Below are 55,222 nucleotides of genomic sequence, written 5' to 3'. Positions count from 1 at the left end.
CGGGCGCCGCCATCCGGACGTTGCACGACGCGCCGTTGCCGCCCTGGCCCAGCCGGGGAAGGGACCTCGCCGAGTTGACGGCGGATCTCGACAGCGAGTGTGAGCAACTGGTGACGAACGGCGTCCTGCCCGCCGACCTGGTCGCCCGCAACCGCCAGGTCGCCGAGGCCGCGCTCCGGCCGTGGACGCCGCTGTTCACACACGGCGACCTGCAGCTCACTCACATCTTCGTCGACGGCGCCGAGATCACGGGCATCATCGACTGGTCCGAAGCGGGCCCGGGCGATGCCATGTCCGACCTCGCCACCCTCACGCTCGGACACGAGGAATGCCTCGACGACGTCGTCGCCGGCTACGGCACCGACGCCGACCTCGACGTGATCCGCGCGTGGTGGTCGCTGCGCAGCCTGCTGGTGATTCGCTGGCTGGCCGGGCACGGTTTCGACCCGTTCGCGCCGGGCTGTGAGGTCGACGTGCTGAAATCCCGAATGTGAGACCGCCTCGCCCGGTGGGATCAGCTGGGCGACGCCATCGCGGTTGCCGACGGTGGTCATCGCCCCCGGTGGGCGCCGTGGGTCACGCGGCGATCATCGCCGGGGGTCGTGGTTCTCCGGCAGGGTCAGGCCGCGCTGGAGCTGGCTTTCGGCAGTCGCCACGATCGTCTCGGTGACATCCCGGGGTTCCCAGTCCAGCACCGAGCGGGCCTTTTCGTTGCTGATGACGGGAATCCGGCCTTGCAGGGTCGCGGCGTCCCGCAGGGCGGGCTGGGTCTTCGCGGACTCTCGGACCTGCTCGATCGTCAGCTCGATGGAAGGCAGCAAGTCGGCTGCGGCGGGGAAGTGCTCACGGAGGATCTGGGCCATGCCGAAGAAGCTGATCGAAGGGCCGCCGACGGCGATGAAGCGCTCGCCTGCCGCCTTGGGGTGCAGCATGGCCCGCAGGTGGAGGTCCACGACGTCACGTACGTCCACGACGCCGAAGTACATGACGGGCACCACTGGCATCTGTCCGGTCAGCATGCCCCGTACGAGGCCCGGGGAGGCAGAGGGCCGGTCGCCCAGCTGGGGGCCGAAGATGCCGGTGGGGTTGACCACGGTCAGTTCGATGCCACCGTGGGTGCGGACATCGTCCCAGGCCGCACGCTCGGCCAGGACCTTCGACTTGTGGTAGGCGGGCAGGCCCTCGGTGTCCGGGTCCGTCCAGTCCTCCTCCGTGTAGTGGTTGTCGGGCTTGAGCGTGTAGCCGACCGCGGCGTAGGAGGACGTCATCACCACCCGCCGCACCCCGGCCGTGCGGGCCGCGGAGATGACGCGCTGCGCACCGTCACGGGCAGGCCGGACGAGTTCCTCCTCGCTCTCCGGAGGGGTGGCCGGGAAGGGTGAGGCGTGGTGCAGGACGTAACTGACGCCGTCCATGACCCGCGCCCAGCCGTCGTCGACGTTGAGGTCGGCGACGGCGAACTCCAGTCGGCCGGCGGGGTCGACGTCGGCCTGCCTCAGTGCTGCCAGCACCCCGGCCCGCTGTTCGGAATCCCGAACGGTCACGCGGGTCCGGTAGCCGTCGCGCAGCAGCCGGGCGACAGAGTGACCGCCCAGGAAGCCGGTACCGCCGGTCACCAGGACCGTCCCGCTCTCGGTGGTGGAAGGGGTGAGATTTTCGGTGCTCATGGTGTTCAGTCCTTCAGTGGTCGAATTGTTCCACGACGCGCACGACCGCTTCGGTCGCGTGCGTCTCGGCCGTGGCGTCCCCGCGGACACGCGCGTCCCACAGGTCCGCCTTCCGGCGCAGATACGTCAGGCGCAGTTGGAGCTGCTCGATGTCGGCGGCCAGCTTCTGCGCCTGTGAGGCGAACAGGTCACGCTGGTCGGCCGCCGCGGACGGCCCTTGGGCGAGCAGGTCCAGATAGCGGCGCATTCCGCTCACCGTCATCCCGGACGAGCGCAGGCACGACAGCGCGTCGACGCGGGTCACGGTCGCCGGCGCGTACCGGCGATGACCGCTGGACTCGTCCCGGCCGACCGTTCCCAGCAGGCCGATCTTCTCGTAGTAGCGCAGCGTGGGTTCGCTGAAACCCGACCGTCGCGCCATCTCCTGAACGGTCAGGCCCACTGTCTGCTCTCCGGTCGCTGCCATACGGGAAGCCTCCGCTACTTGAAGCGCTTGAAGTCAAGCCGCCGCTCTCTTCGTGACCCTCCGCGACAGCACCTTCTGCGAACGGTAGCCAGTCCGGGCCTTCGCTCCGCGGACCCGGACCGTGGTCAGGAGATGTTCCGTGGGGAAGCGTGCCGGCCGAGCGATTTACAGTTCACCGATGAGTTCGGCCGGGACGCCCAGTCGTACACAGCACAACGACCTCCTACGGAAAGTTCAATCCCATGAGCGAGCTGAACCCGGAACGTGCCCGGCAAGCGATCGTCGAGCACACCCGGCGTCTGGCGGCATCAGCCGCCGCGGCCGGACCTGAGGCCGCCGTGCCGACAGCCTCGAAGTGGACCGTCTCCGACCTGGTCTCGCATATGGGTCAGACCCAGAACTGGGTCGCGGAGATCATCGAACGGCGCATCAGCGACCCCACCCAACTGCCCATGGAGATGGCCGTATTCCCCACCGACCCCCGCGAATGGCAGGCGTGGCTGTCGCAGTCAGCCCAGCGGGTCGCGAACGCGTGCTCCGACGACGCGCTCGGCGCACCGGTCTTCAACCCTGCGGGGGACGGGCGGTCCGGGACGCGATTCTGGCTGACCAGCATGGTCAACGAGGCGGTCGTCCACGGCTTCGACGCGGCAAACGCGGCGGAGCAAGCGGCCGACATCGACGCCGACATCGCGGCGGCGCTCATCAGCAACCACCTCGCGATGCTCACCTCCCCCACCTGGGAGATGCAGCGGTCCGAATCCGCCCATGCCATCCGAGGCACCGGGCAGACCCTGCAGTGGGTGGCCACCGACGTCACGGACGACACGGGCGCCTGGTTCGTCGAACGACGGCCCGACGGGGCGGCGTGGTCGCCCGGAGCCCGGCAGGCCGATGTGACGGTGACCGGCCCGGCACGGTCACTGCTGCTGGCCTTGACCCGACGGCTCCCCCTCAGCGATGGCGCGGCCGCCGGCATCAGTATCGACGGTGACACCGACCTCGCCCAGCACTGGCTCGACAACACCGCCCACATCAGCGGCTGACCGCCACCCGGACGCCCACGGATACCTGCCGGGAGATTCACAGCGCGGCTACGCGTACACCCGCGTACGCGACGGACGCCACGAGCAGCCAGGACACCAGTCCGAGCAGCAGCGAACGGCCGCCCGTACGTACCAGCGCAGGGAGGTGGATGCCCGTGCCGAGACCGAAGAGCGCGGCCACCAGGAGCGCGCTCTGGACGGACCTGGCAACCGAGAGGGCGGCTGCGGGCAGCCAGCCGGTGCTGGTGACGGCGATGGCTACGAGGAAGCCCGCGACGAACAGCGGCACGGGCGGCGGCATGCGCGGCGCACGCCGCCGCTGCTCGCCGCGGGGCGCCGACGCCGCAACGGCCGCCGCAGCCTCTCGTACGTGTGAACGGTGCCGGGCTCCCAGCGTGACCGCTGCCACCAGCGGCGCGAGCAGCACCACGCGTGACAGCTTGACCACGACGGCGGTGGTGAGCGCGCCGGGTACGCGCTGCGCGGTGGCGACGGTCTGGCCGACGTCGTGCACGCTTGCGCCCACCCACACACCGAAGTCGGCGACGTTCAGACCGAGCGGTCCGCGCAGCAGGGGCAGCACGACGATCGCGAGGCTTCCGCACAAGGTCACCAGCGCCACCGCCACGCCGGTGTCCTCCTCGTCCCCGCCGGCGACGGGCTCCATCGCGGCCACGGCGGACGCGCCGCAGATCGAGAAGCCGGTCGCCACCAACAGCCCGCGCGCGGGCGACACGCCGAGCCACCGGGCGAGCACCTGGGTACCGGCGAAAGTGATCACCACGGTGGTGCCGACGACAACGAGCCCGGGTACGCCGAGCTCCACCAGTTCGGGCAGCGACAGTTGAAGCCCCAACAGGACGACGGCACAGCGCAGTAGACGCTTGCCCGCGAGCGCGGTCCCTGCGTGCAGAACCCGATGATGCAGGCGCAGGTTCGTCACGAGCACACCGAGGATCACGCTGACGATCGAGGGGTTGAGGGCCGGCACCTGGTGCGCCACCGCGAACGCCACAGCGGTGGCCGCCGCGGCAGCGGCCGTACCGGGCACCCAAGCCGTACGGGAAGGCCGTGCCGCACCGGAGCCGCGATCCGTCGAGGCCGCTCTGTGAGCGAGGGAAGTGTTCACCAGTCCACACTGGGCGGCACATCACCACGGGAGTAGTCTGCAATTGCTTGTTCCCGCAACAAGCAGACCTTGTCACCACGCGCATCTTGTCAGCGCGCACATCTTGTCCCCACGGAGGAAGCCGATGCTCAGCCCGCACGTCCCGGAGCTGGCGGGCCTGCAGATGCTCGCGGCCGTCGCCCGCACCGGCAGCCTGCGGCTGGCCGCGGCCGAACTCGGTGTCTCACAACAGGCACTCTCGCAGCGGGTGCGGGCGATGGAGGCGCGGGTGGGAATCGCGCTGCTCAGCAGAGGGCCGCGCGGATCGCACCTCACGGCGGACGGCAGGCTGGTGGAACAGTGGGGGTCACGCGTGCTGGACGCCGCCGCCGAACTCGACGCGGGCATCACCGCGTTGCGCACGGACCGGGCGGGACACCTCAAGGTGGCGGCCAGTCTGACGGTCGCCGGCCATCTGATGCCTCGGTGGATGATCGCGTTGAGAGATCAGCAGCGGCTCACCGGGCGGGCCGCCACCAGTGTGGAGCTCACGGCGACCAACAGCGTGGCGGTCGCCGAGTCCGTCGAGCGGGGCGAGGCCGATCTCGGGTTCGTGGAGGGTCCGCGCGCTCCGCGCGGACTGCGTTCCCGTACGGTCGCCAGGGACGAGCTGCTGCTCGTGGTGGCCGCGGGCCACCCGTGGGTCAGGCGCAGGTCACCCGTCACGGCCGCAGAGCTGGCGGCCACCCCTCTCGTGACCCGCGAACCCGGCTCGGGCACCCGGGAGGCCCTGGACGCCGCGCTGACGGCCGCCGCCCCCGGCACGCCACGGGCGGAACCGGTCCTGGAGCTGACCGGTACCGCCTCGGTGAAGTCGGCGATCCTCGCGGGCGCGGGCCCGGGGGCCTTGTCCTCGCTCGCGGTGGCCGACGACATCACCCTGGGCCGGCTGCACGCTGTTTCCGTCACCGGTCTCGACTTGATCCGGGACCTGCGTGCGGTCTGGACGGGTGGAGCCACGCCCCCACCGGGCCCGGTCCGCGACCTGATCGCACTCGCCGCCCGCACACGCGGGGCGGCTTGACGCCTGTCGCCGGCTCACTCCTCGGTCGGGCCGAGGTCCGGCGCGTCACACAGGTCGACCGCGGAGCGGGAGGACGCGTGCAGTTCGAGTACGACGATGTCGTTGCCGCCCGGACGCAGCACCGGGCCCGGTACGTAGAGCCGTCGCTGGGGGCCGCGTGACCAGTAGCGGCCCAGCGCGAATCCGTTGATCCAGACACAGCCCTTGGTCCACCCGGACAGGTCGAGGTAGCTGTCGGCGGGTTCGGCCACCTCGAACGTACCCCGATGGAAGGCGGGGCCCACGCCGGGCCCGGCGGCGGGGCCGTACTCCAGCCCGGCCAGGTCGTCCAGCGGCAGCGGGCGGCTGCGCCAACCACCGCTGACCGGCGAGCCGTTGACGGTGACGGGGCCGACCAGGCCCTTGCGGTCGTGGATGCCCTCGCCGTAATTGACCCGGCCCTGGTTCTCCACCAGCACCGTGAGGTCGGCGCCGCCGGCCGGTACGGTCAGAGCGAGCGTGTGCTCGTGGTTCTCGCGTTCCAGCACACCGACCGGCTGGCCGTCGAGGAAGACCTGCGCGCGGTCACGCACATCGGAGGCGTACAGCAACGTGGGTCCGGCCGTGTCGAGCCGCGTCTCGTAGTGGACGAAGCCGAAGTCCTGCCCCAGCTCCTCCATGGTCAGGGGCCGCTCGCCGGACACAGGGGCGCCCAGCAGGTCGAGGCCGGCGAAGAGCGGCGCCCGCTCCGGCAGTTCGATGCCCAACAGGTTCAGTTTCTTCGAGGGCTCGGGCAGCGGGCCGTCGGGGACCGGCTCGTACCGGGCGATGACCTCGCGGAAGGCGGTGAACTTCGGGGTGAGGTCGCCCGCTTCGTCGAGCGGCGAGTCGTAGTCGTACGAGGTCACCGTGGGCCGGTAGGTGTGCTTGTCGTTGGCGCCGTTGGTGAAGCCGAAGTTGGTGCCGCCGTGGAACATGTAGAGGTTGACGCTCGCGCCCGACGCGAGAATCCCGTCCAGTTCGGCTGCGGCGTCGGCCGTGGGGCGTGTGACATGCACGCCGCCCCAGCGGTCGAACCAGCCGTTCCAGAACTCGGTGCACATCAGCGGTCCTTCGGGCTGGCGCTCGCGCAGCCGGGCCAGGTTCCGGGCGGCGCCGCTGCCGAAGTTCACCGTGCTCAGCACACCGGGAACGCTGCCCCTGGCGAGGTCGGCCGGCTGGTCGCAGGTGAACAGGGGTACGTCCACGCCGTGTCCGCGCAGCACGGAGACCAGGTGCGTGAGATGGCCGGCGCCGTCCTGTGCGGTCCCGGCGCCCTGGTCGTAGGCCCCGAACTCGTTCTCCACCTGGACGGCGAGAACCGGCCCGCCGCGCGAGCCCAGATATGGCAGCACGCGGGGCAGCAGCTCGCCGAAGTAGCCGTCCACCGCTGCCTGATAACTCGGATCGGTGCTGCGCAACCGGACTCCGGGCTCGGCGAGCAGCCACGACGGCAGTCCCCCGCCCTCCCACTCGCCGCAGATGTAGGGGCCCGGCCGGAGCAGGACGTGCAGGCCCTCGTCCTGCGCGAGGTCGATGAAGGCGGTCAGGTCCAGTGCGCCGTCCCAGCACCAGCGGTCGGGCCGCGGCTGGTGCAGGTTCCAGGGGACGTAGGTGTCGATCGTGTTCAGACCCAGGAGCCGGGCTTTGCGCAGCCGGTCCCGCCACTGCGCGGGGTGCACGCGGAAGTAGTGCAGACCGCCGGAGACGATGCGGAACGGCTCTCCGTCGAGGCGGAAGCCGTCTTGCTCAACACGCAGAGCAGGCATGAGGTGTTGGTCCTCTACATCGGGCCGGAGCGCAAGATCGACGTTTGCGTAACCATCATGTCTTGCGAGTCTGGCTGAGGGTTCTCGCTGTATCAAACTGCCGTGGAACGGGGCCGAGGTGGCTGTGCCGGTGGACGACGACCGGCCGGGCCCCGGCTGTCGGTCCCCGGGTTATCGGTCTCCGGCGGGGGCCGCCGTACTGCCCCGGATCACCAGTCGGGTCGGGACAAGGGTGGTGCCCTTCTCCGCCGTGTCGTTGCGGATCTGCCGCAGCACCCCTTCCACGCAGCGCCGGCCGACTTCCGAGAAGTCCTGGTGCACCGTGGTGAGCGGCGGGATGAAGGAGGACGCTTCCGGGATGTCGTCGAAGCCCACGACACTGACGTCCTCCGGAATCCTGCGCCCGCTCTCGTGCAGCGCGCGCAGCACCCCCAGGGCCATCTGGTCGTTGGCGACGAAGACCGCCGTGCAGGAGAGGTCGGCGGCGATCCGCTGTCCGGCGAGGTAGCCGGACTCCGTCGACCAGTCGCCGCGCAGCAGTTCGGGTACGTCGCGGCCGGCCTCGGCGAGCACCGAGCGCCAGGCCGCGACCCTGCGCTCGGCGGAGAACGCCCCCTCGGGCCCGGCCACATGCCACACCGTCTCGTGACCGAGGTCGAGCAGGTGACGCACCGCGGTCCGAGCGCCGCCGGCCTGGTCCGTGTCGACCACGCAGTAGCGGTCCCCGGCGTTGGAATCGACCACGACCACTTGGGCGTTGGGCGGCAGTGACACCATCGCCGCGTCGAGCAGGTGGACCTCCATCAGCAGGACCACCCCGTCGACGGCGAGTTCGCCGAGCCGATTGAAGGCGCCGCTGACCTCGCCCTGCGACGGCATGCTGACCGGCATCAGCGTGGTGGCGTAGCCCTCCTGTGCGGCGGAGAGGGCGACTGCCTCCAGCGTGCGCATGTTGCCGGTGGTGGACATGTTGAACAGGATCACGCCGAGGGTGCGGAACTCGCCCCGTTTCAGCGCTCTGGCCGCGCTGTTGGGGCGGTAGCCCAGCTCCTTCATCGCCGCGAGCACCTGCTGCCGGGTGGCTGCCACCACCCCGGGGAAGCCGTTCGACACGCGTGAGACCGTCTGCGCGGACACCCCTGCCAGTTGGGCGACGTCCGCCATCGAGGCCCCGCGCTTACGCCGTCCGCGCGCCCCTGCTCCTTCGGGCCGGGTCCCGTCGTCGTACCGGGCCGCGTCTGGAATGTTCTCCACTGGAGTCGCGCACCTCACTGCGACGGATGCCGGCCGTGCGGCCGATCACTGGTCAACGGGATTCTAAGGTCTGCGGCGGGTGTCCCGCCCGCTCTTCCACGACGCCCGGCACGGCCGGCGATGCGGTGAGTCGAAGCCATGGGATTCCTTCCGGTACTGCGTCGCGTGGTGGACGGGGGGTGGGACCCGCCGGCTGCTGCGGGCCCCACCCGGGCGGTGGTCAGCCGACGCTGAACCCTTGCTGCTTGCCGTACTTGACCGAGGCCTCCTGCCAGGACTTCAGCCCGCCGGTCAGCGGCGTGGCGGACACGTACGCCTTACCGACGGTGTCGTTGAAGATCGAGTTGGCGTAGACCTGGTAGGGCAGGTACGACCAGCCGGGCAGCACGTTCTTGGCCGACTCGGAGAAGATCTGGTTCGCCTTCTGGCCGCCGAAGTACGGGAACGCCGTGTTGAGGAAGGCGGGAGAGTTCAGGTCCGCCGTCGTCGCCGGGAAAGCGCCGTTCTTGAGCCGGGCCTGCACACCCGCGCCCTGGTTGGCGTACTGCAGGAAAGCGTAGGCGAGTTCCTTGTTCTTGCTCGCCTGCATGACGGCCAGTGAGCTGCCGCCGTTCTCGGCACTGGCGTGTGCGCCGGCCTGCCACTGCGGCAGCGGGGCGACCCGCCAGTCCCCCGAGGCGGCGGCGACACCCGAGGTGAAGTTGGCCGGCATCCAGGCGCCCGTGGTCAGGGTCGCGATGCTGCCGTCGGCCAGTCCCTTGTACCACTGGTCGGTCCAGCCGCTGACGGGAGACACCAGGTGCTCGGAGACCAGTTGCTGCCACACCTTGGTGTACGTCGCGGTGCCCGGGTCCTTGTTGAAGTCGACCGAGACCTTCGTGCCGTCGACCTTGTAGGGCTTGCCGCCGGCCTGCCAGATCAGGCTGGTGGCCATGCCGGCGTCACCGGTGTCGCTGGTGATGTACATCTTCGGGTCGGCCTTGTGCAGCTTGCGGGCGTCCGCCAGATACTCGTCCCAGGTGGTGGGTACCGGGATCTTGTACTTGTCGAAGACCTTCTTGTTGTAGAACAGCGCCATCGGACCCGAGTCCATCGGCAGCCCGTAGACACCGCCGTTGATGTTCACGGAGTTCCACGGGCCGGGCGAGTACGTCTTCGACAGGCTCTTGGCGCCGAAGGAGCTGAGGTCGGCGACCGACTTGCCGAAGGCGAACTGGCTGAGCGCGAAGTACTCGATCTGCGCCACGTCCGGCACGCCCTTGCCGGCCTGTACCGCGTTCTGCAGGGCGGTGTACTGGTCGTTGCCGGTCCCCGCGTTGACCATCTTCACGTGGACCTTGGGGTACTTGGCCTGGAAGTCGGTCACCACCTGCTTGAGGGTCGGCTCCCACGCCCAGACCGTGATGCTGCCGCCCTTGGTCAGTGCCGCCTGGACCGCTTTGGCGTCGGACGCCTTACCGCCCGAGCCGGAGTCGCTGTCCCCGGAGGAGCCGCATGCTGTCAGCCCGAGGGCGGCTGCGGCGACCACCGCGACACCCTGTGCCCAACGGCGAACCACTTTGTTCGTCATCTCATTCCACTCCGTTGTACGTGATGTTCTGCCGAACCGGCCCGGCCGCACCGCGGGGGTGGGTCAGGGACGGAGCCGCAGGGGGACATGGGGTGCCGGAAGCACCGGTGGTCACTCCTTGACGCTGCCGGCGGAGAGCCCGGACTGCCAGTAGCGCTGGAGGAGCAGGAAGGCCACGATCAGCGGCACGATCGTCAGCAGGGACCCGGTGATCACCAGGTTGAACACCGGCTCGCCGCCGACGGTACGGGCCTGGGCGTTCCACGAGTTGATGCCGAGGGTGAGGGGGTACCAGTCCGGATTCTTGATCATGATCAGGGGCAGGAAGTAGTTGTTCCAGGTCGCCACCATCGTGAAGAGCAGCACCGTGACGATGCCGGGCGCCAGCAGTGGCAGGCTGATCCGGAAGAAGGTGCGCAGTTCGCCCGAGCCGTCCACCCGGGCGGCCTCCAGCAGCTCGTCGGGGATCGCCTCGCTCGCGAACACCCACATCAAGTAGAGGCCGAACGGCGAGATCAGCGACGGAATGATCACCGCCCAGGGGGTGTCGGTCAGGCCCATCTTGCTGAACATCAGGAAGGTGGGGACCGCCAGCGCCGCGCCGGGTACGGCGACCGCGCCGATGATCAGGGCGAACACCGCACGTTTGCCGGTGAAGTTGAACTTCGCCAGCCCGTAACCACCCAGCACCGCGAGGAAGGTTGCCCCGCCCGCGCCCACCACCACGTACAGCAGTGTGTTCAGCAGCCACCGCACGAAGATGTGGTCGTTGTAGGTGAAGGTCTCGGTGATGTTGTCCCACAGCGCGAAGTCGCCGCTGAACCACAGGCCGAAAGAGCTGAGCAGCCGGGGCTGGGTCTTGCAGGCGTTGATGAACAGCCAGGCCAGCGGCACCAGGGTGTAGATCACCACGAGACTGGTCAGCGCGGTCAGCAGGACGCTGCGCCGGGGCCGGCCGTGCGCCTTGCGGCGGCGCGGGAGGCGCGCGGTGCGCAGCACCGGGTACGCGCGGGACGGTCCTGCGGCCGTCGGTGTGCCCGCGGCGGGCGCGAGTTCACTGGTCACGGGTTCACACCTCCTTGCGCATGCCGCGGAGCTGCACGATGTAGGCGACGATCATTGTGACAATCCCCATGACGATGGCGACCGTTGCGGCGTAGTTGTGCTGCTGGCCGGAGAACGAGAGCGAGTAGGTGTAGAGGTTGGGCGTGAAGTAGGTCGTGATGGCGTTGGGCGCGAGGGACTTGAGGATGCTGGGCTCGTTGAACAACTGGAAGCTGCCGATGACGGAGAAGATCGTGGCGATGACCAGAGCGCCTCGGATCGCCGGGAGCTTGATGGCGCCTACGATGCGCCACTGCCCCGCGCCGTCGATCGCGGCGGCCTCGTAGAGGGACTGCGGGATCACCCGCAGGGCCGCGTAGAAGATCAGCATGTTGTACCCGACGAACTCCCAGGTGACGATGTTGCCGATGCTGGCGAGAATCAGGTCCGGGGAGAGCGGGTCCGGCAGCGTGACATCGAAGTGATCGTTGATGTTCGCCACGAGGCCGAACTGCTTGCCGTACATGAACCCCCACATGAGGGTGGCCACGACCGCCGGTACCGCATAGGGCAGGAAGATCGAGATCCGGAAGAAGTTCCGCCCGTAGAGCCGCCCGCTGTCCAGCGCGAGCGCCACCAACAGCGCGATGCCCAGCATGATCGGTACCTGGATCACGAGGAACAGGCCGACCCGGGTGATGCCGGACCAGAACTCGTGGTCCTGGAACGCCTGGCGGTAGTTGTCGATGCCGACGAAGTGGTTGCCGCCGATCAACTGCTCCCGGAACAGGCTCAGGTAGACCGAGTAGGCGATCGGCGCCAGGAAGACCAGCGCGAAGACGACCAGGAACGGGGCGACGAAGCCCCAGCCGACCCATCGCCGCCCGCCGCTGCGCCTGCGCGGCGGAGCGGCACGACCGGCCGCCGGCGGGGGCGAAATGACAGCCATGACCCATCCCCTGACGTCGTTGTTCTGACCCCGCCGCGGTCGGGCCGCAGGGTGGATGGTTGCGCAACCATGAGGTGCCGCAACAACGTGGCACGCGGTGACGTTTACGCAAACATTGATTGGCGTGATGCTGACACCGCAGGTCCGTGAGCGTCAAGGGCTGTGCCGCGGTTCCCGTGCGGACGGGCCAACTCGCCCTTTGAACGGCTGATCGGTGGATGATGGCGGCGACACGGCCTTTGTCCTGACATCGCGTCCCCGGGCGCTCAAAGCGATGAGTTTGCGTGCGGAGCGCGGTCTCAGCGCTGTAACCGAACGATGGGAGTAGCGGTGGGCGAGCTGAAGCAGGTGGCCGACGGTGTCTGGGTCCGGCAGAGCGAGTGGGTCTGGAGCAATTCCGTCGTGGTGCGCGGGGAGGACGGGCTGATCCTGATCGATCCCGGCATCAACGGCTCCGAGTTGAGCCGGCTCGCCGACGACGTGGACCGGCTCGGTATTCCGGTGGTCGCCGGGTTCTCCACGCATCCCCACTGGGACCATCTGCTCTGGCACCCCCGGTTCGGCGACGTGCCGCGCTACGCCACCGCCGCGACCAGCCACCTCGCCTCTCAAGCCCGGGAGCGGGCGCAGGCGATGGCGGCGGAGAGCGCGTCCGGCGTCCCTCTGGACCTTGTCGCGCTGGTCACCCCGCTGCCCGAGGACGGCGGACCGGTGCCGGGCGAGATCATCGAGCATCGGGCGCACGCCGTCGGCCACGCCGCGGTCCTCCTCGCGGACCGTGGCGTCCTGGTCGCCGGCGACATGCTCTCCGACGTCCTGATCCCGCTCCTCGACATGCGCCAGGACGATCAGGTAGGAGCCTACGAGGCAGCGCTCGACCGGCTGGATGAGACCGCCCGGCACGTCGACGTCGTGATCCCCGGCCACGGTTCCGTGGCCGAAGGTCCCGAGGTGGCGGCCCGCCTCGCTGCCGACCATGCCTACATCGACACGCTCCGGCGCGGGGTGGAGCCGGTCGACGCGCGGCTGGGACCGCATGCGGACTGGCTCTCCGGCCCCCACCGGTCGAACCTGGAACAGGCCCGGGGGCGGTAGCGGAGCGGGGGCTCCTGCGGGAGCGGGCGGACCGGGCCGCCAACCGGGAGAAGCTTGTTCCGGTGGCGGCTCGTTGATCCCGATCCGCTGTGCCACTAGTCGTCGAATTGACCGAAGTCGGGGCGCAGGTCGAGTGCGGTCATGATGGCGTCGTTGGAGGCACCGGCCGGGATCATGGGCCAGACCATGGCGTCTTCCTCGACGATGAAGTCGATGACGACGGGCCGGTCAGTGATGGCGTTGGCTGTCTGGATGGCGTCGTCCAGGTCGTCGGCGGCCTCGCAGCGCAGTGCGGCGCAGCCCAGGGCTTCGGCGAGTTTGACGAAGTCGGGGGTGCGTGTGCCGGCAGGTGCCGTGTGGGAGCGTTCGCTGTCGGGGGCCGAGTGCAGGGTGGAGGCCGAGTAGCGCTGGTTGTAGAGCATGTTCTGTTGCTGACGGACCATGCCGAGGGCACCGTTGTTGATGACGGCGACCTTGATCGGAATGTTGTTGAGGGCGCAGGTGGCGAGTTCCTGATTGGTCATCTGGAAGCATCCGTCCCCGTCGATGGCCCAGACGGTGCTGTCGGGCTGTGCGACCTTGGCGCCCATGGCGGCGGGGACGGCGTAGCCCATGGTTCCGGCGCCCCCTGAGTTCAGCCAGGTGCCGGGCTCTTCGTGGGGGAGGAATTGCGCGGCCCACATCTGGTGCTGGCCGACTCCCGAGGTGAAGACCGTGTTCGCAGGGGCAAGCTGACCGATGCGCTCGATGACCTGCTGCGGGGAGAGGCTGTTGTCGGCAGGGCGGTCGTAGGCGATCGGGTAGGACGCGCGCCAGCGGTCCAGCTCCTGCCACCAGGCGGCGTAGCCGGACTTCGCACCGGCGTCGGCCTGGCCTTCCGCGAGCAGAGGGCGGATGGTGCGGGCCAGATCGTCGATGGCGGTGCGGGCGTCGCTGACGACGGACACATCGACACGGCGATTCTTGCCGATCTCGGCGGGGTCGATGTCGACGTGCACGACCTTGGCGTGCGGGGCGAACGTGTCCACCCTGCCGGTGACCCGGTCGTCGAAGCGTGCTCCCAGGGCCACGATCAGGTCGGCTTTCTGCAGTGCGGCGACGGCCGTGACCGATCCGTGCATGCCGGGCATTCCCACGTGCTGGCGGTGACTGCCGGGGAACGCGCCCAGCGCCATCAGTGTGGTGGTGACGGGGGCACCGGTCAGCTCGGCGAGTTCCCTCAGTTCGGCGGTGGCGCCGGCCTTGAGGACGCCGCCACCGACGTACAGCACCGGACGCTCGGACCGGGTGATCAACCGCGCTGCTTCCCGGATCTGCTTCCCGTGGGCACGCGACACCGGCGGGGCGTCGGGGGCGAGCGGTGGCACGGCGAACACGGTGTCCGCCTGGAGAGCGTCCTTGGCGATGTCCACCAGGACCGGGCCGGGCCGCCCGGTGGAGGCGAGTTGGAACGCCTCGGAGACGACCCGTGCGATGTCGGCCGGATCGGTCACGAGATAGCTGTGTTTGGTGATCGGCATCGTGATGCCGACGATGTCCGCCTCCTGGAAGGCGTCCGTACCGATGAGCTGGGTGGGCACCTGGCCGGTGATCGCGACCAAGGGCACGGAGTCCATGTAGGCGTCGAGCAGCGGGGTGACCAGGTTGGTGGCGCCCGGCCCGGACGTGACGATGCACACCCCGACCCTGCCGGTGGCCTGCGCGTAGCCGGTCGCGGCATGGCCCGCGCCCTGCTCGTGGCGGACCAGGATGTGTCGCAGGCGCCGGGAGTCCAGCAGAGGATCGTAGGCGGGCAGGATCGCCCCGCCCGGGATCCCGAAAAGGACTTCCGCACCGCATTCTTCCAACGAGCGGATCAGCGACTGCGCGCCCGTGACGCGCTCGCCCGAAGACGCGGTTGACGCGGTGGACGTGGTGTTGGCGGTCTGCTGCGGTGTGTCGCGCAGGTAAGGCTGCGGGAGCCGAGGTTCAAAGGCCTGCTCGGTCATCGGCATTCTCTCTGTTCACTGCGGAGGGCGTAGGGGGACGCGGTACCGGCGCGTGGCTGCCGCGAAACGCTGTGGTCGCGGGCGGCAACAAAAAACCCCTCGTGCCGGTGGGCGACCGAGGGGAGCGCGTCGGGCGGTGACCGTAGTTCAAAAGGTCCCGGCTTCGGCCGACGCGCTATCCAAGTACGAGAATGCGGGTGCGCATGGTCTGGATCCTCATACCTGCCCGTCTGGGCGTCAAGTTGGCGGGACGCCGATCTCACCATGTGAGCGTCAGCTCGTCGTCCGTGGCCGAGCCCGCGGATGTGAGAGCGAGAGGCGTGTCACTTCCCGGCCGGGCTGGAGGCTCGGGGAAGGCGTAGCTCGAAGCAGGCTCCGAGGGTCCGGGGGGTGAGGACGAGGGTGCCTCCGTGACGGTGGGCCAGGTCGCGGGCGATGGCGAGGCCCAGACCGGTGCCGCCGTGGTCGCGGGAGCGGGCGTCGTCGAGCCGGACGAAGCGCTCGAAGACGCGCTCGGCGTCTTCGGGGGGTACGCCCGGTCCGTCGTCGTGCACCGTGAGGACCACCGAGTCGTCCTGGTTTCGGATGGTCAGCTGGATGCGGTGTGCGGCGTGACGGGCGGCGTTGTCGATGAGGTTGCGCAGCAGCCGTTCGTACTCGTCGAGGGTTCCGAGTGCGTGGGCGGGGGCGGTGCTGTCGCAGGTGAGGGTCAACGGTCTTTCGGTGAGGGGGTAATGCTCGGTCAGCCGGAAGGCGAGGGCTGTCAGGTCGACGGTTTCGGGGCTGGCTGTGGTGGTACGGGTGTCGAGGCGGGCGAGGAGCAGCAGGTCTTCGGCGAGTGCTTGGAGGCGGCGGGTCTGTCGTGCGGCGGTGCCGGCCGCCGCGGGCCAGTCGGTGCGTTCCGGGTAGGCGAGCGCGACCTCCAGGCTGGCCAGCAGTGTGGTGAGGGGGCTGCGTAGTTCGTGGGCGGCGTCCGCGACGAAGCGGCGTTGCTGGGCGGCGGCGTTGTCGAGGCGTTCGAGGGTGGTGTTGATGGTGGTGGCCAGGGCGGTGATCTCGTGTCCCGTGGCGGGGACGGTGACGCGTTCACGGGGGTCGGTCGCGGTGACCGACGCGGTGAGGACGCGGATGGCTTCGACCGGTCGCAGCGCGATCCGGACGGCGAAGTAGGCGACGGCGCCGATCAGTACGAGGCCGACGAGCCCGGCCCGCAACAGCACGCGATCGGTGACCTCGGTGATTTCCTTGGCTGTGTGCGGGAGCACCACCACATAGACCCGCAGGTTGGCGTCGGCGGCGACGCCCAGAGCGGCTCTTTCTTCGCCGCTGAGTTGTCCGGGCACGATATCGGCGGTCATGACCTGCTGGGTCCCGCCGGGCATATCAAATTTGTCCCTCGGGTTGTAGTTGCGGTTCACAGGTATGCGGACGGTGTCGGGCGGGTACAGCGCGGCCTCCCCGGTCGGCGGGGCGGGCATCACGTGATGGGTGTCCGGGTAGGCGTCACGCAGAGCCCCGCCGGAAGCGACAGCGGTGCGTCGGCCGGAGGCGACGACCTCGAACGGCACGGTATTTATGGAGACGGGAATCACACCCTGTTCCAGCTGCTCGCAGAGAGCCCAGAGCTGGGACCGGGCTTGTTCTTCGGTGATCTGCGTGCCCCTGTGGTAGACGTCGCCGTGCACCCACCAGCCGATGCCGACCAGGATGACGGCGGCGGTCGAGGCGACGGCCAACGCCGTGCGGGACCGCACCGAACGCGGCCACCAGCGGCGTCGCGGCTCAGTCGCGTTCACGGTCGTCCACCAGTCGGTAACCGATCCCCCGTACGGTCTGCAGGGACTGCCGGTCGAACGCGGCGTCCACCTTCTTGCGGAGGGCGCTGACGCGCGCCTCCACCAGGTTGGGATCCAGGGCTTCGTCCGGCCACGCGTGATAGAGCAAATCCGACTTGGAGACCGCCTGGCCCGCCCGGCGGGCCAGCAGCTCCAGCACGGCGAACTCCCGCGGCGTCAGTACTACCCGGGCCCCGGCCCGGTGGCAGACGCGGCCGGCGACATCCAACGACAGGTCGCCCACGGCAAGGACGGGCGGGGCGACCGTGGCGGCTCGTCTGACCAGAGCCCGCAGCCGTGCGACGAGCACCATGTAGGAGAAGGGTTTGGCCAGGTAGTCGTCGGCCCCCGTGTCCAGCGCCTCTGCCTGGTCCCAGTCCCCGTCCTTGGCGGTGAGTACGAGGATGGGCGTCGCGTTGCCTTCCCGGCGCAACTGGGCGCAGACCTTGTAGCCGTTGAGTCCGGGCAGCATCAAGTCCAGTACGACAAGGGCGTATTCGCCGGTCCTGGCCATCCACAGCCCCTGCCGTCCGTCATGGGCGAGATCGACGCTGTAGCCCTCCGCTGTCAGACCGGTGTGCAGTGTGTGAGCAAGGTCCACCTCGTCTTCGACCACCAGGATGCGCATGCCGAGAGCCTTGCACAACGCCGGGGCGCCTTCCTGACCGGCCGGTCAGGTTGGGTCAGCGTCCGGTCAACGCGGTCCGGGCACGCTGGCGGAATCCTTCGCCGCTGCTGAAAGGCCCTGTCCGCCGATGTCCCTTGCTGAACGTGCCCCCGCCGGGGCCGGGACGGTTTCCCCTCCCGCACCCGCCCGTCGACAACCACCCAGGCGAGCCAGAGCCGTTGTCGTCATCGCGCCCTTGTCGCTGACCATCGCTCTGGGGCTCTGGGGTGTCCGCAGGAAGAACACCATGTGGGGGGACGAGTCCGTCACCTACCAACTCGCGCACCGCGAACTGTCGCAGATATGGCTCACCACGCAGCATGTTGATCTGGTCCATGCCCTCCACTACGCCGTGATGCATGAGATCTTCGGTCTCTTCGGCGGCGGGCTGCTGACGTTGCGGCTGCCGTCCGTACTGGCAATGGCCGCGGCGGCGGGCGGAGTCGGGCTGCTGGGGCTACGCCTGGCAGGACCCCGCGCCGGACTGCTGGCCGGTCTGGTTTTCCCGCTCCTCCCCCAGGTACAGAAGTACGCGCAGGAGGGCCGCTCCTACGCCGTGGTCTGCGCCCTGGTCACCTGGGCCACGTACGCGCTCGTCGTCAGCGTCCCGCAGCGCGCCCGATGGCGGTGGGCGGTCTACGGCTCCACCATGCTGTTGGCTTGCCTGTTCCACGAGTTCGCGGTTCTCGCCCTGGTGGCACACGGCGTCACACTGGTCGTCTCGCGTGTTCCACGACCGGTGCTGAGGGCGTGGAGTGTGACTGCCGCGGGCGTGGTGGCCGGGCTGTTGCCGCTGGCGATCCGTAGTGCGGGACAGTCGGGGCAGCTGTCCTGGATCGAGGCACCGGTGCGGCTTCCCGGTTTCCTGGCCGTGGCGGCCATGGGCGTGGTGTGTGCCCTGGCGCCCGTGCGGATGAGGGGGCCCGTGCGGCTTTCCGCGCTGGCTGTGCCGATCGTTGTGCTTCCGTGCCTTCTGCTACTGACCGCCTCGCTGGTCAAGCCCCTTTTCGTCGACCGGTATGTGCTCTACAGCAACATCGGCATCGCCTTGCTGCTGGGCGCCGGCATGGATTACGTCCACCGGCTGCGGCGGTCTTCCCGCAACGCGTGGATCGCGCCGGTCGCCGCACTTTCCGCGGTCGCCGTACTGACCGCGCTCGTCCCGACGAGCCTTGCGCTGAGGACGCCCCGGAGCCGGAGCAACGACGTCACCGCCATCGGCGCCACCGTACGCAAGGAAGGCCGTCCCGGCGACGGGCTGCTCTATCTCTCGGCCCAGTACCGGGCCTGGACCGCGGCCAACCCCGAGGACACCCGCCTCCTGACGGATCTGGCCCTGGCACGGGACCCCGTTTCGTCGAACACACTTGGGGGTGTCGAGCTTCCCGCCCAAGCCATAGCGGCACGCATGCTGGACTTCGACCGAATCGTCGCGGTCCGCGCCCCGGCCGGCGCGCACCCGCCGACCGACCCGCAGGAGCAAGCGAAAACAAGCACCTTGCGGCGCCACTTCCGCCCGTACGGAACAACGCGTGTCAACGGGGCGCGAGTCACCGTCTATGTCCGGGCCCATGATCCGTCACCGCGGTTGGACGACGAGGTGATCACGGCTGGTGCCGACGCGGGTTTCCCCGAGCTCTCCTCCGGAATCCGGGGTGACCGGCGCCCGGCGCCCCCGGCAGCCCGCGCGCACACGTGTGGGGCCCGCCCCGACCGGGGCGGGCCGGGCTGCCGGGGGCTCGCTGGATGGCGAGTCAGGTCAGTGTGACGGTGGCTCTGCCGGCCGGATCAGCGGCCGGCGGCGGGACCGCCGCGGCCGCGTTGGACCGGACCGGAGTTCCCGTATCCGCCCCTACGCGTGACCCCTCCACTGTTGTCGTACGAGGTCCCGCTGGACTCCGCATGCGAATCGCCGTGACCGGAGTCCTGGTTGCCGCCTCCCTGGTTGCTGTGCGTGTTGCTGTAGACGACGTTGGCGGGGTTGACGGGGTAGGCCTGCGGCGTCGGGTACGAGAAGTTCGGTGCTGCGTCTTGCTGCTGCCCGTACGTGTTGTGGCCGGTAGGAGCGGGCAGCGTGCTGCTGGCGGGCATCGTGGTCAGTGGTGTGCTGAAGGGGAGGCTCGACTCTTCGGCCTGCCGCTGCGTCGTCGTGGCACCCGTCGCAAGCGCACCGGTGGCTGTGCCGACGTTGTGCAACCCCTGGTACAGCAGAGCCTGGTTCGCCTCGGTGTTGGGGAGGTAGCTGAGGCCGGCACCGACCGCCGTGCCGGTCTGGATACCCGCCGCGACGGTCCTCAACCAGTCTGCCGCACTGCCGGACTGCACCGCCGACCCTCCGTACCGCACCATGCGCCTGACTGCCGCACCCGCTTCCAGCGTCACGCCGGCGGTGGTGAGCACCGCCCCCAGGACGGGATAGTTCCGCTGAGCCAGCCTGCCCGTCCCCTGGACGATGTGCGGACCGACGATCTCGGCGAAGTCCTTGATTCCTTGTTGGTTCTCCTGCACCCACTGCGTGCCTTGCTTCCATGTTTCCACGGCCCAGTTACCATCCTCCCCCTGGGTGGCCGCGTGATAGCTTCCCTCCCCCCGCAGGTCGACCCACCTCAGAGCGGTGTCCGGACGCGGATCACGGGTGGGAGCGCGGCTCTCCAGGGTGTCGAGGGTTTGGATGTCCCGTCGGGTTTCCTGGTTCTGCTCCATGAAGTCCCTCAGACCTTGGATGCCAAGGTAGCTGTCGACGGAACTGGTGGAGTCGTCACTGCCCGATCCTGTGCCTTCTTGCATCTTGCGGTCCTTTCGCGGAACACGAGGCTTACTTGCAAGAAGCACAACGGAACCAGAACTTGGACGGTTCAGTGGACCTTGGGACAAATCGGCCTGAGGACTGCGCCCCCGGGTCGGCGCATGAGGTGCCGGTGATCCTCCGCCCTTCCTCAGCCCGCCGTGAACGTCCAGCTGCCGGAGTCCACTTGGAAGGAGACGGACCGCTCCGTGCTGTGGACCCGCCGGGCTCCGGCCGGTGTTCGGACCTGGTCCCCCTCGGCGAGAAGCGGGACCCGGACCACCGCGCGGCTGTTGGCGGGGACAACGACCGTCAGCCGCAGCCCGGTTCCCGTCCTGCGCCAGGTGCTGGCGACCCGGCCCCGCACGGTGTCCTGCGTGACCGAGACATGGTCGAGGCCGGCGGGCACGACCGGTGCGACGGTGATGTCGCGGTATCCCGGACCGGTGGGGCGGATTCCCGCGAGCACGGTGTAGAGGGAGGAGTTGATGCCCGCGAACATGGCGTGGTCGTGCGTCTCCATCGACGAGCTGTACAGCCACTGCTCCCAGCTCGTGGTGGCGCCGTGGGAGAGTTCGAAGCCGAAGCCGGGGTAGGTCCGCTGGTTCAGCATCGTCATCGCGAGGTCGGCACGGTCGATACGGGCCAGCGCGTCGACCAGGTAGCGCGTGCCGAAGATGCCGGTGTCCAGGTGGCTGTCGTCGTGGTCGACGACGGTGCGTACGAGCTGGTCGCCGACCGCCCGTACGCGGTCCTCCGGCACGAGACCGAGAGCCAGCGGCAGGATGCTCGTCACCTGGCGCCCGCTGCCGTAGGTGTCGCCGGCGGCGTTCAGGAAGTGGGTGTTGAACGCGTCCTTGATGTCGGCGGCCAGGGAGGTGAAGTGCCGGGCGTCCGTCGCGAAGCCGAGGGCGTCGGCCGCCTGCGCGGTGGCGCGGGCCTGGTCGTAGGAGAGTGCGGTGTTGACGAGGGACACCTCGCTGAAGCACTCGCCCGCGTCGGGTCCGCCCATGCCGTCGTTGGCTTCCGGCCTGTGGTCGGGCGGGCACCAGTCCCCGAAGCCCTTGTCCTCGGGCCAGATCAGTCCGGGGGCTTCGGCGGCGTTGCGGTCCACGAACCGCTTCATGTCCGGGTACGCGCTCTCCAGGGCGTCGCGGTCGCCGTAGTCCTCGTACAGCGTCCAGGCGAGGGAGACCTGGCCGCCCGCCATGTCGGGGTACTGCGACTTGACGTCGTCGGACGGCAGCGCGGTTCCCGGTGGCATGTCCTTGAGGTAGTTGGCGTAGAAGGCGTCCATGCCGAACTCCCGGGTGGACGCGTCCCGGTAGGCCTGTACGTCCATCGCGGGAGGGGTGCGTTCGTCCCGTACCGGGGTGTCCGTGGGTGTGCTCATCGAGTTGTTCAGAATGCTCCAGCGGTTGTTGCGCCAGATGCTGTTGAGCAGATCGCTGGAGGAGTCGAACGATCCGGTGGACTCGACATCCGCGTGCACGACGCGGGCCCGAATGTCGTCGGCGCGCGGGGTGCCCGGGTATCCGGTGACCTCCAGGTAGCGGAAGCCGTGGTAGGTGAAGCGGGGTTCGTACGTCTCGCGCCCCGCGCTGCCTGCCAGCGTGAACGTGTCGGTGGCCGCGGCGTCGCGGTTGGTGGCCGTGTCCAGCGTGCCGTCGTCCTTGAGCTCCTCGGCGGTGCGCATCGTGATGCGCGTGCCGGCCGTGCCATGGGCGCCTACCCGGGCCCAGCCGGCGATGTTCTGGCCGAAGTCGTAGAGGTAGGTGCCGGGCTGGGGCTGGGTGACCTTGACCGGTGCGAGGGTGTCCGTCACCCGGACCGGCGGCATGGTGTTGGCGTGCAGGTCCCCCTTGGGGGCGTCGGCCGCCGCCGCGCCCTTCCAGGCGTGGTCGTCGAAGTCCGGCTTGTCCCAGCCGGGTTGCTCCTCGCGTGCGTCGTAGGACTCGCCGTCGTACAGGTCGTCCGCGGTGATCGGCCCGTCCGACCACCGCCAGGACGGATCGGTGGTGACCGTGGCGTGCGTGCCGTCGGTGTACGTGATGTCCAGCATCATGATGGCTTGCCGCGGGCCCAACCAGCGGAAGCCGTAGGGGTTGTAGCCCTCTCCGTAGCCGTGGCCGAGCCACAGCCCCACGGTGTTGTCGCCCCGGTGCAGCGCCTTGGTGACGTCATAGGTGTCGTACAGCACCCGGCGGTCGTAGGGCGTGGCGCCCGGGGCGAGGACGTGGTCGCCCACCTTGGCGCCGTTCAGGTGCAGTTCGTCGATACCCAGACCCGAGACGTAGGCGCGAGCCTGCGCCACCGGCTTTCCCAGGGTGAAGTCCTTACGCAGCAGCGGAGCGCCGGCGTCCGGGTCGGACGCGCCGATCCACTGGGCTCCGCGCCAGTCGGCGGCCGAGGCGAGGGCCGTCTCCCAGTACGAAGGAGCGCTCCAGGCCGAGGAGTTGCCGCGCGTGTCCCAGACGCGGACCTGCCAGTAGTAGCGCTTGCCGGGCGCGAGCGATCGACCGCCGTAGGGCACGCCGACGGATTCGGCTGACGGTTGCCGTCCGCTGTCCCAGACGTTCGCGGCGCCATGGTCCAGTTTTTCCGCGGATGACGCCACGCGGACCTGGTAGGCGCTCTGTTCCGTGTCGCGTCCGTCCGAGCCCAGCTGCCAGCCGAGTCTCGGATGCGCTGCCTCGACGCCGAGGGGGCGCGTCCTGCCGTCGGCGGAGACTCCGGTGACGCGCAGCCCTGTGTGCGCCGAGGCGGGGGACGCTCCGGTGAAGAGTGCCGAGGCGAGCAGCGCGATCGCACAGAGGGGGGCGGCCACGGCGGCGGTGAGGGACGGTGTGCTGGGTCGGAGCACGATGCGGGCCCTTCGCGAGGCATCGCCCGCAGCTCCGCCACGGCGATGGATGGAACGTTTCAACGTCCGCCAGTTATAGCAAGCCGACCGAAGCTCCAGAACCCCCTGAACCAAAAAACAACAGAATCTGACGTCGTCATTGTGGGGATTGTGTTCATTCTCTAGGGTGGGCGCGGCCCGTCAGGTGTTCTCCGCCCCCCACCCGCTGCATATCTCGGCACACGAGGAAGGCCCCCGCCATGGCGCTCCCGCACCCGAACCCGTCCCCGAACCCGAGCCCGCACTCCCCCCGCGGTTACGTGAGCCGCCGTCGCCTCCTCGAAGCGAGCGCCGCCGTCCTCGGCGGGCTCGCCCTGTCCGGCGCGCTGCCCGGCGCCGGCCGGGCGTTCGCCGCCGGAGCCGCCGGCACCGCCGCCGGCGTCCAGGCCTCCGGCGACGAGTGGAACGGGCACATCGACGTCGTCCGGCTCGGCACCGAGCCGCCCCACACCACGCTCATGCCGTACGCGAACCTCAAGCAGGCTCTGGCCGCCGACCGCACCACGTCCCCGTGGCGTCAAAGCCTCGACGGCGACTGGAAGTTCGCCTACGTGAACCGGCCCGCCGACAAGGACGAGGACTTCTACCGCACCGACCTCGACGACTCCGACTGGGAGACCACCCCGGTCCCGTCGGCCTGGCAGCTGCACGGCCACGACTACCCGATCTACATCAACATCACCTACCCGTGGTGGGGGCCGAACGGTCTCGGCGAGGACGCGCAGCCGCCGGCGGCGCCGACCCGCTACAACCCCGTCGGCCAGTACCGGCGCTCCTTCACCGTCTCGAAGGGCTGGGCGGACCGCCGTACGTTCCTGCACTTCGAGGGCGTCAAGGCCGCCCACTACGTATGGATCAACGGCCAGTTGGCGGGCTACCACGAGGACTCGTACACACCCGCCGAGTACGACATCACCCCGTACCTGAAGGACGGCACCAACCAGATCGCCGTCGAGGTCTACCGCTACTCCGACGGCGACTGGCTCCAGGACCAGGACATGATCCGCCTCAGCGGCATCTTCCGGTCGGTGTACCTGTACTCGACGCCCGGGGTCCACATCCGGGACTTCAAGCTCGACACCCCGCTCGGGGGCGGCTACACCAGCGCCGAACTGTCCGTCACCGCGCACGTACGGGACTACGCGGGCGGCGCCGCCGGGGCGGCCTACACGGTGGAGACGCAGCTGTACGACGCCGACGGGCACGCCGTGTGGGGGCGTCCACTGACCCAGCGGGCCGCGCCGGGCGCCGACGAGGCGACCGTCACGGGCACCAGGTCCGTACCCTCACCGCGCCTGTGGTCCGCCGAGGATCCGTACCTGTACACCGCCGTCCTGCGACTGCGCGACCCCGCGGGCAAGATCGTGGAGACGCTTTCGCACCGGATCGGTCTGCGTGAGTTCGCGCTCACCGACGGGCTCATGCGGATCAACGGGCAGCCGATCACCTTCCGCGGCACGAACCGTCACGAGATGCACCCGGTCCGCGGCTCGGCTCTCAGCCGCGCCGACCTGGTCGACGACATCACGCTCATCAAGCGGCTGAACATCAACTCGGTCCGCACCTCGCACTATCCCAACAACCCCCTCTGGCTGGAACTGGCCGACGAGTACGGTCTCTATCTCGTCGGTGAGACCAATCTTGAGACGCACGGCGTCAACGGCCAGTACCCCGGCAGCCACGCCGACTGGACGACCGCGTGCGTGGACCGCGCCCAGAACATGGTCCACCGCGACAAGAACCACGCGAGCGTCGTCATCTGGTCGCTGGGCAACGAGGCAGGCTCCGGCTCCTCCTTCCGCGCCATGCACGAGTGGATCCACTCGTACGACCCGACGCGCGTCATCCAGTACGAGGGCGACAACTCCCCCGGCACCAGCGACATCCGGTCCAAGATGTACGAGTCGCCGAGCAGGATCGAGGAGCGGGCGAAGGACACCTCCGACACCCGGCCCTACGTGATGATCGAGTACGCCCACTCGATGGGGAACTCGACCGGCAACTTCAAGGAGTACTGGGACGTCATCCGCCGCTACGACGTCCTGCAGGGCGGCTGGATCTGGGACTTCGTCGACCAGGCCCTGACCTGGCCGACGCCGGCGCGCACGCTGCTCACGGAGACCGGACCCGCCGGGCTGACGGGCGAAGTCATCAACCCCTCGGGATCGTTCGACCCCGAGCACGGCGTGAGCGGCGCGACCGTCTTCGCGCGCGACCAGCGGCTCGACGACCTCACCGGCTCGCTCACGCTCGAAGCCTGGATGACCCCGCACGTACGCGGATTCCACCAGCCGATCCTCGCGAAGGGCGACACCCAGTACGCGCTGAAGCAGTCAGACAACGGCCTGGAGTTCTACATCTACGCGGGCGGCCAGTGGATCGCGGCCAACTGGACCACCCCGGACGACGGCTGGACGGACAAGGAACACCACGTCGTGGGTGTCTACGACGCGAACGCGGGGACACTGACCCTGTACGTGGACGGCGCGGCCAAAGCCACCAAGACCAGCGCCCAGGGGCCCAGCAGCAACACCGCCTCGCTCTCGCTCGCCGGTGAAGTGGAGAACCCGACACGGGAGTTCAGCGGCACGATCCGGGCGGCCCGGGTATACGCCCGCGCCCTCAAGGCCGCCGAACTCGCCGACGAGAAGCGCGGCTCCGGCGACGACGACGTGCGGTTCTGGTTCGACGCGAAGACAGCGCGGCACGAAGCGAAGAAGGCCCGGGCGAAGACCTTCTTCGCCTACGGAGGCGACTGGGGCGACAACCCCAACGACGGTGCGTTCAGCGGCGACGGCATCGTCCTGCCCGACCGGGGACACACCGGCAAGGCGGCCGAGGTCAAACGGATCTACCAGCCGATCACCGCGACCCGCGCGGAGGGCGCCGCGCCCGGCGAGATCACCCTCACCAACGACAACCTGTTCACCAACCTCCGCGCGTACAACGGAATGTGGGAGCTGTCACGCGACGGCGAGACGGTACGGCGCGGCAAGCTCAGCCGCTTCCAGCTCGACGTGGCACCGATGACCGGCAAACGCATCACACTGCCCGTCGAACTGCCACGCGACCCCGCCCCTGGGACCGAGTACTTCCTCCAGCTGTCCTTCACCACGAAGGAGCGCACACGGTGGGCCGACGAAGGCTTCGAGGTGGCCCGGATCCAGCTGCCCCTCGACGCCGACAGCCCTGAGATCAAGCCGGTGCCGCTCGCGCAGGTGCCGAAGCTGACCCACCGGAGCAGCGACTCCGACGTCACCGTCACCGGACGCGACTTCAAGGTCGTCTTCGACACGTCGACCGGACTCGTCACCTCGTACGAGGCGGCCGGCACGAAGCTCCTCACCTCAGGCCCCGTCCCCAACTTCTGGCGCGCCCCCACCGACAACGACCGGGGCAGCGGTCAGCACACCCGCAACCAGACCTGGCGGGACGCGGGCGCGCGGCGCGAGGTCACCGGCGTGACCGTGCGCGAGCTGAACGGGCGCGCGGTCGAGATCACGGTCAAGGGCACGCTGCCGACCACCACCGCGTCGGCGTACACCACGATCTGCACCGTCTTCGGCAACGGCGAGATCAAGGTCGACAACACCCTGAGCCCTGGCGCGTCCACCCTCCCGTACATCCCCGAGATCGGCACGATCCTGCGTCTGCCGGCGGCCCTGGAGCAGCTCCACTACTACGGACGCGGCCCCGAGGAGAACCACTGGGACCGCAACGACGCCACCGATGTGGGGCGTTGGTCCGGGACCGTCACCGAGCAGTGGTCTCCGTACCTGCGCCCGCAGGAGAACGGGAACAAGACCGATGTGCGCTGGGCGGCGCTCACCGACCGGCACGGGCGCGGTCTGCTCGTCAGCGGCGACGGTCTCCTGGAGATCAACGCCTCGCACTTCACCCCGGAAGACCTGTCCGTGGGCGCCCGTCACGACTATCAACTCACCCCCCGTGCCGAGGTGGTCCTGCGGGTCAACCACCGGCAGATGGGCATCGGCGGCGACGACAGCTGGGGCGCACAGACCCACGACGCCTACAAGTTGCTCGCCGACCGGGACTACACGTACACGTACCGGCTGCGTCCGCTCACGGACGTGCGGCAGGCGACGAGCCTGTCACGCCGGCCGACGGCCGTGGAGTAGCCCCTGGGTGAGGCGGCCCGACTCCCCCGCGTACGCCTTCGCCGCCGCGAGCGAACTCGACGGGCACAGGCACGGGCAGCGCGGAGTCGGGCACGCTCTCCTGGACGGGCGGGACCATGGCGACGGCAGCGTACGGGTCGAGCCGGGGCGCGTTCCCGGTCGGCGCGGCGGACGTCGTCAGCCGCCGCGCGGTCTCGGCGGGCGGTCAGGTCCGGGTGGTACGAGCGCACCAGGGCCGCCGCCCCCGCGGCGACGCAGCGGCCTCGGAAGAACCGCGTGCCCGCGCGCCCGAGGTACGGCTGCTGCCCCCGCCTGCTGGCCGGCTCCGAGCTGCCGGAGCCGGCTGGTCGTGGCCCGTTCGGCATCCGGCGCCGGACGCGGTCTCCAGGAAGCCCTGCTGCGCCGCCTCCAGGAGGTCAACTCCCCCGCCCTACTGCTGTCCTGTCCGCCCCCCGAGGGCTATCTGTTCGGCAACATCACGCCCCGGATCCTGCCGCGCGGCCGCGCCATGCGCATCTCCTGCAGGACCACGACCCTGGTGCGGACGGCGAAGGTCGGGGGGACGGGCGCCTGAGGGGCCATGTGGTGGACGCGCCGACGGGGTTGCGAGGGCCCAGTTGGCGCGTCAGCCGTCCCCCGGTCGTGTGTCACACGAGCGGCACCTGCCCGGTCATCACGGGCGGAGGATCCGGACGAGCGAGGATGACGCACTATGACGACACACAGTAACCTGCCCGCCCCTGAACAGGGCCTGCTGATCACTCACTTCCTGACCGTTCGCGACGTGGAGACGTCACGGCGCTTCTACGCCGACATCTTCGGCGGCGAGGTCGTGATGGACGAGAACCCGGCGATGGTGAAGGTCGCCAACAGCTGGATCATCATGAACCCGGGCGGTGGCCCCACACCCGACAAGCCCGACGTCACACTGGAGGCGCCGCAGGACACACAACGGGTGTCGAGCTTCCTCAACGTGCGCGTCGCCGACATCGCCTCCTTCTACGCCGAGGCCGTCGCCAAGGGCGCCCACTTCCTCACGGAGCCGCTCGACCGCGTCGCCGAGCTGCGCTGCTACCTCCGTGACCCGGACGGTTACCTCATCGAGGTGGGCCAGTCCACCGGCCTCCTCCACGGCCAGCTGGCCGACCCCCCGGCCGGTTCCTGACTGACCCCCGGCGGGGGGTGAGCCGCGTCCCGGCCGGTGGTGTGCCGGCCGGGACGCGCGGCGCGTCACAGATGAGGGGCGTGCCTGGTCTTACCTGTGAAGAAGAGAAGACAGACCGACACGGGCAAGGGTGGTACTCATGTCATATCCGAAGCAGGTGTACTACGGCGACGGCGGAGAAGTCAGCGCCAAGTTCCGCTCCGCGGACACACCGCCGGACCTCGGCACGGCCGAGGAGGGCGGCTACTACTACCTGGCGACCACAGCCACCACCCGAGGTGAGTTCGGGCTCTACCGCGTGGTGATGGGTGCGCGGTCGGGCGGTCCGAAAACCCACTACCACAAGACCATCTCGGAATCGTTCTACGTTCTCGACGGCACCCTCCGGCTCTACGACGGCACGCAGTGGATCGAGGGGAAGAAGGGCGACTTCCTGCACGTCCCGCAGGGTGGGCTGCACGCGTTCCGCAACGACTCCGACTCGCTGACCGAGATGCTGCTGCTCTTCACACCGGGCGCGCCCCGCGAGGAGTACTTCGAAGGTCTCGCGCAGCTGGCCGACGCCACCGACCAGGAGCGGGCCGAGTTCTTCGTGAAGCACGACTCCTACTTCGTGGAGTGACCACGGTCCCGGCGGGAGAACCGACGACTGAGCCAAGGAGCCACCGATGACGGAAGAAAGTGTGCTGCGTCCGAGCCTGATCGCCCCGGTCGGGCACGTCGAACCGGTGCCCCGGCGTATCCGGGGGACGATCGGCGGCCGGGTCGCCTTCGACACCCGGCGCGCCCTGTACGTGTGGGAGTGGCGCGCCTATCCCCAGTGGAGCATCCCCGTCGAGGACATGGCCGAAGGAGTGCTCGTCGACGAGGGGCACACCGAGGACCGTGGCGTCGCCTCCGCGCGGCGGCACGGCCTGCGTGTCGGGTCCGAGGTGCGTGCGGGTGCCGCGTGGGTCTGGGCGGACGACGCGCCTGAGCCGCTGCGCGGCACCGTGCGCTTCGAGTGGGACGCGCTCGACTCGTGGTTCGAGGAGGACGAGCCGGTCTTCGTCCATCCGAGGAGCCCCTACTCCCGTATCGACACCAGGCGTTCCTCCAGCAGCGTCCGCGTGGAGATCGACGGGGTCGTGCTCGCCGACGCGCCGCACTGCGTGAAGCTGTACGAGACCGGCCTGCCGACCCGGTACTACCTCGACCGCGGGTACGTCGACCTGTCGAAGCTGCGCCTTTCCGACACGGTGACGGGCTGCGCGTACAAGGGGATGACGAGCAGCTACTGGTCGTTCGTGAACGACGGTGCCACTCACGAGGACATCGCCTGGGCGTACGACTACCCCACGAACCAGGCCACCGGTGTCGCGGGCATGGTGACGTTCTACAACGAACGCGTCGACCTGTATGTCGACGGGACGCTGCTGCCGCGGACATCCGGCGCGGCCAAGTGAACGCGCCTTACTGGCATCGGCGTTGCAGACATTGAGATTCACCACCAGGAGAACCATGCGCGAGATCCTCATAGTTGGCGGCGGCTACGCGGGCTTCTACACCGCCTGGGGACTGGAGAAGTCGTTGTCGGCGGACGAAGCGAGGGTCACGATCGTCGACCCGCGTCCGTACATGACCTACCAGCCCTTCCTGCCGGAGGTGATGGCCGGATCGGTCGAGGCCCGCCATGCCGCTGTGTCGATGCGCCGGCATCTGCGCTCCACCCGGATCATCGCGGGGACCGTGTCCGAGATCCGTCATGCGGACCGGTCGCTCACTGTCCAGCCGGTGGGCGGAGCGGCTTACGAACTCCGCTACGACACCCTGGTGGTCACCGCCGGCGCGGTGACCCGCACCTTCCCGATTCCGGGGCTCGCCGAGCACGCAACAGGCATGAAGCACGTCGAAGAGGCGGTGGCCATCAGGGATCGCCTGCTGACGGCCTTCGACCAGGCCGCGTCGTTGCCGCCCGGTCCGCAGCGGCGAAGGCTCCTCACGGTCACCATCGTGGGCGGCGGGTTCTCCGGTGTCGAGGGTTTCGGCGAACTGCTCTCCCTGGCAACGGCGATGCTCACGTCCTATCCGGAACTGACCTTCGACGACCTGTCGTTCCACCTGGTGGAGGCGCGGGACCGGATTCTGCCCGAGGTGACCGACAAGCCGGGGGCCTGGGTGGTGCGGTCCTTGGCACGCCGTGGTGCACACGTGCACCTCAACACCCAGCTCGTCTCGGCCGAGGACGGCCACGTCGTCCTGTCCACGGGTGAGGAGTTCGACTCGGCACTGATCGTGTGGGCCGCCGGCAACGCCTCGAACCCCGTCACGCACCGGCACACCGACCTTCCGGTCGACGAACGTGGGCTGCTCGTGGTCCGGGCGGACCTCCGGGTGGGTACGGACGCTCTTCCGGTGCCGGACGTGTGGGCGGCCGGGGACGACTCCGCCGTACCCGACCTGGCCTCGCCCGTCGCGGGGGCGCACACCGTGCCCAACGCGCAGCACGCGGTACGGCAGGGCAAGCTGCTGGCGAAGAACATCACGGCGGACCTCCGCGGCGGAAAGACCCGCCCCTACCGGCACAGCAGTCTCGGGGTGGTGGCCACACTGGGCCTCGGCCGGGGAATCTTCCAGTACCGGAAAATCGTCATCAAGGGGTTCCCCGCGTGGCTGATGCACCGGGGCTACCACCTGCTGGCGGTGCCCTCGTGGGAGCGGAAGATCCGGGTGCTCGCCGTCTGGCTCACCGCCGCCCTATTCGGACGGGACCTCGTCTCGCTGGCCTCTGTGCAGCATCCGAGGGACGCGTTCGTCGTCAGTACCGCCGCACGTCCCTGACGGGAGGGGCGGGAGCGTACGGCTCGGCGACGGCGCCCTGGCTCGGCGAGGCCTCGGAGCCGTCGTGCGGTGCCGGAGCGATCATCGGGTGGGAGGGGGCGGGAACGAACGTCGCCATGGGTGAAGGGGCCTTCTCCCGACCGGCGTTGGCCAGGACGACGGCGATGTAGGGGAGGACGGCGCCGAGGACGAGCGCGACGATCGCCACGGGCCGCTCGACGTTCCACAGAGTGACCGCGAGGATCACCGAAACAGTGCGCACCGACATGGCGATGACATAGCGGCGCTGCCGGCCGCGCACGTCCTCGTCAAGTCCCTGCCTCGCTCCGGTGATCCGGAAGACCTGGGCACTGTTCTGCTTCCTGATCACGTTCCACCATCCGCTGGTCTCGGTTGCCGTGCTACCCGTTAAGACAACTCCCATGGCTCATCTGTGACACCGGCGCTTCCGGGACGTCCCTTGTCACAGAGCGAGGACCGCTCCGGTCACAACAGGCAAGAGCGACCCACACCGACTTCGTCCCGGAGAGTGAAAACACGACATGGCGCCTCGTTCTGTGACCCGGACGGCAACGAGTGGGTCCTGCAGGAGGTGCCGAGCCGGGCGGCCCAGTCGTACCGGCCGTCCTTTGGAGAACGCCATGGACACGAGTAAGGAGGCCGCACGCGGCCTCACCGCCATCGAGACCTTCCTGTACCGGGAGGCTCATCTGAGGGCCGCACGTCGGCGGGTAACAGCCTTCACCACACGGGCTCCTGGACTGACACGGGAGCAGAAGGAAGACATCGAACAGTGGTACCTCGATGAACAGGAGCAGGTCGCCCGGATGGTGACCGAGCACATCGCCGACAGCATCAGCGAGACGGAGGAGCGGTACCACGTGAGCTTCCGGCGGTGGCTCAGAGGAACCATGACGGCGATGGTGCTGATCACACTGGTCATCAGCGGCCTGTTCGTCGTGGCCCTCGGGTCGCTCGGCGCGCTCTAGGAACGCGGGACGCTCGGCACCGTAGAGCCCGCCCGTCGTCCAGTCATGCCGTCACATCCACTGCTCTTGTCCGGTCATAGAGATGGAAGTGTTCCGGGACCTCCCCGGACGCCGCTTCCACGCGGTCAACGCGCAAGCTATGAGCGAATGTCACGAACGGTGGTAGGGGCATGAAGGACGGGCGCCCGCTGAACGACGAGAGGCAGAACAACGCGGGGAAAAAGGTCGCCGTACGGGCCGGCGGACACCTGCGTTCATACGGCAGGCTCAAGGGAAACGCCCGAAAGGCCTTCCCGGACCACTGGTCCTTCCTGCTCGGCGAGATCTGCCTCTACAGTTTCGTCGTTCTCGTCGTCACCGGAATTTACCTGGCAGTGTACTTTCATCCATCGGCCCAGATGGTCAGGTATGAAGGCAGTTACGCGCCACTGCGCGGCCACCTGGTGTCGGAGGCGTTCAACTCGTCGATGCGGATATCCTTCGAACTCCGCGGCGGGTTGCTGATCAGACAGGCCCATCACTGGGCGGCGCTGATCTTCGTCGGTTCCATACTCGTCCACCTGATGCGTGTTTTCTTCACGGGCGCGTTCCGCAAGCCCCGCAGGCTCAGTTGGCTGGTCGGATTCCTGCTGCTCGTCCTCGCCATGTTCGAAGGGCTCACCGGCTACGACCTTCCCGACGACCTGCTCTCGGGGACCGGTCTCGCGGTGGTGAACGGCACGATTCTGTCGATCCCCTTCGTCGGGTCGTACCTGTCGTTGTTTCTCTTCGGAGGCGAGTTCCCCGGACACGAACTGATCGCCCACTTCCACCTCCTTCACGTGTGGATCATTCCCGCCCTGATGGTGTTCCTGATCGCCGTGTACATCTGGCTGGCGATACGCACCAAGCACACGCAGTATCCCGGTTCGGGGCGCACCGAGAAGAACGTCGTCGGTCTCCCGTTCACCGTCCACGCGGTGAAGTCGGCGGGGTTCTTCCTCCTGGTCGCCGGAGCCGTCTTCGCCATCGCCGGTGCCGTACAGATCAATCCGATCTGGCGGTACGGCCCCTTCCGGCCCGACCAGGTCTCGGCGGGGTCCCAGCCGGACTGGTACATGGGCGTCGCCGACGGGCTGCTGCGGGTCATGCCCGGCTGGGAGATCAGTCTCCTTGGCCGTACCCTGGCTCTGGACAATCTGATTCCGCTCGGCGTCGCCGGCGGGCTGTTCCTGGCCATGGCCGTGTACCCGTTCATCGAGTCCTGGCTGACCAGTGACGACCGTGAGCAGCACATTCTTGACCGGCCGCGCAATCGTCCCGTGCGTACGGCCCTCGGTGTCGCGTGGATCAGTTTCTATCTGGTGGCCCTGATCGCCGCCGCGAACGACATCATCGCCGTCCGTCTCCACGTCTCCGTCGAGTCGGTGACGTGGGCCGTGCGCTTCGGTCTTTTCCTCGTACCGCTCACGGCGTTCTCCGTCACGAAGCGAGTGGCCCTCGGCCTCCAGCGCCGAGACCGCGACAAGGTGCTGCACGGAAGGGAGACCGGCATCATCAAGCGTTTGCCTGACGGCGAGTTCGTCGAGATCCACGAGCCGCTCGGCCCTGACGAACTCCATCTGCTCACGCAGCACACCCAGTACCGGCCGATCGACCCGGCCTCCGCGAAAGACGGTGTGCAGGACGGCGTCGGACGCGCCCTTGCCCGGCGCCTGCGTGCGGACCTGAGCCGGCGGCTCTACGGGGAGGGCACGCAGGTCCCCAAGCCCTCCGAGCAGGAGTACAAGGAGATCACCGGCGAGCACCGGCCGTAACGGGGGCAGCAGCAGGGGTGGGGCGACGTCCGTCGCCCCACCCCTGCTGACCGGTTGTCGCACCGGTCACTCGGCGAGTTTCCCGTCCGTCGAAACGTCCTCCATAAGAGAGGCGATCTCGTCAGGGATCGCCGGAATGCTCTCCCTGGTGATACCCGCTGTCGGGGACCACAGCAGATTCACCCGCAGCTCGGGATCCATGTCGGGGTAGTCGCTGCGGTTGTGGCAGCCACGCGTCTCGCGACGCTCCAGCGCCGATTCGAGTGTCGCGCGAGCGGCCAGGGCGGCGGACTTCAGGTCGAAGGCGTGGGCCAGGTCCTGATAGCCGGCGATGTCCGGGTGCACGCCGACGTCCGCCATCCGCTTCTCGATGACGGCCAGTTCGGCGAGTCCGGCACGCAGCCCCTCCCCGTCCCGTACGACACCGGCGTGTTCGGTCATGGTGTTGCGGATGGCACGCTGCAGAGCGCGGACGTTCTCCGGCCCGTCGGCGGCGAGAAGGGTGTCGAGCTCCTCGCGGGCCTGTGCGACGGCCCGAGCGGACCGGGGCTGCGCCGTCAGTGCCTGCGAGTAGGCCGCCGCGGCCCGGCCCGTGAGGCGCCCGAAGACCAGGAGTTCGATGAGGCTGTTCCCGCCCAGCCGGTTGGCACCGTGCAGGCCGCTCGACGCCTCGCCGATGGCGTACAGACCCCGGACATCGGTGCTGTGGTCCTCGGGATTCACCCGGACGCCACCCATCGAATAGTGCGCGGTGGGCGCGATCTCGATCGGTTCGCGGGTGATGTCCAGCATCTGCAGATCCAGCAGCGTCTGGTAGACGCGGGGCAGCCGCGTCATGATCGTCCGCCGTGGCAGATGCGACACGTCGAGCCACACCCCGCCCTTGGGGGTCCCGCGGCCCTCCTTGATCTCCGTGTAGGAGGCCAGGGCCACCCGGTCCCGCGTGGAGAGTTCCATGCGTTCGGGGTCGTACCGGGCCATGAAGCGTTCACCCAGCACGTTGCGCAGGATGCCGCCCTCGCCCCTGGCCGCCTCGCTGACGAGGGTGCCGGCCGCGTTCTCTGGCTCGATGATTCCGGACGGATGGAACTGCACCAGTTCGGCGTCGCGCAGCCGCGCTCCGGCTTCCACCGCCAGGCGGAACGAGTCCCCGGTGTTCTCGTCGCGCCGTGAGGAGGTCCGCCGCCAGATGCGGGTGTGTCCGCCCGCGGCGAGGATGACGGCGTCGGCGTGGATGACGTAACGCGTTCCGTCGGCGAGGCTGAAGCCGTAGGCGCCGAAGACAGCTCCGTCGTGGACGAGCAGCCGGGTGATGTAGACGCCGTCGAGCACCGGAATGTTCAGCTGTTCCGCGCGCCGGACGAGGGTGCGCTGAATCTCCAGCCCTGTGTAGTCGCCGGCGAAGGCCGTACGACGGAACTTGTGGGCGCCGAAGAAGCGCTGCGAGATACGGCCGTCTTCTTCCCTGGCGAACGCCATGCCGTACCGCTCCAGATCGTCGATTCCCCGGGCGGCGCCCTGGGTGACGATCTCCACGGTGCGGGGGTCGGCCAGCAGATAGCTCTCCTTGAGGGTGTCGGCCGCGTGCTGCTGCCAGCTGTCCTCCGGATCCATCGTGGCCAGTGCCGCGTTGATGCCTCCGGCGGCCAGCGCCGTATGGGCGTCGTCCTTCGGACGCTTGCCGACAGCGAGGACGTCCGTGCCGGCCTCGGCCAGCTCGATCGCCGCGCGAAGCCCCGCGCCTCCGGTGCCGATCACCAGCACCATCGTGGATATTCGTTGTTCAGTGGCAGCCACGGTCAACTCCGATCGCCTTGGGGTGTCTGCCATGACGACCAGGGCGGTCGGGGATTTGTGACGACGATGTGCCCCGCCTGCCGCCCGACAATGGCGGCAACGGCGGCGCGGCCGGGTCGGCTCTCAGCTCTGCCTGAGTTCAACGGCCAGTACACTGCGGTCAGTTCGCTCCGACAGCGCGACGAATCCCGACGCCCGCGTGCTGACCGACACGTCGCGTGGGAAGCACACGCTTGATCCTGCGCGGCGGGACGACGGCGGGCGGCAGCTGGACGAGCAGAACGCCGCCAGGCACCAGCGCCTCGGCGAGGGCGGGCCACAGCGCGCGCCGTGCCGCCGGGTTCATGCAGGCGACCGCGTTGTGGCAGACCGCCACGTCCGACACCCTGCGCAGTGCGGCCTCGTCCAGCGTGTGGGGATGCACGGTGACCCGGGCCCTGCGGTTGCCGGGCAGAGCGGCCAGGCGCGTCATCAGCGACGAGCGCATGGCGCGCGCCGGCCCGACCGCGTGCACGGGAGCCCCCGACGCCGCGAGACTCATGAACGTGACACAGCCGGTTCCGGCGCCTACGTCCAGCACACCGAGGCCGGGCTTCAGGTCCGGTGATACAGAGCGCATGTACTGCAGACAAGCTTCGCTGCTTATATGTGACAACAGTGCGGCCCCGCACGCCGTCACTGTCACAGAAAGACGTTCCGGACGGTCATCACTGGGAGATCCAGCGGACCTACGGAAGGTGCAACACCATGTCGGACAGTCACTCAGCACATGCGCACGCCGACGATCACACGGCTTCGGAGGGGTGGATGACGGCGGCGAAGGTACTCCAGGACGCGGCGCCCCTCAGCGTCCCCGAGGGCGCCTCGGCGATGACGATCCTCGTCGAGTGGGAGCCCGGCGATCCGGGCACTCCCCCGCACCGCCACTCGGGTCCTGCCTTCGGTTACGTCATCGAGGGCGCGGTCCGCTTCGAACTCGAAGGCGAGCCCGAGCGCGTCGTCGAGGCCGGCGGAACCTTCTGGGAGCCCGGTGGCGACGCGATCCACTACCAGGACGGCAACGCGCTGCCGGACGCGCCCACCCGGTTCGTGGTGACGATGATGTGCGCCCCCGGCAAGCCCATGCTCGAACTCGTCGAAGAGGCGGAGCTGACCCGGCGGGCCCACCTGCGCGCTCCGCGCCCCCGCAACTGACGGGTCCCTGCGGCTCGCGGCCACGCCGGCTTCCCACACGCCGTCGTGGCCGAGGGGCATCCTCGCAGTCACATCACTGATGTATGCCACTGCGTCCCCAGCTCACAGTGTGACTGAAAGGTGTCAGTACGGTCTGCGTCGCAGACCGTCGTCAGTTCAACACGAGCGAGGACAGAGGGGTCATGGATCGCGGTACGCGCTGCACGGACAACAGTATGAATCAGGCAGTCGCAGTCCGTTCGAGCACGCTGAGTTCCTGGCGCGCGCCGCCTAGTGACCCCGCACAGCGGCGTCAAGCACCTTGCTCTGGGCGGCGATGAGGTCCGCCGGGAGCTTCGCGGGCTTCCGGGGCCGGTCGGCGGTCGACTTGTAGACCGCCACCGTCGATCCGTGGCGTTTCACCAGCACACCGACCGCGACCCTCAGGGGGTCGGAATCGGCATTCATGACCGTGGTGAGACCGAAGGCGACACTGTTCTCGCCCTGCGCCGGATCGTCGACGGCCTTGACGTCCTCGTAGGCGACGGTGGGCAGATCCACCGCGTAGGCCGTGCAGGTGCGCAGCGCGGTCCGCAGGTCGGCAAGGACCCGCGCAGCGTCGGCCGGCCGGTACGACACCAGGGTGAGGATCGCGGAGTGCCCCGGGGTGCCCGCCGTGCGCTGCACACTGCCGACGGGTGCGTATCCACTGGCCCCCTCAAGCGTATCGCGGACCGGCGCGCAGACGGCAGGGTGCGTGATCGAGCTGGGGAAGGCCTTGATGACGCCGTTGCCGAGCCCGTCCGTGCCCTCTCCGATCTCGTTCGCCGTGACGCCAGGGAGGTCGTGCTCGTCCACCACGGCGTCCTCAAGCTGATTTTGCGTCAACACCGCCACCTTCGCGGCCTGTTGTCGACTGACCGGCTGCTTCGCCGCTACGGCACCATCGCCGCCCCCAGCATGCTCACCCGCACAGCCCGCACCCGCCAGGCCGACGAACACCAACCCCACAGCGGCCACACGTCTTCGCACACTGTTCATGCTCACGTTCTCTCTCCTTGATCACTTGGTAGGGAGGAACGATACGACAGGGGGCATGGTCGAGGACCTGCCACGGCGCCGTGCGTACCGGCTGTGCCGAGCCGTACCGAGCCGTGCCGTAGCAGGTCCTGACGTCCGATCAGATCAGCGCGAGAAGAGACCAATGCCCTCAGGGACCGGGCGTTCGGCGCCGCCCGTCGGGTGGTTGCGTACGACCGGGGCGCCGGTCGCCGGGTCCCGGGTCACCAGGGTCGACGAACCGCCGCCGTCCAGGTTCACGCCCGCGTCCGCGCCCACGGTGTCGAGTACGTCCGCGACCTCGGCGACCGTCAGGCCCGCGCCGCTCTCCGCGCTGCCGTCCAGGACCAGCAGGTAGAGCAGCCGACCGCGGTCGCCGATACCCGCGGCTGTGCGGGTCGCTGCCGCCTTGGTGTCCAGGCCGGGCAAAGGCTCACCGTCGCGGAGCACGGGGAAGCCGCCCACGGCGAATTCGAACCGCTTGCCGCTCGTCGACGTCAACCGGTCGACGACCGTGACCTTCTCCCCGGTCCTGAGCGCACGCAGCCGGTCCGCGCCGGCCTCACGGCCGACCAGCACCACGCTGCCCTCGGCGATCGCGCCGGCCCCGATCGTCGCGGATCCGGAGACCACCCGCCCGTTGCGGACGGTGACCTCGTACGCGTCCGTGGAGCAGGCCGCCGCCCGTACGGTGTCCGTGCCGCACACCGCGCGCTGTCGGGAGACGTCTCCCCACTTCGGGGTGAACGCACCCACTCCGCCCTCCGGAACGGCGTACTGGTTAAAGCCACCCAGGTCGAACGCACTCGACCTGGTGCGCACGCTTCCCTTGAGCGTCAACTCGTCCAGCCGGGCCCGCTTGTCGTAGCCCACCCCGATCACGTCGCGCGTCGAGGTGCCGGGCGGCAGGCCGGGGCCGAACCGCTGGCCGTCCGGCACCGCGGCCTTGAGCGCCTCACCGTGGGCGACGGCGGGGCCGACGGCGGAGTTGGTGGGGGCGACCCCCACGTGCTGGGACTCCTCGATGTTGAAGAAGTCCGCGTTGACGCCGGCGACCGCCCCTTGCGCGGCGACCATCTGGGACAGCGGGACCCGGCTGGAGACGGTGCCGGGGGTGAGCAGATCGACCGAGACGCGCCGGTTGGTGAGGTCGGCCGTGACCAGATGCCCGGAGACCACCCCGTGCGAGCCCGTCACCGAGAACGCCCGGTAGCCGATGCCTGGCGCTACGGGCACATCAGCGGCGAGCCGGACCTTGTCCACCGCGGTGGCCTGCCCCGCGCCCACTCCCCCGGCCACCACACCGGCGGCCACCACTCCCACGGTGGCCGCGACGGCGACGGCCGTTCGAGCACCAACAACAGATCTCATCGCGTGACGTCCCGTCATATAGGTGTGTCCTGTCGGACCTTCCTCAGATGGCATGACACAGGACGGGACACAACATCGGCCAACGGCGCACTGACCGGGCGGCGAACTCTGGTGGCGACCACCCCAGGCGGCGCGACCTGCCGGTGCACTCACCTTCACCTCCGACTTATTAATACGTATTAGTTATTGACTTCCCAGGAACGCGGCGCCACGATCCTTCACGTTGTCGAGCATCGCCCGCAGCCGGAGCGCTCCGGTGAGAACGACTGAAAAGGGAGTCTCAAATGCGCATCAGGGCTTTAGTGGTGGCGATCGGGATGATTGCCGCGAGCTACGCGGTGGCGGTGGGTCCGGCACACGCGGCGTCGACGGCGTACGAGGCGGAGAAGGCGACCGTCTTCCACGGCACGGTGGATTCCGATCACACAGGGTTCACCGGTACCGGCTTCGTCAACACCGCCAACGAGGTTGGCTCGTACGTACAGTTCACCGTCAACGCGCCGACCGCCGGAGCCGCCACGCTGGCCCTCCGGTACGCGAACGGGACGGCGACAGGTCGTAAGGGCAGCGTCAGCGTCAACGGCGCGGCCGTGTCCACACCGGAGTTCGCCCCGACCGCGAACTGGGACAGCTGGGCCGCCGCCAGGGTGCCCGTGACCCTGAAGGCGGGAACGAACCAGGTCCGCGTCGTCACCACGACGACGGGCGGTCTGCCCAATCTCGACTCACTGACCGTCTCCGACGCGCAGAGCACGGACTGGTCGGACGCGATGATCGACTCCACCATGCAGCGGTACACACCGTCGAGTGTCGGCGGATGGAGCTACCCGGTCGCCCTCTACATGATGGGGCAGTACCAGGTCGCGCAGCGTACGACGGACCCCGCGCGCCGGGCAGCCCTGATCGCGTACGTCAAGGCCTGGGCGGACCGGTTCGTGAACACCTCCGGACACATCGACAACAGCTTCGACACCCTGGACAGCATGATGCCGGGCCAGGTGATGATCGCGATGTACCGCGAGACCGGCCAGGCCAAGTACCGGCTGGCCGCCCAGCAGATCCATGACCGGCTGCTTCCCTCCGGCGGATATCCGACCACGAGCGACGGCGGATTCTGGCACGGCGACAGCGCCGACCGGACCGACCAACTGTGGTCCGACGGCGCGTTCATGGCCGACCCGTTCATGGCGCAGTACGCCAAGTACATCGGGGACAGCACCCAGTCCTTCGACATCGCGACCAAACAACTGGTGATCTACGCGAGCCATCTTCAGCAGCCGAACGGACTGCTGAAACACGCGTACGACGCGTCCAGGTCGGCCTCATGGGCGGACCCGAACACCGGGCTGGCGCCCGAGTACTGGTGCCGCGCCATCGGCTGGGTCGGCGTCGCCGCCACGGAGATGCTGGACCTGATACCGGCAGATCATCCACGACGGGCTCAACTGGTCTCGATCGTACAGAACTTGGTCCGTGGCATGGCCGCCTACCAGGACCCGTCCACCGGACGCTGGTTCCAGGTCGTGGACAAGGGCAGCAGCGCCGGCAACTGGACCGAGACGTCATGCTCGGCGATGTACACCCTGACGGTCGACGCGGCGATCAAGGGCGGATACGTCTCACGCGCCGACTACCAGCCGACGGTGGATTCCGGGAAGCGAGGCGAACTGAACCGGATCTCGTTGCACACCGACGGGCTGACGTACCTCACGTCGATCTCCGTCGGAACGAACGTCGGCGACTACGCGTACTACATCAACCGGCCCCAGGCCACGAACGACTTCCACGGACTGGGCGCTTTCCTCTACTTCTACGAGCAGGTCTACCACTGAACCCCGGCTCCTGCGCGCCGCAACACCACCCACGGGCAGAACAGTTGGGACATCGCGTTGGTCACGGCTTTGTGGGGGAAATCGCCATACAGGTTGAAGGAGGGGGCTATATGGGATCATCCTTGCCGCCATGAGTCTCGTATCCTCCTCCCTCAACACGCCCACCACGCACGGCTACGCCCACGACTGGGCCCTGGTGGACGTCGAGACGTCGGGACTCGTCCCCCGGCGGGACCGCGTGTTGTCGATCGCCGTGATCACGATCGGCCCGGACGGCGAGCAGACGGGAGAGTTCTCGACGCTGTGCGACCCCGGCTGTGATCCGGGGCCGGTGGCGGTGCACGGGCTGACCGCAGAGCGGTTACGGGGTGCACCGTCCTTCGCCCAGGTCGCGGGTCGGATCGGCGCGATGCTCCAGGACCGGGTCCTGGTCGCCCACAACGCCCAGTTCGACTACGACTTCCTGGCCCACGAATTCGCCCGTGCGCGGATGTGGCTGCCGGTGTCACAACGGCTCTGCACCCTGGCCCTCAATCGCCAGGTGGATCCGCCGACGGACGACATGAAGCTCGGCACCCTCGCCGCCCACTACGGGATCCCTCAGCGGCGGGCTCACGACGCGCTGGACGACACGCGTGTGCTCGCCGGGATCCTGCGCGCGTCACTGCGCGAGGCGGCGCAACTCGATCTGCCCCTGCCCCTGGTGACCTGTCCGCCCCGGGCGGAGTCCCAGTTCACACCGAAGCCGCCGAAGACCCCGTGCGCGTACCGCAATCCGGGACGGCTGACCGCGGGCGGACCGCTGCGGCAAGGGATGAAGATCGCGATCACGGGTGAGACCGCCCATGCCCGCGCCGAGCTTGTCGGGCGGGCGGTCGCCGCCGGGTTGAACATGATGAGCTCGGTGAGCCGGCACACCAGCGTGCTCGTCACCAATGAGCAGGCGTCCGACTCGGCAAAGGCTCGACGGGCACTCGCCGAAGGCGTACCGGTCATCGACGAACACACTTTTCTGCGGCTGCTGGCCGGCGTACAACCGGGGACAGTTCATGAAGCGACGGCCGTCGCTGTCACCCCGGTAACTCGGCGGGAGCTGGAACCGGTCGTCAAAAGGCCGGAGTTGGCACCGACGGCAGCCGCCCCCGCCGTGCCCGTGGTATCGACACCGACGCCGGTACCCGCCGCACGCCAACCAGCGCCGTCCGCCAGCACTTCGGACCAGCCGCTGGCCGGGCGTCGCGTGCTGGTACTCGGCGGCACTCACGCCGACGCGTCGGCGGCTCGTACCCGCGTTGTCGAGCTGGGTGGGTCAGCGGCGGTCAATCTGTCCGCCAGCGTCACCGACGTCGCGCTCCTCGAAGGCGGCGACGGTGACCGACGCATGCGTCGCATCACGGCTCTCGGGCTGCCCACGCATGGCCTCCGTTGGCTGGCCGCGCCGACCGCGGCCGCGCCGACCGACAAGGCGCTGCGGCCTCAGGAACCGCTCGTGGTGCCGAGAGGCGGCGTCATCGATCTGCCGGTGACACGTGGCGGACCCGCTCCGGAGTGGTACGTCACCGCCGGCTGGGCCCCGCAGTCCGGCTACGACATCGACGTCGTCGCCTTCCTTCTCGACGAGGACGAACAGGTCACCTTCGACGAGGACTTCGTCTTCTACGGGGCTCCGGAGAGCCCGGCCGGTACGGTTCGGCTGCTGACCGGCGGCCCCGCCGAACAGACCGTCGCCCTCGATCTGGCGTCGCTGCCGCCCTCCACACGCAAGGTCGTCGTCGCAGCCGCCATCGACGGCGCCGCCACGTTCGGGACGGTCGGCGCGATCCAGATCGGCGCGGCGCCCGGCAGCAACGGCGCACTTCTGGCCCGCGCCACACTGGACGCCGCGACCACCGAACGCACCCTGCTGCTCGCGGAGATCTACCGCAGGGGCCCACTCTGGCGTCTGCGCGCTGTCGGCCAGGGCTACGACCACGGCCTCGACGCCCTCGCACGCGGATACGGCGTCGACGTCACCGACTGAACGAGGAGCGCGGCGGCGGCGCCGATCATCCCCCGACGACGACGCCGCTGCCCCGACGCTCTCGCGGAGCCGCTCCGTCCAGGGAGATACCCAGGAAGGAGAGGAAGACCATCAAGACTCCGCCGCAGACGATCGCCGAGTCGGCAAGGTTGAACACGGCGAAGTGCTCGACGGAGATGAAGTCGACGACATGCCCCCGGAAAACCCCGGGCGCGCGAAAGGTCCGGTCGGTCAGATTACCGAGCGCGCCTCCCAACAGCAGACCCAGCGCGACAGCCCACGGGAGGCTGTGGAGCTTGCGCGAGACGCGCACGACGACTACGACGACCGCGAGCGCGATGGCCGTGAACACGACAGTGAACGCCTGGCCCATGCTGAACGCCGCACCAGGGTTCCGCATCACCTGGAGGGTGAGCACCCCGCCGATGACGTCGATGGACCGCTGGTTCTCCAACCGGGAGACGACCAGGAACTTACTGCCCAGATCCAGCGCATACGCAAGTCCGGCCAGGGCCAGCAAAACGACCAGACGCGCCTTTCGGGGGCTTCGGTCGCCAGCTTCTGTCCCCGCTGTCTCGTGCTCGGGCTGCGACGAGCTGTTGGTAGGAATGATCCACCCCACTGACGACGAGTCGGTACGACAAGACGACATTACGACACAACCGTCGCCCCATACCGAACCGCCGCCCGGGGTGACACCTACGACGTCCGGCGCCCGTCGGCGCAGTCTTCCCGAGAGTGGAGTACCAGGCGGACCGTGACTCGTCGTCATCCGGCGGCGTCCAGTCTGTGCCACCAGTGACCGCATACGCCGACGCAGAAGCGCTCGCGGCGCCGTTCGTACGCGACCGCGAGTACCGCGATCAGCTGGGAAGCGGGCGGGTTCGCTCCGGATGACGTGGTCGGAGACGACTTGACCTTGACGCTGCGTCAACCCTTCATCCTTCCGGCACGAGCTTCCTCGCAGTCGGCTGGAACAGCTCCCCGAAGGAGGCAGATGACCATGGCAACCCCATCGATCGCCGCGCCGGCGATTCGCGTGCGAGCCCTTGAGAAGTCGTACGGAAAGCTCGACGTGCTGCGCGGCGTGGACTTCGACGTGGCGCCCGGCAGTATCTTCGCGCTGCTCGGCTCCAACGGGTCGGGGAAGACCACGACCGTACGGATCCTCGCCACGCTCCTCAAGGCCGACGCGGGGACAGCGAGCGTCAATGGCTTCGATGTCGCCACCCAGCCGGCGGACGCGCGGGAGTCCATCAGCCTCACCGGGCAGTTCGCGGCCGTGGACGAGATCCTCAGCGGTCGAGAGAACCTCGTACTCGTCGCCCGGCTGCGCCATCTCAAGGACCCGGGACCGATCGCGGACGAGCTGCTGAGCCGTTTCTCGCTGACCGAGGCGGGCGCGCGCAGAGTGTCGACGTATTCGGGCGGGATGCGCCGCCGGCTGGACATCGCGATGAGCCTCATCGGGAATTCGCCGGTGATCTTCCTGGACGAGCCGACGACCGGGCTCGATCCCGAGGCGCGAATCGAGGTGTGGCACGCGGTCAAGGAACTCGCCGGCTCGGGGACGACGGTACTGCTCACCACGCAGTACCTGGACGAGGCAGAGCAGTTGGCCGACCGGATCGCGATCCTCCACCAGGGGCGGATCATCGTGAACGGCACCCTCACCGAGCTCAAGCAGCTTTTCCCGCCCGCCACGGTCGAGTACGTCGAGAAGCAGCCGACCCTGGAGGAGATCTTCCTCGCGATCACCGGCGGCGGCGACAAGCGCGACGTCGTCGGCACGAACAACTAGGGGACCAGGATGACCACGTACTTCTTCGGCGACACCGCTGTTCTCACGGGGCGGACCCTGCGCCATGTCACCCGCAGCATCGACACCATCATCACGACCGTCATCACACCGGTCGCCATGATGCTGATGTTCGTCTACGTTTTCGGCGGCGCGATCGACACGGGGTCGGTTTCGTACGTGAACTACATGTTGCCCGGCATCCTGCTCATCACGATCGCGTCGGGCATCTCCTACACCGCCTTCCGCCTGTTCACCGACATGAAGAGCGGGATCTTCGAGCGGTTCCAGTCCATGCCGATCGCACGGTCGGGTGTGCTGTGGGCACATGTCGTCACCTCCCTGGTCGCCAACTTGATCTCGCTCGTGATCGTCGTGGGCGTCGCACTGCTCATGGGCTTCCGCTCGGGGGCGGGGGCGGCGACATGGCTCGCGGTCGCCGGGATTCTGATCCTGTTCACCCTGGCGCTGACCTGGATCGCCGTGATCGCCGGGCTGTCCGCGACGTCGGTCGAGGGCGCGGGCGCGTTCGCCTACCCGCTCATCTTCCTGCCGTTCATCAGCTCGGCGTTCGTGCCGACGCGGACCATGCCAGGACCGGTGCGCTGGTTCGCCGAGCACCAGCCGGTGACGTCGATCGTCAACACGATCCGCGACCTGTTCTCCCGGCAGCCGGTCGGCGACGACATCTGGACCGCGCTCGCGTGGTGCGCGGGCATCCTCGTCGTCGCGTACGGCTTCGCCATGGCCACCTATCGCCGGAAGATCGCCTGAGGCAGGCTGGGAACCATGCTCACGATCAGCCGGCTCGCGGCGTACGCCGGAGTGACGGTGCGGGCCGTACGCCACTACCACCAGATCGGGCTGCTGCCCGAGCCCGGGCGCGACCAGTCCGGGTACCGGACGTACGACGCCGGCGCCGTCGTACGGCTGATCCGGATCCGCACCCTGGCGGACGCCGGCGTGCCGCTCGCCAGGGTGCAGGAACTCCTCGACGCCGGCCCTGCGGCGTTCGCCGACGGCGTCCAGGAGATCGACATGGACCTGCGGGCCGAGATCCGGCGGCTGCAGGGCACCCGCGAACGGCTCGCCCGGCTCGTCGCCGGAGAGCATCTGGCGCTCCCCCGGAGCGTCGTGGACTACCTCGACCGGCTGCGCGGACTTGGTGTCGAGGAGCGGTACATCGAGCTGGAGCGGGACGCCTGGATCATGATCGCCGCCCAGGCGCCGCACCTGATTGACGCCGTGATGGTCAGTAAGCACGAGCAGTTGGACGACCCCGACATGGTGCGGCTCTACAGCCTGGTCAGCGGGGCGCTCGACTGCCCGGCCGACGATCCGCGGGTCGTCGAGGTCGCCGACATCGTGGAGCGTCTGTGGATTCGGGCCGTGGAGGCAGGCGAGTTGGGTGCCGACGACTTCGACGACCAGCTCGTCGGCCTGCTGGACGCCGTCATGGTCGAGTCCGCACCGGGCGCCGTGCGGTTGTTGGAGATCCTGGAGGAGCGGGGCTGGCGGGGCTGGACTCGTATCGAGCGAGTGCCGGACGACAGACTCAACACCCAACTGCCGCCGTCTTGACGTCAGTTCAAGGGGCGCCCACAACTGGCCCCGCGCCCCCTCCCGCCGGTGTCGGCCGGGGCGCCGCCAGGGCCGCGGCGGCAGCGGCGTTACGGACCTGGTGTCGCCCCGGCAGCCATACGCACAGCGCGGTGGCGACGAGCGAGAACCCCGTCGCCCACCAGAACGCCACGTGGAAGCCCGACACGACCGCGCCCGTTCCGGCGCCGGAGATGGACTGTTCGAGGACGACGGCGAGGACGGCGGTGCCGAACGACCCGCCGATCTGCTGCGCGGTCCGGGTCAGGACGCTCGAATGCGCGATCTGGGCGCGGTCGAGTCCGACGTACGAGGCGGTCATCACCGGCATGGTCACGGCGCCGAGCCCGACGCCACGGACGAGCAGCCACAGCGCGAGCAGCCAGCCGTTGCTGGTCGCGTCGACGAAGGAGAACGGTACGGTCGCGGCGGCGACGACCAGGAACCCGACGACGGCGATCGAGCGGGCCCCTATGCGGTCGGTGAGCGGTCCGGCGATCTGGCGGCTGAGCAGGGTCCCGACCCCCTGCGGTACGAGCATGAGCCCGGCGGCCAGCGCACTCGCGCCGCGGACCTCCTGGTAGTACAGCGGCAGCAGCAACATCGCCCCGAACAGCGAGAAACCCGACAGGAACAGCACGGAGGACGAGGACCCCACCGAGCGTGCGGCGAGCAGCCGGATGTCCACGAGCGGGTCGCGGCGGCGCAGCGCGTAGACCGTGAAGGCGACGAGAAAGGCGACACCGGCCGCGAGGGGCGCGATGACGTCGGGGTGCCCGAAGCCGTCCGCCGAGCCGGCGTTCGAGAGGCCGAGGATCACGGCCGCGATGCCCGGCGCGAGCAACGCGAGCCCGCGCACGTCCAGCCGGGGCGGCGTGACCGAGGCGCCGGGCGAGTCCTCGGCGAGGTAGCGGTGCGCGAGGAGCAGCCCGACGAGACAGAACGGCACGTTGACCCAGAACATGAAGCGCCAGCTCAGGTCCGTGATGATCGCGCCGCCGACGAGCGGTCCGAGGATCGGGCCGAGCAGTGCGGGCAGCGCGACCCAGGTGGTCGTACGGCCGAGCGCGCGGCCGCCCGCCGCCTGCATGATGAGCGTCGTCATGACCGGCAGCATCAGCCCGCCGCCGAGCCCCTGGACGACCCGCCAGCCGATGAGCGAGCCCGCGCTCCACGCGAGACTCGATCCGACCGAGCCGACGAGGAAGACCGTGAGGGCGAACATCCAGACCCGTTTGCCGCCGAAGCGGGAGAGCGCCCAGGTGCTGAGCGGCACGGTCACGCCGAGCGCCAGCATGTAGCCGGTGCTCACCCACTGGATCGTCGAGACCGACACGTCGAGGCTCGTCGCCAGTTGGTGCAGCGCGACGCTGACGATCGTCGTGTCGAAGACGACCGCCAGTGCTCCGACGACCAGGATCAGCGCGGTCTTCAGCACCTGTGGGTCGACCTTGTCGTGCACAGGGGTGGCCGAGGCCATCACATACCTCATTAAGAGTTGGATGCATTCCTTAACGTCGAGAGTAGGAACCGTGGCGAAGGAATGCAAGACTCTCTTATCCTTGACGTATGACAAGCGAGCAGGCCGTGCCTACGAAGACGGTGTCCGCGCCCACGAAGACGGCGTCCGACACGGTCAAACGTCGCCGCCGAGGGGCCGAACTGGAGCGGGCGCTCCTCTCCGCCGCCTGGGAGGAACTGACAGAGGTGGGGTTCGCGAAACTGACGATGGAGTCGGTCGCCGACCGCGCGAAGACCGGGATCGCGGTGCTGTACCGGCGCTGGGCCGACAAGAACGAGCTCGTGCTGGCCGCCATCCGCCACTACGGCGACACCCATCCTGTCGTCGTCCCTGACACCGGCAACCTGCGCGACGACATGCTCGCCCTGCTCGGGAACATCAACGCGGGACGGATGGAACTCGCGACGCTCGTCGGCGCGACGTTCGCGGGCCTCCACGACAGCGCCGGCCTCACCCCGGAGGACGTCCGGCTCACCGTACGCGGCGACGGCCCGTGGCTGTCGGAGGAGGTGTTCCGCCGGGCACACGACCGCGGCGAGATCGATCTCGCGCGGGTTCCGCAGGACGTGCTCGACCTGCCGCTGCAACTCGTGCGCCACGACATCCTGTTGACCATGAAGCCGGTTTCCGCCGAGCGGATCCGCTCGATCGTCGACAACATCTTCTGGCCGCTTGTACGGCGGCCTGAGGGCGAGTTGCCGGCACGAGCGAGCGGGGTGGTGACAGAACGGTGACAGCGGGGGCCACAACCGGTTCCCGGGCTGGCCGGTCTCACCAGGTGTAGGGCGGCGGCAGCAGACCGGCCGTACGCACCGCACGACATCAATGCACGACCACACCACAGGGGGACCAGGAAATGAAGCTCATTCGTCACGCAGCCGGCGTCGCCACCGTCGCCGTCGTCGTCACCGGCGGGGCTCTCGCTCTCGCGGCGCCCGCGTCCGCATCGGCCCCGGCCGCGGCGTCGACAGCCGCGACGTCGTCGTCAGAGACTCCGGTCGCGAAGTACAACGGTGCCTGCGGCGCCGGTCACAAGGTGATCGACTCCGCCAACATGGAGAACCTCGGCACCACCTTCCTCACCTACAACGCGACGACCGGCGAGAACTGCGTGGTCACCGTACGCACCAAGCCCGGGGCCGCCGTCGACATGTTCGCCCGACTCAGCTCCAAGACGGGCGGCACGGCCACCGACCGCGGCCGGTTCACCACCTACGCAGGGCCCGTCTACATCCAGGCCCGCGGCGAATGCGTCACCTGGGAGGGCGGCATCACCACCTACTCCACCAAGGGCACCGGCCACTGCGGCTGATCCGCGAACGTCCCGGACAGGCCCGTAACGGAGCCCCAGGAAGGCCTCGCCGTCCTGGGGCTCCGTGCTGTGCGCACCCCGTGCGCATGAATGTGGTGTGTCAGCTCGCGGCCTTGAGAAAGGTCGCCAAACTGTCCAGCAGCATGGTGCTGCCCTGCTCGGCGACGTCGCGTTCGTCCGAGGTGTCGCAGGTCTGGGACACCACGACGCGAGTCTCGTGCGCACTCCGCTCGGCAAGCTCGACGGTCATCACCGCCGGCTCGTCCTTACCGGGTGCGTCCATGCCGATCACCAGACGCCGGTTCTCGTCGACCTCGATGTAGGAGCCGGTCAACGGGAACTGCCCGCCGTCCGGGGTGACGATCGTCGACTTCCACGCCCCACCCGGCCGCACGTCCATCTCGACGGACCCCGGGGCGGCGTAGGACCACTGCGCATAGGACTCCGCGACGGTCCAGGCGCGCCACACCGCCGCCACAGAGGTCTCGAATGTCCGCTCCAACGTGTAGGAGAAACCCTCGGCCGTACTCTGTTCGGTGGTCATCTCGCGCTCCCTGTCTCCCCCTTGTGGGGATGTCGAGAGGTAGACACCAGCTGCCCCTGAAAGTAATCGGTCTCCCGGCCACCCCTCGTCACGGCACGCGGGCCGTCCAGTCCGGGTTGCTGAACTTGGCGGATGCCAGTTCCTCGGCGCGGGCCAGTTCCGCTTCGGTGACGTGGCCCGTCAGCAGGCCGTAGCGGGCTCGGAAGGACTCGATCATGCGGTCGATCACGGCCTCGCGGGGCAGACCTGTCTGGCGGCGTAGCGGGTCGACGCGCTTTTTCGCGCTGCGCGTTCCCTTGTCGGACAGCTTCTCCCGGCCGATCCGCAGTATCTCCAGCATCTTGTCCGCGTCGATGTCGTAGGACATCGTCACGTGGTGGAGGACCGCGCCCGGGCCGCCCTCAGGGCTCAGGACGCGTTTCTGGGCCGCTCCGGCGATCTTGCCGACGTCAGTCGCGATGTCGTTGAGCGGCTGGTACCAGGCCTTGATGCCCATGTCTCCGAGGGCGTCGAGCACCCAGTCGTCGAGGTATGCGTAGGAATCGGCGAAGGACAGCCCTGACACGAGCGACGCCGGGACCGAGAGGGAGTAGGTGATGGTGTTGCCGGGCTCCACGAACATCGCCCCACCGCCGGAGATCCGCCGCACCACGGCCGTACCGTGCCGATCGGCGGCCGCCAGGTCGACCTCGTTCCTCAGGGACTGGAAGCTCCCGATGATCACCGCGGGTCCGCCCCACTCCCACACGCGCAGCGTCGGTGGACGCCGGCCCGCCGCGACCTCGGCGGTGATCACCTCGTCGAGGGCCATGTGCAGGTCCGGCGACTGCGGGCCCTCGTGGATCAGCTGCCAGTCGTAGTCGCGCCAGTCCGTGGCCTGGGCGACGGCCCGGCGGACGGCGACCGCGATGCCCTCCGCCGTCAGCCCGAACATGACCGTGCCCTCCGGCAACGCCGACTCGACCCGCCTGACCAGTTCGGCGGCGGCGCTGTTCGCGGGAGCGCCTTCCAGCGCCCGGTCGATGGCCGTGATCGCCTCGTCAGGTTCGAGGAAGAAGTCACCGGCCACGCGGACGTCGCGCAGCACCCCGTCACGCTCGTCCAGGTCCACCACGACCAGCTTGCCGCCGGGCACCTTATATTCTCCGTGCATACCCGTTCACAACGTTCCCCGCGTTGTCTTTAGTCCGGAGAGAGCCGGTCCCCACTACCCGGTTCAGCGAATGCCGTCCCAGGCGCGGCGCTCGTCGGGGGCGGGATCGTCGACCACCCGAATCTCCTCCGCGATCAGCGCCGTGGGGCGGCGGGTCGTGTCGTACGGTTCCCAGCCGGGCGTGCCCGTCCGGGCGAACGACACCCACGCGTCGTGCGCCGTCGCGGCCGCCTCCGTCGAGGGACGGCCGCCTATGAGCGCCCGTACGCTGTCGTGGCCCCCGGTCCGGAAGACGAAGGGCACCTCCGTCGCGTGGCAGGCGCCGAAGCCGTCGTTGTCGGCCGGCTCCAGATGGTCGAAGCGGTAGACCCAGGTGGACGCGGCACCCCCGGCGTCGCGGGCCTCGGCGTAACGCAGGGCCGGAATGGCGAAGACCCGGTCGGTGCCGACCGCGGCGAGCAGATCGCCGGGGGTCGCGCCGGGTCGCGCGGCGCGGTAGATCTCGATCGCTTCCGGCTTGAGCCCGTACGTCCGCGCCTTGTCGAACAGGGCGGCTTCGTCTATCGCGTCGAGCATGTTCGCGGCCACGAGGAACAACCGGTCCTCGTCGCGGTTCCAGCCCGTCAGCAACGGCACCGACGCGCTCCTCCCGGCGCGGGCGGCGTCCAGCGGATGGACCGGTAGGACGGTGCCGTCGATCACCGGCGCGAACGGCAGACCGCTCAATGCGAGGCTTCCCCACTTGGCAGGGTCGGCATCGGTCTGGATCTCGGCGAACACCTGGGAGGCCGCATCCACGAGCCGGTCAGGCGGCACGGCAGCGATGGCGCTCCTGGTGTGCGGCACATCGAGGGTCTCGGCCAACAGGGCGCTGACCGCGAGGCCTTGCTCGGCGGTGAGCGTGTTGGCAGCCGCACCGGACTGCGTCACGGCGCGGGCGAACAGCCCTGCCGCGGACGGCATCGCGAGGAGGGTGGCAATGCTCATCGCGCCGGCCGACTCCCCCGCCAGCGTCACGTTCCCGGCGTCACCGCCGAAGGCAGCGATGTTCTCACGCACCCATTCCAACGCGGCCAGCTGATCCCGCAGGCCGAGGTTGGACGCGTCGTCGTCGAGGAAGAGGAAACCCTCGGCGCCGAGGCGGTAGTTGACCGTCACACAGACGACGCCACTGCGCGCGAAACCCGACCCGTCGTACGCCGCAACGGAGTTGGAGCCGTTGAGGAACGCGCCGCCGTGGATCCACACCAGCACCGGAAGACCACTCGCTCCGCGGTCGGGCGTCCAGACGTTGACGTTGAGGCACTCCTCCCCCTCGATCTCCTCTTCGAGGAACAGCCGTTGGAAGACCGGCGGGTAGTCGCCCTTCGGCACCGTCGGCCCCATCCGGCCCGCGTCGCGGACGTCAGGCCACGGGACCACCGGCTGCGGCGGCAGCATCCTGTTCGGCCCGAACGGCGGCGCCGCGTACGGAACTCCGAGGAAGGAGGCCACACCGTCGCGTATACGGCCTTCCACGGTGCCGCCGGCGACGGTCACCCGGGGGCTGTGTGCATCGTTTGCCATCTGAACTCCTGAAGAGTCGTAGGGCACTCGGTGCCCTAAATGCGACTCGACCGTATCAGATAGATGCAGAAATGAAGCAAGCATGTATCAGTTATCAGGGATAGGCTGACCCCTGGACATCGGAGGCGAGATGAGCGAGACCAGCCACCCGCGGCGGGTGCGCGCGGACGCGGTGCGCAGCACGGCTCGCATCCTGGAGGCGGCCGAGGCGGTGCTCGCCGTTGACGCGAACGCCTCGCTGGAGCGGATCGCCGACGCGGCCGGGGTCGCCCGTGTCACCGTCCACCGGCGCTTCTCCTCCCGGAAGGCCTTGCTTGAGGCTCTCAGCGCGCGGCTCAACGAGCAATACCTGGTCGCGCTCGGGCAGGCGCGGACGGAAACGGCGCCACCGGTGGTTGCCCTGCACCGCCTGACCGAGGTCATTTTCGAGCTCAAGATCAGCCACCGGTTCACCATGGACCTCAACTCCGACGCACTGACGGGCCGGCCGGTACTCAGCCGGGAGGCCGCAGATGGTCTCGACACACTGTTCGCGCGACTGCATGCGGCCGGAGTGATCACGGCCGCCGATCCGGCCTGGGGGCGCCAGCTCTATCTGACGCTGCTGTGCGAAGTGGGCGAGTTGCCCGCGGACTCGGCCAGCCTGAGTTCCGCCGCGAACGACCCGGCAAACGTTGCGGGCGCCCGGACCGATCTGCTGGTCAGTACCGTGATCGGCGCCCTGGGCGGACGGAACGATCACAACGCGGCTGGGTAGACGCCGTGCGCCGCATCGTGACGGCGGTTCGGGAGAAGTCGCGAACGTGCCACTCACACTCCACGGGTCGCGGCTCAGGGCTCAGGGCTCAGGGCTCAGGGCTCAGGGCTCAGGGCTCAGGGCTCAGGGCTCAGGTGAGTGCGGCAGCCACGATCGCGGCGGCTCTGGCCACCAGTGGGTTGTCCGTCGGGCCCTGCGGATCGTATTTCGTCGACAGGATCGACAGCACCAGCGGAGAGCGGCCGGGCGGGCGTACGACACCCACGTCGTTGGCCACGCCGTACTGCTCGCCACCGCCCGTCTTGTCCGCCAGAATCCAGTCCGCGGGCAGGCCCTCGCGGAAGCGTTCGGTGTTGGTGGTGTTCGCCACCAGCCACTCCCAGAGCCGCTTCCGGTCCCCGGGAGAGAGCGCGCCGCCGAGCAGGAGGCGGCCGTACGTCATGCCGACGGCCCTCGGGTTCGTGGTGTCCTCGATCCGCCAGGGCTCGGCGCTGTTCAACTCCGGCTCCCAGCGGTCGAGTCGGGTCGTGCCGTCCCCGAGGCTCCGGCAGAACCGGGTGATGGCGGTGGGACCGCCCAGCTCGCGCAGCAGGAGGTTCCCCGCACCGTTGTCGCTCTCGCTGACGGCCGCGGCGCACAGCTCGGCGCCGGTCAGGCCGTGGGCGATGTTCTCCAGCTTCCCTGTGACGGGGATGTACCCCGCCGCCTCGACGAATTCCGCGGTGTAGCGGATCCGGCGGGCCAGGAACTCGCCGTGCCGGTCCACGTCCCGCAGGACGGCCGCCGCAGCGAGGCCCTTGAACACCGAGCACATCGGGAAGCGCTCCTGGGCGCGGTAGCCCACCGTCGCCCCCGAAGCGGTGTCGAGCGCGAAGACGCCCAGCCGGGCGGCGTACTCCTGCTCCAGCGCACGAAACTGTTCCGTGAGCGTCCCGCCGGGTTCGGCTGCGTACGACGTGGTGGCTACGGCGGGCACCAGCGTGGCCACCGCGGCGCCGGCGCCGACGGTCAACACCTTGCGGCGGGACGGCAGAACTTCGGTGACGGTGGTGAGACGCACGGTCGTCCTCTTTCTTCGCGGGACCAGGTACTTGGGTCTGCGGGCCGGAGTGCCGGAGTGATCCGGCACCTGGCCGGTGCGGCAGACACAGTCAAGGCGGCCGTCGACCGTCATGTCGAATACACTCTCGACGCCCACTCGATTCGACATCCGTATCCGCACACGTCAGGGGAGCGCCGTGCTCACCGAACGCCATCTGGAAATCTTCGTCGCGCTGGCCGACGAGGAACACTTCGGCGCGGCCGCGCAGCGCGTGGGCATCACTCAGCCACCCCTGTCGCAAGGACTGCGCCGGCTCGAAGCGCTGGTGGGCGTACGCCTCTTCGAACGCAGCCGGGGTGTCACGCTCACCGAGGAAGGCGCCCTGTTGCTGCCGCACGCCCGGCGGGCGCTCGCCGCGCTCACGGAGCTGCGGGAGACGGGGGCACGGGAGCGGGCCGACGGCCGGCGGCTCCGTCTCGGGCTCGCGCCTGAGGTACCCGCCCGGCTCGCAGCGGCCGTGG

General features: G+C 69.0%; 48 protein-coding genes. 23 read left to right on the top strand and 25 right to left on the bottom strand.

The window, feature by feature from the left end; translation table 11 throughout:
- Positions 1 to 494: phosphotransferase (locus HY68_RS34575; protein WP_041999473.1), on the top strand; the 494-nt coding region annotated here is incomplete at its 5' end.
- Positions 495 to 587: 93 nt separating this feature from the next.
- On the opposite strand, the gene HY68_RS34570 is transcribed toward HY68_RS34575, so the two are convergent.
- Both HY68_RS34570 and HY68_RS34565 read right to left on the bottom strand, forming a co-directional pair.
- A complete protein-coding gene (locus HY68_RS34570) occupies positions 588 to 1,667 on the bottom strand; it encodes an aldehyde reductase (protein WP_041999470.1) in 1,080 nt (359 codons plus the stop codon).
- Positions 1,668 to 1,680: 13 nt separating this feature from the next.
- Positions 1,681 to 2,133 (bottom strand): MerR family transcriptional regulator, encoded by a 453-nt coding sequence (locus HY68_RS34565; protein ID WP_041999467.1) that lies wholly within the window; start codon positions 2,131 to 2,133, stop codon positions 1,681 to 1,683.
- Positions 2,134 to 2,375: 242 nt separating this feature from the next.
- Between HY68_RS34565 and HY68_RS34560 the strand changes: the two genes are divergently transcribed.
- On the top strand, positions 2,376 to 3,179 hold the full coding sequence (locus tag HY68_RS34560) for a maleylpyruvate isomerase family mycothiol-dependent enzyme (RefSeq protein ID WP_041999465.1): 804 nt from the start codon (positions 2,376 to 2,378) through the stop codon (positions 3,177 to 3,179).
- A 37-nt stretch (positions 3,180 to 3,216) separates the two neighbouring features.
- Here HY68_RS34560 and HY68_RS34555 read toward each other — a convergent pair whose 3' ends face one another.
- Positions 3,217 to 4,230, bottom strand: a complete 1,014-nt coding sequence (locus tag HY68_RS34555) for a putative sulfate exporter family transporter (protein WP_241778851.1) — start codon at positions 4,228 to 4,230, stop codon at positions 3,217 to 3,219.
- Between the two features lie 202 nt (positions 4,231 to 4,432).
- Between HY68_RS34555 and HY68_RS34550 the strand changes: the two genes are divergently transcribed.
- Complete coding sequence (locus HY68_RS34550; protein WP_041999460.1) at positions 4,433 to 5,371, top strand: LysR family transcriptional regulator; 939 nt, start codon at positions 4,433 to 4,435, stop codon at positions 5,369 to 5,371.
- 14 nt (positions 5,372 to 5,385) lie between these two features.
- Here the strand turns inward: HY68_RS34550 and HY68_RS34545 are convergent, their stop codons facing one another.
- The 5 genes from HY68_RS34545 to HY68_RS34525 all read right to left on the bottom strand — a co-directional run bounded on the left by HY68_RS34545 (position 5,386) and on the right by HY68_RS34525 (position 11,975).
- Positions 5,386 to 7,158: a beta-galactosidase gene (locus HY68_RS34545; protein ID WP_041999457.1), complete on the bottom strand. Its 1,773-nt coding sequence runs from the start codon at positions 7,156 to 7,158 to the stop codon at positions 5,386 to 5,388.
- Positions 7,159 to 7,329: 171 nt separating this feature from the next.
- On the bottom strand, positions 7,330 to 8,322 hold the full coding sequence (locus tag HY68_RS34540; protein ID WP_041999454.1) for a LacI family DNA-binding transcriptional regulator: 993 nt from the start codon (positions 8,320 to 8,322) through the stop codon (positions 7,330 to 7,332).
- A gap of 310 nt (positions 8,323 to 8,632) precedes the next feature.
- Positions 8,633 to 9,982, bottom strand: coding sequence for a sugar ABC transporter substrate-binding protein (locus tag HY68_RS34535; protein ID WP_041999452.1), 1,350 nt, complete (start codon positions 9,980 to 9,982; stop codon positions 8,633 to 8,635).
- Between the two features lie 111 nt (positions 9,983 to 10,093).
- Positions 10,094 to 10,981, bottom strand: a complete 888-nt coding sequence (locus HY68_RS34530) for a carbohydrate ABC transporter permease (protein WP_241778904.1) — start codon at positions 10,979 to 10,981, stop codon at positions 10,094 to 10,096.
- Between the two features lie 70 nt (positions 10,982 to 11,051).
- On the bottom strand, positions 11,052 to 11,975 hold the full coding sequence (locus HY68_RS34525) for a sugar ABC transporter permease (protein ID WP_041999448.1): 924 nt from the start codon (positions 11,973 to 11,975) through the stop codon (positions 11,052 to 11,054).
- A 330-nt stretch (positions 11,976 to 12,305) separates the two neighbouring features.
- On the opposite strand from HY68_RS34525, the gene HY68_RS34520 reads away from it, so the two are divergent.
- On the top strand, positions 12,306 to 13,070 hold the full coding sequence (locus HY68_RS34520) for an MBL fold metallo-hydrolase (RefSeq protein ID WP_241778850.1): 765 nt from the start codon (positions 12,306 to 12,308) through the stop codon (positions 13,068 to 13,070).
- A gap of 95 nt (positions 13,071 to 13,165) precedes the next feature.
- Here HY68_RS34520 and HY68_RS34515 read toward each other — a convergent pair whose 3' ends face one another.
- The 3 genes from HY68_RS34515 to HY68_RS34505 form a co-directional block, all read right to left on the bottom strand.
- A complete protein-coding gene (locus tag HY68_RS34515) occupies positions 13,166 to 15,058 on the bottom strand; it encodes an acetolactate synthase large subunit (RefSeq protein WP_107070282.1) in 1,893 nt (630 codons plus the stop codon).
- A gap of 323 nt (positions 15,059 to 15,381) precedes the next feature.
- Complete coding sequence (locus HY68_RS34510) at positions 15,382 to 16,854, bottom strand: HAMP domain-containing sensor histidine kinase (protein ID WP_041999441.1); 1,473 nt, start codon at positions 16,852 to 16,854, stop codon at positions 15,382 to 15,384.
- Complete coding sequence (locus tag HY68_RS34505; protein ID WP_041999438.1) at positions 16,841 to 17,521, bottom strand: response regulator transcription factor; 681 nt, start codon at positions 17,519 to 17,521, stop codon at positions 16,841 to 16,843. The genes HY68_RS34510 and HY68_RS34505 overlap by 14 nt, the downstream gene beginning before the upstream one ends.
- Positions 17,522 to 17,648: 127 nt before the next feature.
- Here HY68_RS34505 and HY68_RS34500 point away from each other — a divergent pair, with 127 nt between their 5' ends.
- Positions 17,649 to 19,328, top strand: coding sequence for a glycosyltransferase family 39 protein (locus HY68_RS34500; RefSeq protein ID WP_078864085.1), 1,680 nt, complete (start codon positions 17,649 to 17,651; stop codon positions 19,326 to 19,328).
- A 20-nt stretch (positions 19,329 to 19,348) separates the two neighbouring features.
- On the opposite strand, the gene HY68_RS34495 is transcribed toward HY68_RS34500, so the two are convergent.
- Together HY68_RS34495 and HY68_RS34490 are read right to left on the bottom strand one after the other, a co-directional pair.
- On the bottom strand, positions 19,349 to 20,347 hold the full coding sequence (locus HY68_RS34495; RefSeq protein ID WP_041999435.1) for a hypothetical protein: 999 nt from the start codon (positions 20,345 to 20,347) through the stop codon (positions 19,349 to 19,351).
- A 149-nt stretch (positions 20,348 to 20,496) separates the two neighbouring features.
- Complete coding sequence (locus tag HY68_RS34490; protein ID WP_052457460.1) at positions 20,497 to 23,208, bottom strand: family 78 glycoside hydrolase catalytic domain; 2,712 nt, start codon at positions 23,206 to 23,208, stop codon at positions 20,497 to 20,499.
- A 239-nt stretch (positions 23,209 to 23,447) separates the two neighbouring features.
- On the opposite strand from HY68_RS34490, the gene HY68_RS34485 reads away from it, so the two are divergent.
- The 6 genes from HY68_RS34485 to HY68_RS34460 all read left to right on the top strand — a co-directional run bounded on the left by HY68_RS34485 (position 23,448) and on the right by HY68_RS34460 (position 31,371).
- A complete protein-coding gene (locus HY68_RS34485) occupies positions 23,448 to 27,386 on the top strand; it encodes a glycoside hydrolase family 2 TIM barrel-domain containing protein (RefSeq protein ID WP_041999432.1) in 3,939 nt (1,312 codons plus the stop codon).
- Positions 27,387 to 27,735: 349 nt separating this feature from the next.
- Positions 27,736 to 27,960: a hypothetical protein gene (locus HY68_RS34480; RefSeq protein WP_041999428.1), complete on the top strand. Its 225-nt coding sequence runs from the start codon at positions 27,736 to 27,738 to the stop codon at positions 27,958 to 27,960.
- Positions 27,961 to 28,098: 138 nt separating this feature from the next.
- Complete coding sequence (locus HY68_RS34475; RefSeq protein ID WP_041999425.1) at positions 28,099 to 28,551, top strand: VOC family protein; 453 nt, start codon at positions 28,099 to 28,101, stop codon at positions 28,549 to 28,551.
- A gap of 139 nt (positions 28,552 to 28,690) precedes the next feature.
- Positions 28,691 to 29,173 carry a cupin domain-containing protein gene (locus HY68_RS34470; RefSeq protein WP_042000742.1) on the top strand — a complete coding sequence of 161 codons (483 nt, stop codon included), beginning with the start codon at positions 28,691 to 28,693 and terminating at the stop codon, positions 29,171 to 29,173.
- 46 nt (positions 29,174 to 29,219) lie between these two features.
- Positions 29,220 to 29,996: a DUF427 domain-containing protein gene (locus HY68_RS34465; protein WP_041999423.1), complete on the top strand. Its 777-nt coding sequence runs from the start codon at positions 29,220 to 29,222 to the stop codon at positions 29,994 to 29,996.
- Between the two features lie 55 nt (positions 29,997 to 30,051).
- Positions 30,052 to 31,371: an NAD(P)/FAD-dependent oxidoreductase gene (locus HY68_RS34460; RefSeq protein WP_041999421.1), complete on the top strand. Its 1,320-nt coding sequence runs from the start codon at positions 30,052 to 30,054 to the stop codon at positions 31,369 to 31,371.
- Here HY68_RS34460 and HY68_RS34455 read toward each other — a convergent pair.
- Positions 31,349 to 31,738 (bottom strand): DUF3099 domain-containing protein, encoded by a 390-nt coding sequence (locus HY68_RS34455; protein ID WP_042000739.1) that lies wholly within the window; start codon positions 31,736 to 31,738, stop codon positions 31,349 to 31,351. The two genes, HY68_RS34460 and HY68_RS34455, sit on opposite strands and share 23 nt — an antisense overlap.
- A gap of 274 nt (positions 31,739 to 32,012) precedes the next feature.
- Between HY68_RS34455 and HY68_RS34450 the strand changes: the two genes are divergently transcribed.
- Both HY68_RS34450 and HY68_RS34445 read left to right on the top strand, forming a co-directional pair.
- On the top strand, positions 32,013 to 32,360 hold the full coding sequence (locus tag HY68_RS34450) for a hypothetical protein (protein ID WP_041999418.1): 348 nt from the start codon (positions 32,013 to 32,015) through the stop codon (positions 32,358 to 32,360).
- 170 nt (positions 32,361 to 32,530) lie between these two features.
- A complete protein-coding gene (locus HY68_RS34445) occupies positions 32,531 to 34,156 on the top strand; it encodes a ubiquinol-cytochrome c reductase cytochrome b subunit (protein WP_041999415.1) in 1,626 nt (541 codons plus the stop codon).
- A 66-nt stretch (positions 34,157 to 34,222) separates the two neighbouring features.
- Here HY68_RS34445 and HY68_RS34440 read toward each other — a convergent pair whose 3' ends face one another.
- Both HY68_RS34440 and HY68_RS34435 read right to left on the bottom strand, forming a co-directional pair.
- Entirely contained in the window at positions 34,223 to 35,923 is a 1,701-nt protein-coding gene (locus tag HY68_RS34440) for an FAD-dependent oxidoreductase (RefSeq protein ID WP_041999412.1), read from the bottom strand.
- Positions 35,924 to 36,113: 190 nt separating this feature from the next.
- A complete protein-coding gene (locus HY68_RS34435) occupies positions 36,114 to 36,572 on the bottom strand; it encodes a class I SAM-dependent methyltransferase (protein ID WP_052457458.1) in 459 nt (152 codons plus the stop codon).
- 128 nt (positions 36,573 to 36,700) lie between these two features.
- Between HY68_RS34435 and HY68_RS34430 the strand changes: the two genes are divergently transcribed.
- The gene (locus tag HY68_RS34430) at positions 36,701 to 37,147 is read left to right on the top strand and encodes a cupin domain-containing protein (protein WP_041999409.1); all 447 of its coding nucleotides are present in this window, start codon (positions 36,701 to 36,703) and stop codon (positions 37,145 to 37,147) included.
- Between the two features lie 270 nt (positions 37,148 to 37,417).
- Here the strand turns inward: HY68_RS34430 and HY68_RS39795 are convergent, their stop codons facing one another.
- A complete protein-coding gene (locus HY68_RS39795; protein WP_157874484.1) occupies positions 37,418 to 38,014 on the bottom strand; it encodes a hypothetical protein in 597 nt (198 codons plus the stop codon).
- A 297-nt stretch (positions 38,015 to 38,311) separates the two neighbouring features.
- The gene (locus HY68_RS34420) at positions 38,312 to 39,556 is read right to left on the bottom strand and encodes a phosphodiester glycosidase family protein (RefSeq protein ID WP_198533481.1); all 1,245 of its coding nucleotides are present in this window, start codon (positions 39,554 to 39,556) and stop codon (positions 38,312 to 38,314) included.
- A gap of 284 nt (positions 39,557 to 39,840) precedes the next feature.
- On the opposite strand from HY68_RS34420, the gene HY68_RS34415 reads away from it, so the two are divergent.
- Together HY68_RS34415 and HY68_RS34410 are read left to right on the top strand one after the other, a co-directional pair.
- Positions 39,841 to 41,388, top strand: coding sequence for a glycoside hydrolase family 88 protein (locus HY68_RS34415; RefSeq protein ID WP_078864083.1), 1,548 nt, complete (start codon positions 39,841 to 39,843; stop codon positions 41,386 to 41,388).
- Positions 41,389 to 41,518: 130 nt separating this feature from the next.
- Positions 41,519 to 43,408 (top strand): TerD family protein, encoded by a 1,890-nt coding sequence (locus HY68_RS34410; RefSeq protein ID WP_041999403.1) that lies wholly within the window; start codon positions 41,519 to 41,521, stop codon positions 43,406 to 43,408.
- Between the two features lie 25 nt (positions 43,409 to 43,433).
- Here HY68_RS34410 and lspA read toward each other — a convergent pair whose 3' ends face one another.
- On the bottom strand, positions 43,434 to 44,060 hold the full coding sequence (gene lspA, locus HY68_RS34405; RefSeq protein WP_078864082.1) for a signal peptidase II: 627 nt from the start codon (positions 44,058 to 44,060) through the stop codon (positions 43,434 to 43,436).
- Between the two features lie 116 nt (positions 44,061 to 44,176).
- Positions 44,177 to 44,272, bottom strand: coding sequence for a DUF5958 family protein (locus HY68_RS45865; protein WP_241778903.1), 96 nt, complete (start codon positions 44,270 to 44,272; stop codon positions 44,177 to 44,179).
- 139 nt (positions 44,273 to 44,411) lie between these two features.
- Here HY68_RS45865 and HY68_RS34400 point away from each other — a divergent pair, with 139 nt between their 5' ends.
- Genes HY68_RS34400 through HY68_RS34390 form a run of 3 tightly spaced genes read left to right on the top strand, consistent with a single transcriptional unit; the run spans position 44,412 to position 46,787 of the window.
- The gene (locus HY68_RS34400; protein WP_042000725.1) at positions 44,412 to 45,209 is read left to right on the top strand and encodes an ATP-binding cassette domain-containing protein; all 798 of its coding nucleotides are present in this window, start codon (positions 44,412 to 44,414) and stop codon (positions 45,207 to 45,209) included.
- Positions 45,210 to 45,218: 9 nt separating this feature from the next.
- On the top strand, positions 45,219 to 45,980 hold the full coding sequence (locus tag HY68_RS34395; protein WP_041999400.1) for an ABC transporter permease: 762 nt from the start codon (positions 45,219 to 45,221) through the stop codon (positions 45,978 to 45,980).
- Between the two features lie 15 nt (positions 45,981 to 45,995).
- The gene (locus HY68_RS34390) at positions 45,996 to 46,787 is read left to right on the top strand and encodes a MerR family transcriptional regulator (RefSeq protein WP_041999397.1); all 792 of its coding nucleotides are present in this window, start codon (positions 45,996 to 45,998) and stop codon (positions 46,785 to 46,787) included.
- Positions 46,788 to 46,794: 7 nt separating this feature from the next.
- On the opposite strand, the gene HY68_RS34385 is transcribed toward HY68_RS34390, so the two are convergent.
- On the bottom strand, positions 46,795 to 48,285 hold the full coding sequence (locus HY68_RS34385) for an MDR family MFS transporter (RefSeq protein WP_041999394.1): 1,491 nt from the start codon (positions 48,283 to 48,285) through the stop codon (positions 46,795 to 46,797).
- Between the two features lie 89 nt (positions 48,286 to 48,374).
- On the opposite strand from HY68_RS34385, the gene HY68_RS34380 reads away from it, so the two are divergent.
- Together HY68_RS34380 and HY68_RS34375 are read left to right on the top strand one after the other, a co-directional pair.
- Positions 48,375 to 49,061, top strand: coding sequence for a TetR/AcrR family transcriptional regulator (locus tag HY68_RS34380; RefSeq protein WP_041999391.1), 687 nt, complete (start codon positions 48,375 to 48,377; stop codon positions 49,059 to 49,061).
- A 122-nt stretch (positions 49,062 to 49,183) separates the two neighbouring features.
- Positions 49,184 to 49,639 carry a hypothetical protein gene (locus tag HY68_RS34375; RefSeq protein WP_041999389.1) on the top strand — a complete coding sequence of 152 codons (456 nt, stop codon included), beginning with the start codon at positions 49,184 to 49,186 and terminating at the stop codon, positions 49,637 to 49,639.
- 100 nt (positions 49,640 to 49,739) lie between these two features.
- Here the strand turns inward: HY68_RS34375 and HY68_RS34370 are convergent, their stop codons facing one another.
- The 3 genes from HY68_RS34370 to HY68_RS34360 form a co-directional block, all read right to left on the bottom strand.
- Complete coding sequence (locus HY68_RS34370; RefSeq protein WP_041999387.1) at positions 49,740 to 50,183, bottom strand: SRPBCC domain-containing protein; 444 nt, start codon at positions 50,181 to 50,183, stop codon at positions 49,740 to 49,742.
- A gap of 88 nt (positions 50,184 to 50,271) precedes the next feature.
- Positions 50,272 to 51,336, bottom strand: coding sequence for a biotin/lipoate A/B protein ligase family protein (locus HY68_RS34365; RefSeq protein WP_041999385.1), 1,065 nt, complete (start codon positions 51,334 to 51,336; stop codon positions 50,272 to 50,274).
- A 63-nt stretch (positions 51,337 to 51,399) separates the two neighbouring features.
- On the bottom strand, positions 51,400 to 52,902 hold the full coding sequence (locus tag HY68_RS34360; protein ID WP_041999383.1) for a carboxylesterase/lipase family protein: 1,503 nt from the start codon (positions 52,900 to 52,902) through the stop codon (positions 51,400 to 51,402).
- Positions 52,903 to 53,032: 130 nt separating this feature from the next.
- Between HY68_RS34360 and HY68_RS34355 the strand changes: the two genes are divergently transcribed.
- Positions 53,033 to 53,659: a TetR/AcrR family transcriptional regulator gene (locus HY68_RS34355; protein ID WP_041999380.1), complete on the top strand. Its 627-nt coding sequence runs from the start codon at positions 53,033 to 53,035 to the stop codon at positions 53,657 to 53,659.
- Positions 53,660 to 53,789: 130 nt separating this feature from the next.
- On the opposite strand, the gene bla is transcribed toward HY68_RS34355, so the two are convergent.
- Entirely contained in the window at positions 53,790 to 54,719 is a 930-nt protein-coding gene (bla, locus tag HY68_RS34350; RefSeq protein ID WP_241778849.1) for a class A beta-lactamase, read from the bottom strand.
- Positions 54,720 to 54,897: 178 nt separating this feature from the next.
- Between bla and HY68_RS34345 the strand changes: the two genes are divergently transcribed.
- Positions 54,898 to 55,222 (top strand): LysR family transcriptional regulator (locus HY68_RS34345; RefSeq protein WP_042000721.1); only part of this gene is annotated, 325 nt, incomplete at its 3' end.

Origin of the sequence: Streptomyces sp. AcH 505, from assembly GCF_000818175.1 — a bacterium.
Taxonomy (GTDB): domain Bacteria; phylum Actinomycetota; class Actinomycetes; order Streptomycetales; family Streptomycetaceae; genus Streptomyces.
Note: the sequence above shows the minus strand (reverse complement) of the source record. Positions and strands in the feature narration are given on the sequence as shown.

What these genes read in the sequence shown, in the direction of transcription:
- HY68_RS34570 (WP_041999470.1), bottom strand. Translation starts at nt 1,667, where the DNA reads ATGAGCACCGAAAATCTCACCCCTTCCACCACCGAGAGCGGGACGGTC.
- HY68_RS34565 (WP_041999467.1), bottom strand. Translation starts at nt 2,133, where the DNA reads ATGGCAGCGACCGGAGAGCAGACAGTGGGCCTGACCGTTCAGGAGATG.
- HY68_RS34560 (WP_041999465.1), top strand. Translation starts at nt 2,376, where the DNA reads ATGAGCGAGCTGAACCCGGAACGTGCCCGGCAAGCGATCGTCGAGCAC.
- HY68_RS34550 (WP_041999460.1), top strand. Translation starts at nt 4,433, where the DNA reads ATGCTCAGCCCGCACGTCCCGGAGCTGGCGGGCCTGCAGATGCTCGCG.
- HY68_RS34545 (WP_041999457.1), bottom strand. Translation starts at nt 7,158, where the DNA reads ATGCCTGCTCTGCGTGTTGAGCAAGACGGCTTCCGCCTCGACGGAGAG.
- HY68_RS34540 (WP_041999454.1), bottom strand. Translation starts at nt 8,322, where the DNA reads ATGGCGGACGTCGCCCAACTGGCAGGGGTGTCCGCGCAGACGGTCTCA.
- HY68_RS34535 (WP_041999452.1), bottom strand. Translation starts at nt 9,982, where the DNA reads ATGACGAACAAAGTGGTTCGCCGTTGGGCACAGGGTGTCGCGGTGGTC.
- HY68_RS34525 (WP_041999448.1), bottom strand. Translation starts at nt 11,975, where the DNA reads ATGGCTGTCATTTCGCCCCCGCCGGCGGCCGGTCGTGCCGCTCCGCCG.
- HY68_RS34515 (WP_107070282.1), bottom strand. Translation starts at nt 15,058, where the DNA reads ATGACCGAGCAGGCCTTTGAACCTCGGCTCCCGCAGCCTTACCTGCGC.
- HY68_RS34505 (WP_041999438.1), bottom strand. Translation starts at nt 17,521, where the DNA reads ATGCGCATCCTGGTGGTCGAAGACGAGGTGGACCTTGCTCACACACTG.
- HY68_RS34500 (WP_078864085.1), top strand. Translation starts at nt 17,649, where the DNA reads ATGTCCCTTGCTGAACGTGCCCCCGCCGGGGCCGGGACGGTTTCCCCT.
- HY68_RS34495 (WP_041999435.1), bottom strand. Translation starts at nt 20,347, where the DNA reads ATGCAAGAAGGCACAGGATCGGGCAGTGACGACTCCACCAGTTCCGTC.
- HY68_RS34485 (WP_041999432.1), top strand. Translation starts at nt 23,448, where the DNA reads ATGGCGCTCCCGCACCCGAACCCGTCCCCGAACCCGAGCCCGCACTCC.
- HY68_RS34475 (WP_041999425.1), top strand. Translation starts at nt 28,099, where the DNA reads ATGACGACACACAGTAACCTGCCCGCCCCTGAACAGGGCCTGCTGATC.
- HY68_RS34470 (WP_042000742.1), top strand. Translation starts at nt 28,691, where the DNA reads ATGTCATATCCGAAGCAGGTGTACTACGGCGACGGCGGAGAAGTCAGC.
- HY68_RS34465 (WP_041999423.1), top strand. Translation starts at nt 29,220, where the DNA reads ATGACGGAAGAAAGTGTGCTGCGTCCGAGCCTGATCGCCCCGGTCGGG.
- HY68_RS34460 (WP_041999421.1), top strand. Translation starts at nt 30,052, where the DNA reads ATGCGCGAGATCCTCATAGTTGGCGGCGGCTACGCGGGCTTCTACACC.
- HY68_RS34450 (WP_041999418.1), top strand. Translation starts at nt 32,013, where the DNA reads ATGGACACGAGTAAGGAGGCCGCACGCGGCCTCACCGCCATCGAGACC.
- HY68_RS34445 (WP_041999415.1), top strand. Translation starts at nt 32,531, where the DNA reads ATGAAGGACGGGCGCCCGCTGAACGACGAGAGGCAGAACAACGCGGGG.
- HY68_RS34440 (WP_041999412.1), bottom strand. Translation starts at nt 35,923, where the DNA reads ATGGTGCTGGTGATCGGCACCGGAGGCGCGGGGCTTCGCGCGGCGATC.
- HY68_RS34435 (WP_052457458.1), bottom strand. Translation starts at nt 36,572, where the DNA reads ATGCGCTCTGTATCACCGGACCTGAAGCCCGGCCTCGGTGTGCTGGAC.
- HY68_RS34430 (WP_041999409.1), top strand. Translation starts at nt 36,701, where the DNA reads ATGTCGGACAGTCACTCAGCACATGCGCACGCCGACGATCACACGGCT.
- HY68_RS34420 (WP_198533481.1), bottom strand. Translation starts at nt 39,556, where the DNA reads ATGAGATCTGTTGTTGGTGCTCGAACGGCCGTCGCCGTCGCGGCCACC.
- HY68_RS34415 (WP_078864083.1), top strand. Translation starts at nt 39,841, where the DNA reads ATGCGCATCAGGGCTTTAGTGGTGGCGATCGGGATGATTGCCGCGAGC.
- HY68_RS34410 (WP_041999403.1), top strand. Translation starts at nt 41,519, where the DNA reads ATGAGTCTCGTATCCTCCTCCCTCAACACGCCCACCACGCACGGCTAC.
- lspA (WP_078864082.1), bottom strand. Translation starts at nt 44,060, where the DNA reads ATGTCGTCTTGTCGTACCGACTCGTCGTCAGTGGGGTGGATCATTCCT.
- HY68_RS34400 (WP_042000725.1), top strand. Translation starts at nt 44,412, where the DNA reads ATGGCAACCCCATCGATCGCCGCGCCGGCGATTCGCGTGCGAGCCCTT.
- HY68_RS34395 (WP_041999400.1), top strand. Translation starts at nt 45,219, where the DNA reads ATGACCACGTACTTCTTCGGCGACACCGCTGTTCTCACGGGGCGGACC.
- HY68_RS34390 (WP_041999397.1), top strand. Translation starts at nt 45,996, where the DNA reads ATGCTCACGATCAGCCGGCTCGCGGCGTACGCCGGAGTGACGGTGCGG.
- HY68_RS34385 (WP_041999394.1), bottom strand. Translation starts at nt 48,285, where the DNA reads ATGGCCTCGGCCACCCCTGTGCACGACAAGGTCGACCCACAGGTGCTG.
- HY68_RS34380 (WP_041999391.1), top strand. Translation starts at nt 48,375, where the DNA reads ATGACAAGCGAGCAGGCCGTGCCTACGAAGACGGTGTCCGCGCCCACG.
- HY68_RS34375 (WP_041999389.1), top strand. Translation starts at nt 49,184, where the DNA reads ATGAAGCTCATTCGTCACGCAGCCGGCGTCGCCACCGTCGCCGTCGTC.
- HY68_RS34370 (WP_041999387.1), bottom strand. Translation starts at nt 50,183, where the DNA reads ATGACCACCGAACAGAGTACGGCCGAGGGTTTCTCCTACACGTTGGAG.
- HY68_RS34365 (WP_041999385.1), bottom strand. Translation starts at nt 51,336, where the DNA reads ATGCACGGAGAATATAAGGTGCCCGGCGGCAAGCTGGTCGTGGTGGAC.
- HY68_RS34360 (WP_041999383.1), bottom strand. Translation starts at nt 52,902, where the DNA reads ATGGCAAACGATGCACACAGCCCCCGGGTGACCGTCGCCGGCGGCACC.
- HY68_RS34355 (WP_041999380.1), top strand. Translation starts at nt 53,033, where the DNA reads ATGAGCGAGACCAGCCACCCGCGGCGGGTGCGCGCGGACGCGGTGCGC.